Below are 56771 nucleotides of genomic sequence, written 5' to 3' on the forward strand. Positions count from 1 at the left end.
CGCAACAAGCCCTCACCGGTGCGCACCGATTCATCGGTACCGGCCCGTTCCGCCGCGGCGCGCAACTCGTCGCGGTAGCGCTCGGACGTGCCCACCGATAGCGGCGGCTGGTCCCAGCTGCGGAACGTGCCCGCATCGAGCAGCGCCTCGAGTAGTTCGGCGGCGCAGATCCTCCCCGATCCCGCGCCGTCGCCTACCGTCGCACCGCTGCGTCGCTGCCCGCCGGCGCCGATCAATAGCCCTGCATCACCTTGCGCAGCGCGTACTCGGTGAGCGCCACCAGCGCCTGTTTGGCCGGTTCGCGGCGGCGGGCGTCGATGGACATGATCGGCACATCACCGGAGACGGCCAGCGCCTGCCTGATGTCCTCGATCGGATATCGCGGCGCGTCGTCGAATTCGTTGAGCGCCACCAGGAACGGCAGGTTGCGCGCTTCGAAATAGTCGACGGCGGCGAAGCTGTCCTCCAGCCTGCGGGTGTCGACCAGCACCACGGCGCCGATGGCGCCGCGGATCAGGTCGTCCCACATGAACCAGAACCGGTACTGGCCCGGCGTACCGAACAGATACAGCACCAGGTCGTCCGCGAGGCTGATCCGGCCGAAGTCCATCGCCACCGTGGTGGTCGATTTCATCGGAATGCCGGTCAGGTTATCGATTCCGGCACTCGCGTTGGTGACCAACGCCTCGGTGCGCAGCGGAACGATCTCCGAGACGGCGCCGACCAATGTCGTTTTACCCACACCGAAACCACCCGCGACCACAATCTTGGCCGAAGTCGGCTTGGCGGTACGGGTATCGACCTGCGCCGTCGAATCAAATACGCCGGAGTCCACTGAGAACCCTTTCGATCAGCTCGCGACGTTCATCGTCGCTGGAGTCGTCTTTCAATGTGGCCGAAACGCGAACATGCCCCGCTTCGATGAGATCTGCCACGAGCACACGCGCCACCCCGATGGGTATACCCAATCGAGCCGCAACTTCAGCCACAGACGGCGATTCTCTGCACAACTCCACGATGGACGTTTCGATGTTGGTCAGTTCGAACTGCCGCTCGAGGGCGACCGGATGCGATGCGACGAGGGCCTCCAGCGCGAGCTCGACCGCGGGCCGGGTTCGACCCGCGGTCAGCGAATACGGGCGGACGAGGCTGGGCTCGGCGCTCCCCACACGATGATCTTCTATGTCCATCCCACCATCAGGAACCCATCGTGACGCGTGGAGTGGCCTGAACTGTCTGGCCAACACGCTCGACCAACAACGCCATCTCGTAGCCGACCTGACCGATATCACACGAGGTGTTGGTCAGGACCGCGAGATACGAACCGTCGCCGACAGCCATCAGCAGTAGGTAGCCGTGTTCCATCTCGACCACCGACTGCAGCACTGTGCCGCCCTCGAACAGGTTCGACACACCCACCGAGAGGCTGGCGAGCCCGGCGGTGACGGCCGATAGCTGTTCGGCACGATCGACCGGGAGCTGTGCGCTCGCGGCCATCAGCAGACCGTCGGCCGAGACCAGCACGGCATGGGCTACGCCAGGAACCTCGTTGGCGAAGTTCGAAACCAGCCAATCCAGCTGACGGTTCGTACCACTACCACCTAGATCGGGGTTCATCGGTCTCCTTTGTCTCCGGTTAGGTTCATTGCCTTCATTGCGCGGCCATCCCGGACGCCCTGCTGGTGACGACTCAAGCTGGACCGAATCGATTCGGGATCGCGTCTCGGTGCCCGATCCACGGCGCCGCTGACGGCGCCGGGCACGAGACGTCCGCCCGGATTACGTTGCGGCAGACCGGCTGCCGTGGTGGCTGTGGGCTTGGCTTCGCTCGCCCGCTGGGCTGCCTGCCAGCCTTCGTCACCGGGTGATTCGAAGGAGGCGGCGGTCTGGGATCGGTCCGAGTTCGGGTCCGCGAGCCAGGCCGACATCATCTCGGCGAAGATCGGCGTTCCGCCCATAACCGAGCCGCTCTCCTCGGCCGGCTGCAACCGGGTCTGAAAGAACGATGCCGTCCGCTCGGGGTTGGCGCGGTAGCTGTGCCTGCCCCGATCGCGACCGTTGTCGCCGGAACCGTTGGCATCCGCGTTCGCGGGACGACCGGCGCTGTCGCGCTGCGGCAGGCCGACGCCCGGCGCGTTCTCCACCCGCTGCGGCAGGCCGGTGCTACCCGGCTGACGCTGCGGCAGGCCGCCGGGGCCGGCCGAACGCGACGGCAGGTCGGTCTGACGCTGCGGAAGTTCGGTGGACGGGCGCTGCGGTAGATCCATCTGACGCTGGGGTAGCTCCGTGTGACGCTGGGTGGCCTCCGGGCGACGCGGCGGCAGGCCCGGCTGCGCGCTGCCGTTGGCCGGAGCACCCGCGGCCGGGATCTCCCCGGACTGCGCCGCCGCGGGCTGACGCTGCGGCAAGCCGCCCGGCCCGGACTGACCGGGCGCACGCTGCGGCAGACCACCCGGGCCCGCCTCACGCTGCGCGGGACCGTTCTGGCCGGGCGCACGCTGGGGCAGACCGGTCGAACCAGCATCGCGCTGCGGGAGTCCACCGGCGGCGGGCTCACGCTGCGGCACACCGCTCGGGCCCGCCTCACGCTGCGGCAGCCCACCGGCCGACGGCTCACGCTGCGGCAAACCACCCGGGCCCGCCTCACGCTGCGGCAGCCCACCAGCCGACGGCTCACGCTGCGGCAAACCACCCTCCGACGGCTCACGCTGCGGCACACCACCCGGGCCCGCCTCACGCTGCGGCAGACCACCGAGACCCGCCTCACGCGAGGCCAATCCACTCTGCCCCGGCTCACGCTGCGGCAAGCCACCCGGCCCGGCCTGACCGGGCTGACGCTGCGGCAGACCACCGGGACCACGCTGCGGCAGAGCACCGCCCGCACCCGGCTGAGCTGCCGGACCGGCCTCACGTTGCGGGAGACCGCCGGTGGGTTGCGGCACACCATTGGATCCGGGCTGACGCTGCGGCAGACCGGTGTTCGGATCGCGCGGCGGCGGGGTGGCGGCGGGCCGCTCGGCCTGCGGGCCGCCCGGCCGCGGAGGCACCGGACCGCCGGGCACGACATTGCGCTTGGGCAGGGCCGCCGCGGCGAGCTTGCCGCGCTGCGGGCCGGTGCCCTGCTGACCCGGCGCCGGGCGCAGGGTGGCACCGGACTGCTCGGCCTCACCACGCAGGCCCGAGGCCATCGCCGAGCCGGGCTGACGCTGCGGCAGTCCGCCGCCCGGGGTGGCGGGCGCACCGGCCGCGGCCGCACGCTCCTCGGCACCGGCCGGGATCGGACCGCTCACGCCGGGATCGACGGTGACCATCACGTTGCCGCCGGGAGTGCGGCTGACCGAGCGCATCTGCATCGACGACGGAGCCGACGGCCGCTGCGGACCCGCGGCCGGAGCCGGCGACGGCTGCGGAACCAGCGGACCCGAGCCGCTCTTGTCGAGGACGATCAGGCCGACCGGAACGTGCACGGTCACCGTGACGCCGGGATCGCGCGCGGTGTCGAAGGTCGGGCGCAGCCGCACGGTGAGCCCGTGCCGCTCGGCCAGGCGGCCGACGACGAACAGACCCATGTGCCGGGCGGTGTCGGGCCCGGGCTCGGCGGTGGTCTCCAGCCTGCGGTTGATCTCGGCCATCTCCGTAGGCGGCATACCGATACCGCGGTCGGCGACCTCGATGAGCAGGCCCTGATCGTGCGCCTGCGCGAAGGTGAACTTCACATCGGTTTCCGGCGGCGAGGCCCGCAGCGCGTTGTCGAGCAGCTCGGCGAACAGATGCGCGAGGTCCGAGGCGGCCGGTTCCTTCAGTGAACCGCGCGGGGTGGCGCCCAGCTTGACCCGCTCGTAGTCCTCGACCTCGGAGATCGCGGCGCGCAGCACGTCGGCGATCTCGACCGGCGCGGACTTGGCCCTGCGCTGTTTGGTGCCGGCCAGAATCAGCAGGTTGTCGCCGTTTCGGCGCATGCGCGCAGCGAGGTGGTCCAGCCGGAAGAGGTTCTCCAGCAGGCGCGGGTCCTTCTCGTCGTACTCCATCGCCTCGATCAGCGTGAGCTGGTGATCGACCAGCGACTTGGAGCGGCGAGCCAGGGTCTCGAACATGTCGTTGACCTGGGTACGCATCTGCGCCTGATCACTGGCCAGGCGCAGCGCCTGGCCGTGGATGTCGTCGACGGCGCGGGCCAGCTGACCGATCTCCTCCTCGGAGCGGATCGGCATCGGCTCCAGCGGCACTTCCTCCGGCGAGGCGCCGTTACGCAGCTGGGCGACCTCGTGCGGCAGGTCGCTCTCGGCGACGCGCAGCGCGGCCAGGCGCAGCCGGTGCAGCGGCACGATCATCGATCGCGCGACGAACACCGCGAGCAGCAGGGCCGCGAGGATCGTCAGCAACACCACGATGCTGTACATGATGGCGTCGGACCGGGCCGTATCGGCGAGGTCGCGCACACCGCCGACGATGTCGTCGGTCGAGAACGCAACCAGCGCTTCGGTGGTATCGAGGCTGGACAGGATCGACTGGCGGGCCTCGCCCAGCGGCAGCTGCCCGGACTGGGCCGCAGGCCCGGTGAGCATGCCTTCGCGGGCTTCGATGCCCTTGCGCAGGTCGTCGATGTTGCGGTCGTCGGCGGGGAAACGCTCGGCGAGCAGGCCGAGCAGTGCCCGTTCGGTATTGGTGGCGACCAGGTAGGTCTGGGTGCCGACCTCGCGGTCCTGCAGGTACACCGCGAGACCGACGACCTCACCGAGCATGGTGGCGCGCATGTTCAGCGCGTCGACCAGGCGCAGTTTCGCCGCGTCGATCTGCGGATCGCTGACCTGCGCCACGATCTGTTCGACGGCCTCGACACCGTTGCTGCGGTAGCGGTCGATCTGATCACGAGCCTCGAGCGGCGGCAGCGACGTCGGGGACAACCCCAGAGCGCGCACTTCCTTGGCCTGATCGAGCATCTCCTGCAGCGGCTGCTGCGCACTCGGCAGATCGGCGAGTGCGCCGATCGCGTCCTCGGTCTCGGCAATGGCCTTGTCGAGGTCGACCAGGTTTTCCTCGGTCACCAGCGATCGGCCACCGATATTGATGACCTGGGAACCCGCGACCGTCGAGGTCGCGGCACTCAGACCGGTGACGACCGGAATGACCTCGACGTTGTCGGCGGCAGAAGCCAGCCTGTTGGCCTCGCTCCACTCGGACGAAATCTTGGACACGCCGAGTCCGACCGCGACCGCCAGCGGTACGGCGAGGACCGCCGTAACCTTCCAGCGCAGGTCCCAGTTGCTGAGCGCCCAGCGCTTTCTGCCGGACCTAGCGGCGTCACGCATCTCCCACTCACTTTCCAAACTGGCCCCAGCCACGCGCCATCAGCGCCAACCTCCACAATCGCATGCTGGCTCGACAGACAGTGCTGGCCGAGATCTGCGGCTGGCCGAGAAATTGCGTCTACGACGGACCGAATAAGTGACATCAGATTCTAACGGATCAATAACTTCTTGGTTGACCCCGCATCGGCACACTGCCAGTGACCAGCCCGTTCCAGGCAAAACCAAAGGTCGCGGCACCCACCCGGGCGTCGCGTGAAGTCTGCCACAATCGTGCTGATCTATCGAGGCGGGCATCGAAGCGAGGCTAGGGAGCACGGGTTGAACGCGAGGAACGAGTACCGACCGGTCTATCAGACCAGCCTCGTCGATCCCGCCGAGTTCTGGGCCCATGCTGCCACCGCCGTCGACTGGGAGGTACCCCCTGAGCAGGTGATCGACACCACGGCCAAGCCCGCGGCCCGGTGGTTCCCCGACGCCACCCTCAACACCTCGTTCAACGCGCTCGACCGGCACGTGCGTGAACTGCCGGAAGGTTCCGAGGGCACCGGCGGCCGCGCCGACCAACCCGCCCTTATATACGACTCGGCTATGACTGGCAACAGGGGGGTATACACCTACGCCGAGCTGTTGACCGAAGTGTCACGGTTCGCCGGCGCGATGTCACGACTCGGTGTCACCAGGGGCGACCGCGTCGTGATCTATCTGCCGATGATTCCCGAGGCCGTGATCGCCATGCTGGCCTGCGCGCGGATCGGGGCGGTGCATTCGGTGGTCTTCGGTGGGTTCGCCGCGCCCGAACTGGCCGCCCGGATCGACGACGCCGAGCCGGTGCTCATCGTCACCGCCTCCGGTGGACTGGAGCCGGGCCGGCGCATCGAGTACCCGCCGATCGTCATGCAGGCGCTCGACCTGGCCCGGACCACGGCGCCGCGCAACGTCATCGTCAAACAGCGCGCCGCCTTCCCGACGATCCCGTTCCCGGCACCGCAGCCCGCCACCGAATCGCTGCCGAGTTCGGCCGAGACCGTGGCCGCACGCTGGATGGACTGGGACGAGGCGGTGCGCGATGCGCCGCTCGCCGAACCGGTGACCGTCGCGGCGACCGATCCGCTCTACATTCTCTACACCTCCGGCACCACCGGCCGCCCCAAGGGCGTGGTCCGCGACAACGGCGGGCACGCGGTGGCGCTGTGCTGGTCGATGCGCAATATCTACGACGTCGGCCCCGGCCAGGTGATGTGGGCGGCCTCCGATGTGGGCTGGGTGGTCGGCCACTCCTATATCGTCTACGCCCCGCTGCTGGTCGGCGCCACCACGCTGCTGTACGAGGGCAAGCCGATCGGCACCCCGGACGCCGGCGCCTACTGGCGGGTGGTCGCCGAATACGGGGTCCACGTGCTGTTCACCGCGCCGACCGCGTTGCGCGCCATCCGCCGCGCCGATCCCGACGCCACGCTGGCCCACAGCTACGACCTGTCCTCGCTGCGGGCGCTGTTCTGCGCAGGTGAGCGGCTCGACCCGACGACCTACGAGTGGGCCGTCGACACCCTGCTCGCCGAGCGGCCGGACTGCCCGGTGGTCGACCACTGGTGGCAGACCGAAACCGGCTGGCCCATCTGCGCCAACCCACTGGGGCTGCAACAGTTGCCGATCAAGCCGGGCTCGGCGTCGGTGCCGGTGCCGGGTTATCGGCTGCGCGTCCTCGACTCCAACGGCAATCCGGTGGCGGCCAACGTCGAGGGCAATATCGTCATCGGCCTGCCGTTGCCGCCGGGTGCGCTCAGCGGACTGTGGCGCGACGACGAGCGGTACAAGCGCTCCTACCTCTCGGCCTATCCCGGCCACTACCTCACCGGCGACTCCGGCTATTTCGACGACGACGGCTATCTGTTCGTGCTCGGCCGCAGCGACGATGTGATCAATATGGCCGGGCATCGACTGTCGGCGGGCAGCATCGAAGCCGCGATCGCCGGACACGAAGCGGTGGCCGAATGCGCGGTGATCGGCCTGCCCGATGAACTCAAGGGGCAGCGGCCGATCGCGTATGTGGTGCTCAAGACCGGCGTCGAGGTGGACAAGGAGCAGCTGCGTGAGGAATTGATCCAGCGGGTGCGCGAACAGATCGGCGCTATTGCCACCCTGCACGACGCGGTGGTGGTGGCCGGGCTGCCCAAGACCCGCTCGGGCAAGATCCTGCGCAAGACCATCCGCCAGATCACCGCGGGTGAGGAATACGAGGTGCCGTCCACCATCGAGGATCCGGCCGTGCTGGTGGCGCTGGAGGATCAGATTCTGGCCGCCCAGCCCGAACTGTTCACCAGCCGCCAGGGCAATAAGGACGGCAACGGCAACGGCGAAGTCGTGCCGGATTCGAATCCCGTCGCCCCGTAACGGATCTGCCTCGGCTCCTCAGAGTTTTCACAGGAACGGTTCACACGGATGCCAGCCCGGGGCAATACGGTCGAGGCGTCCGTCACCGATCTTGTAGGAGGCAGCAATATGAAACGTTTTCGTGGCAGGGCCACCGTCGCGGCACTCACCGTGGCCGGGGCCGCCACCGTGACCGCCTTCCTCAGCCCCGCGGTCGCCTCCGCGGGCCCGATGGAGCTGGCGGCGCCGCTGCTGGAATCGGAGTGTTCGTTCGCCCAGGTCGACGCGGCCCTGCACGATCAGGCGCCGCAGCTGGCCGCGATGCTGGACGCCAACCCCGAGGTCAAGGCGGAACTGCAGGCCAAGTTCGAACAGCCGGTCGAGCAGCGCCGCGCCGAACTCCAGCGCTACCTCGACGAGAACCCCGAGGCCGCGCAGCAGGCCGAGAACGATCCGCGCGCCGCGGGCCTGAGCCAGACCATTCAGAAGGTCGCCGACACCTGCAAGAACTACTGAGCGCAGCGGTACTCACGCCGACCGGCCCGGTGAGCGTCGTGACCGGGCCGCACCGGGAAACGACGGCAGAATGAACGACGTGAGCGCCGATCGCACGACAAACCCGACCGTCCTCGTCGTCGATGACGACGAGGACGTGCTCGCCTCGGTGGAGCGCGGGCTGCGCCTGTCCGGCTTCCAGGTCCTGGTGGCCCGCGACGGTGGCGCGGCCCTGCGCGCCGTCAACGAGCACTCCCCCGACGCCATCGTGCTCGATATGAACATGCCGGTGCTCGACGGCGCCGGTGTGGTGACCGCGCTGCGCGCCATGGGCAACGAGGTGCCGATCTGTGTGCTCAGCGCCCGCAGTTCGGTGGACGACCGGATCGCCGGACTGGAATCGGGCGCCGACGACTACCTGGTGAAGCCGTTCGTGCTGGCCGAATTGGTGGCGCGGATCAAGGCGCTGCTGCGCCGCCGCACCGACACCCCCGCCGCGTCCACCCCTGGCGCGGTCACCGTCGGGCCGCTGGAAGTGGATGTCGCCGGGTACCGGGCTCTGCTGCACGGCCGCGAAATAGACCTCACCAAGCGGGAATTCGAGCTGCTGTCCACGCTGGCCCGCAATGCCGGTGTGGTGCTGAGCCGCGAGCGGCTGCTCGAACTGGTGTGGGGGTACGACTTCGCCGCCGACACCAATGTGGTGGACGTGTTCGTCGGATATCTGCGGCGCAAGCTCGAAGTGGAAGGGACACCGCGGTTGTTGCACACCATTCGCGGTGTCGGTTTCGTGCTGCGGGCGCCGAAATGAGCGGGCGGTTGTGAGCGCCGCGGACACGCCCGGCTCCTCGGATGCGGCCGCGCGGCCGGTCGGCGCAGGCCCGCCCGATCGACGGGCCGCCGCTGCCGGATCGCGCCGGCGGCGGTCCTACTCATTGCGCACCAGGGTCGCGGGCGCGGCGGCAGCCGGTGCGATCCTCATCATCACGATCCTCAGCGTCATCACCTTGCAGGCGATCGAGCGCGTCAATGTCGAGCAGACCGATCAACAGCTCACGCTCGCATCCCGTTTGGTGCTGATCGACCCGGTGATCGCGGTCGGACTGGTCAATCTCATCGGCCCGAACGAGAACCTGGCGCTCACCGTCCGCGACAACGGCGAGCTCACCGCCACCACCGCGATCGAACTGCCCGACCTGCCGACGGGATCGCACACCGTCACCGTGGACGGCGCGTCGTATCGGGTGCTCACCACCACCGAGAACCAGCAGGCCGGACGGACCGTCTCACTGGGCATCCCGAACGCCGACGCCGCCCGCGCCACCGCGCAGCAGCAGCGGTGGGTGCTGGCAGGCGGGCTGGTGGCCATCGCGGCCGCGGCCGGGCTCGGCTGGCTGTTCGGCGGGCGCGCGGTGCGGCCCATCGTCGATCTCACCCGTCAGGTGGGGGCGCGCAGCGGCTACCGCGATCCCGAGCATCCGCCGCAACCGGTGGACGGTTCCGGTGTGCTCGAAGCCGAGCAACTCGCCGATGCCGTCAACACGATGCTCTCGCGGGTCGATCAGGCGCAGGGCGAAACCGCCGCGGCCCTGGAGACAGCCCGCGATTTCGCCGCCGTCTCCGCGCACGAACTGCGCACCCCGCTCACCGCCATGCGCACCGACCTCGAGGTGTTGCGCACCCTCGACCTGGACGAGACTCAGCGCGCCGAAATCCTCGACGACCTGCATCGCAGCCAAGGCCGGGTGGAAGCGACGCTGTCGGCGCTGGAACGGCTGGCCTCCGGCGACCTCACTCACGAACGCGACCACGTCGACACCGATGTCGGCGATCTGTGCGATCAGGCCGCGCACGACGCGATGCGCCACTTCCCCGGTCTCACCGTTCGCATCGACACCGACGCCGAGCTCGTCACCCGCGGCCTGCCGGCGGGCCTGCGCCTGGCCGTGGACAATGCGCTGGCCAACTCCGTCAAACACGGCGGCGCCACCGAGGCCCTGGTCTCCGCGCATCGCGCACCCAACGGCCACATCATCGTCTCCATCGACGACAACGGCCGGGGCATCCCGGTCCAGGAACGTCAGGCCGTGTTCGACCGCTTCTACCGGGGCACCCAGGCCACCAAGGGCGGTTCGGGGCTCGGGTTGGCGCTGGTCGCGCAACAGGCCCAATTGCACGGCGGGCAGGCGTATTTCGACGACGGCACACTCGGCGGAGTGCGGTTGGTGCTGGATCTGCCGGCACGACCGGCGCGCACCGGCTAGCCCACACCCGATGTCCGCGGGCAGCGGGCTCAGAGCCCGGTCTGCGCGCCCTTGTCGCCGCGGCGGGCGCCCCGGCGCTGGATGACGAAGATCGTGTATCCGAGCAACCCGACCGCTAGTCCCATCAGGCAGACCGGACGCGCGGTCTCCCAACGGTCTCCGCTCGCCCAGACCACGAGCGTGGCCAGCGCCCACAGCGCGCAGCCGACCGCGAGAACCGGCCGTGGGTCGGTGAGTCGAGGCGGAATCTGCGGCACCTGCTGGGTCACAGGGCTCAGCCTAGGCGAACATGCGTGAACTCCGGGCACGGTCCCGTATCGTGCTCAACTGTGACAACGCCATCGGATGTTCGAGAGCTCGCGGGTGAGCTGTCGCTGGCGGTCGTGCGTTTGACGCGGCATCTGCGCGGGCGACGGACCGATTCGCAGATCTCGCTGACCCAACTGTCGGTGCTGGCCACCCTGCACCGCGACGGCGCCATGACCCCGGGTGCGCTCGCGGCGCGCGAACGGGTGCAGCCGCCGTCGATGACCAGGGTCATCGCCTCGCTCACCGATCTCGGCCTGGTGGCGCGCGAACCGCATCCCACCGACGGCAGGCAGATCATCGTGTCGCTGTCACCGGCGGGCCGTGCGCTGATCGCCGATGAGGCAAGTGCCCGCGAAGCCTGGATGACCGACCAGCTGTCCACCCTCACGCCGGACCAGCTCGATGTGCTGGCGCGGGCGGTCACCATCATGAAGCAGATCGTCGCCGAATCCGAATAACGCAGCACTCAGGACGAGTAGCGGTAGTTCGGGGCGAACGCCTGGTCCGAATCGACGATGTCCTTGCCGAGCGGGAACAGCGCCAGCGGAATCAGCTTGAGGTTGGCCCAGCCGAACGGGATTCCGATGATCGAGACGAACAGCGGAATGCTGGTGAGCAGATGACCGAGCGCCAGCCACCAGCCCGCGACCACGAACCAGATGATGTTGCCGATCAGCGATCCCGCGCCTGCGCCCGGCTTGTCCACGGTGGTGCGGCCGAACGGCCACAGCACGTAGGCGGCGTTGCGGAGCGCGGCGATGCCGAACGGGATGGTGATGATCAGGATGAAGCAGATCACCGCGGCCAGCAGGTAACCGAGCGCCATCCAGAACCCGGCCAGGATCAGCCAGAGGATATTGAGCACGAGCCGGATCACCTGCATGACTCCAGCATGCCAGGACCGGCCCGGATCGCGCATCCGATCGGGCCGGCCGATGGCTGCGGCGGTCAGAAGAACCAGCCGATTTCGGCGTCACGATCGGTGGCGAAGGCCTGTTCCAGCGCACGCACCAGCCCGGAGTTCTTGGCCCGCAACCGGTTCGCCGCGGCGAAGGCGCGCGGTGAGTGTGCGCCGAGGTACATGCTGCCGAGCACGTCGATGCCCAGTTCCAGATCCGCGTCGCGATCGGTCGGCGCACATTCGGCCAGGCCGTCGCGGACCCGCAGGGCGAAGGTGCCGCCCGCCGCGCGGAACGGGTCGTGTACCGAGAGCACCACGTCCAGGTCGGAGGCGTAGGCGCGGGCGGAGAGCGCGGCCGGAATATCCATGAGCCGCAACCAGAGTCCGTCGTAGCGGCCGGTGGTGCGGACCCGACGCGGATCGGTGAGCAGGTAGGGCAGCGGATCGTCGTCGGTGACCACGGCCTCGATCCGGTCGATCAGATCGAGGCCGAGCAGCGCGCGCCACAGCGCCGCGTGCGCCTCGGTGGTCACCGCACGCAGTTCGACCACCTCGGCCACCGAGCCGTCGGTGCCGTGCCGGTAGCGGTAGAGCGCGTAGCCGTCGGGATGCAGCAGGGCGAACAGGTCGGTGCCGCCGCCGCGGAACCGTTCGGGATCGGCGAAACGGATCGCCCAGGCTGCGTCGGGGCGGACCTGAGCGCCGGGAACGAGCCTGCGCCAGCGGTCGTAGACGGCCGTGACGCGCTCCTGCGCGGCGGACAGCGGGACCAGCTCGACCCCACCCGGATCGGGGACCATCGGCAGGAACGCCGCGCCCCGCCGGTCCACCCGGATGCTCTTCTCGACCACGGTCGGCCCATAACCGAAGCGGCCGTAGATGCCGCCCTCGCTGGCGGTGAACATGGTCAGCGGCAGCCCGGCGACCTCGGTGCGGCGATGCTGCTCGGTGTACATCGCGCGCAGGATGCCGCGGCGCCGATGCGTCGGCGCCACCGCGACCCCCGCGATTCCGGTGACGTTCACCGCGCGGCCGCCGGGGACGGTGAGGGTCATCGTGGTGGACTGGGTGTGCCCGACGACCCGGCCACCGACCTCGGCGACCAGGGCCTGTTCCGGCGGGAAGATGCGCGGGATCTGTTCGTTCTCCACAGCCGAGGTCCTGGTGGCGAAGCAGACCTCGAGCAGCAGCAGGATCGCGTCGCCGTCGGCCGGACGCGCCGAGCGGATGACGATGTCGTCGTGGATGGCCATGCCTCGAACGATGGCACCGCCGTGCCGGATGCGCACCCGATTTTCCGTCGGGCCGCCTCCGCCGCGGCGGCCGGGGATTGGCAGGATGTCGGCTGTGGCGGTGGTTGTGGATATCGACGACGTGGACGATCCACGGGTCGACGACTTCCGGGATCTGAAGTCGGTCGATCGCAGGCCCGACCGTCCCGGTGGCAAGGGTCTGGTGATCGCCGAGGGCACCGTGGTGGTGCGGCGGATGCTGGATTCGCCGTTCCGGCCGCACGCGCTGCTGGGCACCGGCAAGCGGCTGGCGGAACTGGCCGAGGATCTCGCCGACGTCGACGCGCCCTACTACCGCGCCACGGCCGAGGTGATGGCCGAGGTGGTCGGCTTCCATCTCAATCGCGGTGTGCTCGCCGTCGCGCATCGATTGCCCGAACGCACCCTGGACGAGGTGCTGGCCGGTGCGCGCACGGTCGCCGTGCTCGAGGGCGTCAACGATCACGAGAACCTCGGCTCGATGTTCCGCAATGCCGCCGGTCTCGGCGCCGACGCGATCCTGTTCGGCGAGCGCTGCGCCGATCCGCTGTATCGGCGGGCGGTCCGGGTGTCGATGGGGCATGTGCTGCGGGTCCCGTTCGCGCGGGTACCGGACTGGCCCGGCGGCCTGGACCTGCTGCGCCGCGAAGGTTTTCAGATCATCGCGTTGACCCCCGACCCGGCGGCGGTGAACCTGGCGACGGCCATGACCGGCGATCGAGTGGCGCTGTTGCTCGGCGCCGAGGGCCCAGGGTTGACCGAAGCGGCCATGGCCGCCACCGACCTTCGCGCCCGCATCCCGATGAGCCCCGGCACCGATTCGCTGAATGTGGCGACCGCGGCCGCGATGGCGTTCTATGAACGGGTGAGGACGACATGAGCGATCTGTCGAGCAACCGCTACGACCCGTACCACGACTGCCAGGATCCCACCCCGTGGGCGGCGGGCATCACGGTGACGGTGCTGGTCGCGGTGCTGACGACGGTCGCGGTCTACGCCTTCGGCGCGGCGCTGGCCGAGGTGCATCCGCTGTTGTCGGTGGGGGTGAACGTGGTCGCGGTCGGTGGTGTGGCGCCGACGGCGTGGCGCTGGCGTAGCGCGCCGGTCACCCGCTGGGTGCTCGCGGGTGGGGCCATCGGGGTGCTGGTGGCCTGGCTGGGGTTGCTGCTCGGCGTCTGAGAGCCGGGCGGTTGGTGAAGGCCGAGCGGATGAGGGCGCGTCAGTCGGCGTCGTCGATGATGCGCACCTCGCTGCCGACGCCGAGGAAGGCGGTCGGCGTCAGCCCGAACATCGCGCGGAACACGTCGCTGAAATGCGACGGCGAGGCGAAACCCGCGTCGGCCGCGGCCCTGGTCAGATCGTGGCCCGCGGCATAGGCGCGGCCCACCCGCAGCATCCTGGCCCACTGCACGTAGCGGCGGAAGCTGGTGCCGGTCTGCTCGGCGAACGTGCGCAGGAAATGTGAGGTGGACAGTCCGGCGAGACCGGCACTTTCCGCGGCGCGGTGGGACCGGGCCGGGTCGGCGCGGATCGCTGCGGCGATGGCGGCGATCCGCGGATCACGCACCGCGGGCACCGGGATGCTCGCCAGCTCGAGCAGCTGTTCCACCTCGGGCTCGGGGTCGTCGCACAGCGCGATGATGTCGGCCTCGCACACCTGGTCGGCCGAATAGTCGCCGATCGAACGCGTCATCCCACCCAGGCATCGCGCCATCCGCGCCGAAGTCGGATCGAAGAAGCAGAACAACATTCGCCCCCGGCTCTCGACCAGATGGTGCGTCACCCTGGCCCGGAACAGGAAGCTGCGCGCGGTGATATCGGGCCCGTCCGCGACCCGCACCCGGAACGGCGCGTCCACCCCGACACCCAGCGAGGCGATGGCGGTGGAATGCGCGGCCAGCCCCAGGCTCGGCCCGAGGTAGACCGCATGCCCCGGCCGGATCCACAGCTTCGCGGTGGCGGTATCGGAGCACGTTTCCGGAAGTGCCGACCGTGTCATGGGCGCGACGATACCGGGACGACGATGCGCACGGCGGCACCTCAGCCGGCACCGAACCCGCGGCAGCACCACCGCGACCAGCGACGACGAGCAGGAGGCGGGATGACCACCGACCGAACCGAACCGGTAACGAACCCAACGGCGATCGCCCTCCGCGACATCACCGTGGACGGCGCCCGCCTGCACTACGCCGAGGCCGGCACCGGAGATCCGCTGGTCTTGCTGCACGGCTGGCCGGAAAACCACCTCGCCTGGGAACACCAGCTGGAACCGCTGTCGCGGCTGCGCCGGGTGATCGCGCCGGACTGGTTCGGCTGGGGCGAATCCACCCGTGGTCCGGGATGGAACTGCGACTACGACAGCGAGGTCGACCGGATCGCCCGGATGCTGGACGCGCTCGGCCTGGACCGCGTCGATTTCGCCTGCCACGACTACGGCGGCTTCCTCGGGCTCGGTTTCGTGCAGCGTCATCCCGACCGGGTCCGCCGTTTCGCCATTCTCAACTCCCGCGCGCAGGGCACCTTCACCCCGGCGTTCTACCTACTGTTCGGGCTGTTCACGGTCGCCGCGCGGCACCGGCTGCTGCGACCACTGCTCACCACCGCGCCGATCTACTGGGTGCACCGCCTCGGGATGCACGGCTACCTGCGCAACGGCACCTTCGACACCGAGCGGCTCGACCACTACCTGGCCATGCTGCGCACCCCGCGGGGCCGGCGCGAGTACGCGCATTTCTGGGCGGGATACGAAGTGCGGGACCGCCCGGAACTCGCGATCGGGCTGGCCGAGATCACCTGCCCGACCACCATCATCTGGGGTACTCGCGAACCCGCCATACCGTCGGCCACCGCCGAACAACTCGCCCGCGATATCGACGGTGCCGAACTGGTGCGCATCGACGCCGATCATTTCCTGATGGAGCAGCGCCCGGCCGAGGTGACCGACGCATTGCGGCGTTGGTTGCGGCGGCCGGCCCCCTGACTCGGCTCGTTCACCCCGCCCTCGGCGCGGCTCAGCCGACCGGATCGCCGCGGCGCAACCACGACAGCAGCCCGCGCCGCGGCTTCCCGTTCGCGATATGCGGTCGGCCGTCGCCGCCGAGCGCCCCCGGATCGGGCGCCTGCCCCTTCGGGTACAGCGTGAACCCGCACACCGAGATGTCCCCGGGCAGCAGCGCGCCCTCGGCGGCCGGTGCGCGGTAATGGAACCCGAGCCATTCGTGGTTGGCGGCATCGGCGAAATCGGGCGGGTCGAACGGCAGGGTCTGTGGGTCGGGCATGTCGCCCACCTGCAACCGCACCGGATGCTCACCCGCCCAGTACGGACGCTCCCACACCAGCGGCAGGCCTTCGTCTTCCAGGATGTGCACACGATTGGCGCTGAACGCGCGCCGGAATTCACCACGCTCCCAATGCGCGAACGAACCCCAGCGATGCCCGGTATCGAACGCGATGAGATAGGTGTGCTCGGAGGCCAGCGGCCGGATCAGCGGCGTGGGCAACGCGGTCGGCCGCACCCGCGCCACCTGCGGCGAACACACCACGGTCACACCGGGATAGCAGCCGATGTACACCTCGTCGGCATCGGGACCGGCGCAGCCGCCGAGTGTGCCCACCATGATCGGCACCACGTCGTGGTCGGGATGCAGCTGCTCGGCCAGCGCACGCGCGGCCTCGGGGTCGGAATCGTGATCCTCGCGCAGCACCGCCTGTGGATCTGGTGCGTCGACGTACCAGAGCGACGAAGCCTTGGACAGCATTTTCGGCACCTCCCGAGTTGCACGAAAAGAGCTCCGCGAACTTCGGGCAATGCCCGGTGCGTCGAACGCGTTCCCGGCACCGCCCGCGCCGACCGAGGCCGACGACACACCGAAAAATCTACCTGCACCGGCCGCGTCATACCGCGGCTTCGCCGGTTATGACATCCGCCTACCTGCGCCGACGCGGCTCAGTGACCGGAGCTGCGGACCCCGAGCAGCACGTCTTCCCACGACGGCATCGGCGCCTTGCCGCGCTTGGTGCGGGCGGGCTTGGCGGCCTTGGCCGGAGCGGGCTTGGCATCGGTGGTGGCCTCGCCTGCCTCCGGCTCGGCCGATTCGGTTGCCGCCGCCGGCACCTCGACGGTGCTCGCGGCCGCGCGCTCCGCGACCGGCTCGACCCGGGCGGTGGTTTCGGCCGTGACCTCGGCGTCGGCGCGCGCCGCAGGCTCGGCATCGACCCGGCCACCGGCGGCAGGTGCCTTAGGACCGGTCGCGGCCGCACCGGTGGCCGAACCACCGGCCGCCGGAATCGAACCCGTGGTCGACGCCGCGGCGGGCAGTGCGGTGGTGCCACCGGCGGCGACGGCCCGCTGCCCGTAGTACTCCTCCAGCACGGGCTGATTCTGCGGCAGCGCGGCACTTTCGCGCGGCTGCCGCGGCTCGGCGGGCGGCTCGACCGGGGCCGGGGCCTGCGGCTCCTCCGGCAGGATCGTCGCGAGCCCGCGCAGCGCGCGCCCGAAATCGGGATCGATCAGATCGGCGGCGGGATCATCGAGCGGGGAAACGGTGCCACCGTGCGCATCCGGCTGGTAACGCCAATGCGCGGCGATCTCCGAACGCCCGTTCTGCCACTGCAGCTGGGCGACCCAGAATCCCTTCTCGTCTTTCCAGGCATCCCATTCGGCGTTTTCCAGGGTGTGCCCGCGCGCGGTGAACGCGGCGGTGACGACGTCGATGAGGATTTCGACCGCGGGACCGTCGGGCCGCACCGGATGCGCCTTCTGCGCCAGTTCCGCGGCGCGTGCGCGCTCGAGCAGCACCGGGTAGGCGAAACGTTCGACACGGCTGGCCGGCATGCCGGATTCTTCGGTGACCTGGGCTACGGAGGCACCGGCGCGGATACGGGCCTGGATATCGCGTGGTCGCATAGTCGCTTCCATTTCGATCTCGATCTGGCCGAATCGGGCAAGGTCTCCGCGGGCAGCGGCACGCAGTTTGTCATCGGCGGGAAGCCGGAATTTCTGGCCGCTTTCGGTGTCCACACAGACGATATGGGCGGAATCGGGCGTCACGCCGATCACTCGAAGTTCACGCACCGTTACCTCCTTATCGCGTCGGCTCGCGACACCGCCCACGTTCTGGAACAGTAGTGCACTTCTGTAAATCCCGCCGCAAGACACGCGGCATCGAAATCTACCCCTAGCGCACCGCGCACGGCTAATCTGCTCTATTCCGTTGCGAACCAAGCAGTTTCCCCCGCTTGACAAAAAGAGAACCCGCCACGCGTTCGGCGCGGCGGGTTCTCGCTGGTCTCAGGTGGTCAGCTCAGCTTTTCCACGACCCAGTCGACGGCCTTGGTCAGCTGGGTGACGTCGTCGGGATCGATGGCCGGGAACATGCCGATCCGCAGCTGGTTACGGCCGAGCTTGCGGTAGGGCTCGGTGTCGACGATGCCATTGGCGCGCAGCACCTTGGCGACCGCGGCGGCGTCCACCGAATCGGCGAAATCAATGGTGCCGACGACCTGCGAACGGTGCGCGGGATCGGTGACGTACGGCGTGGCGTATTCGCTCGACTCGGCCCACGAGTACAACCGCGAGGACGAATCCAGGGTCCGCTTGACCGCCCAATCCAGACCGCCGTTGCCGTTGAGCCATTCGATCTGGTCGGCGAACAGCAGCAGGGTGGCCAGCGCCGGGGTGTTGTAGGTCTGGTCCTTGGTGCTGTTGTCGATCGCGATCGGCAGCGACAGGAAGTCCGGGGTCCAGCGGCCCGAGGACTTGATCTCCTCGACGCGGGCCAGTGCGGCCGGGCTCATCAGCGCGACCCACAGGCCACCGTCGGCGGCGAAGCACTTCTGCGGGGCGAAGTAGTAGACGTCGGCGTCGGTGATGGTGACCGGAAGGCCGCCGGCGCCGGAGGTGGCGTCGATGGCGATGAGCGCGTTCTCCGAACCGGCCGGACGCTGCACCGGGATGGACACACCGGTGGAGGTCTCGTTGTGGGCCCAGCCGATCAGGTCGGCCGAGGGGTCGGCGACCGGTTCCGGCGCGCTGCCCGGCTCGGCCGAGACCACGATCGGATCGCCGATGAAGGGGTTGTTCTTGGCCACCGAGGCGAACTTCGAGCTGAACTCACCGTTGGTCAGGTGCAGCGAACGCTCGCGGATCAGGCCGAAGGCCGCCGCGTCCCAGAACGCGGTGGTGCCGCCGTTGCCGAGCACGACCTCGTAGCCGTCGGGCAGCGAGAACAGCTCCCGCAGACCCGAGCGCACCCGCGCCACCACATCCTTGACCGGCTTCTGCCGATGCGAGGTACCGAACACCGAGGCGCCCACCTCGACCAGGGACCGCAGCTGCTCCGGTCGCACCTTGGAGGGGCCGCAACCGAAACGTCCGTCGGCAGGCTTGAGGTCGTCGGGAATGGTCGGGAACGCACTGGTCATGGCGAACAGCGTAGTCGCGGTATCGCTGTGGTGTGTACCACCCTCCGGCTAACCTGAACCCTCATGAGCATGCTGTCGGCAAACTCCGGGCGGCGATCACGCGGTGGGTATGGCATCCGGTCGGCGTCGGCCGGGCGGAGGCGCCGTCGGAGCGGGCCACGGGGGGTCGCGGCGGGGGCCCGGCGTTCGGGGATCGGCCTGTGGCTGCTCGGCATCGGGCTGGCGGTGGCGAGCCTGCGTCCGCGGCTGCGCTGGCGCATCGGCCCGCAGGCGGGCGTCCTGACCGGTTCGGCGCGGCGCGAGCTGCTGCTGCGCGGCACCCACGGCACCGCCACCGTGCTCGGTGTGCGACCGCGCCGCAGGGAGGCCGGGCACGTGTTCTGGGTGCGGGTACAGCTGGACGGTGAGCCGCCCTACGAGACCAGGGTGCGCCAGCGGGTGCGGGAAGAGGACCTGGACCGGATGCGTCCGGGCGACGTCGTCTGCTGCCGGGTCGACCCGGGCGACCGCGAGCGCGTGGTGCTGCAGGTGTCCGATGACGCCGGGCCGGGCCGGGTCGGCATCGCGAAGATCTTGGCCGACGGCCGCCGCGCCCAGGCGACCGTGCTCGCGGCGACGCCCATGGCCGCCGACTACTCCGGCCGCGACGATCCGCTACTGCGGCTCGACCTGGAACTACAGGCCTGGGACGAGCCCGCGCCCTGGCGGGTGCGGCTGGTGCAGCCGGTGCCGCTGTCCGCGATCGGCCTGGTGGATCTCGGCAAACGGCTCGAAGTCGCGTTCTTCACCGTCGACCGGGGTGAGTCGGTCGCCGTCGATTGGGAGGCGTCCCTGGCCGAGCGGTAGCCGGGCCGACTGCTGCGGCCGCGTTGCCCCGCTACGGAACCGGACTGCTCGACGAACAGCACCGGCCCCGCGACCGGAGGGATTCAGCTGTGCGAGATGGACGCCCAGCCCGCGACCTCGTCGGGCTTACGCGGCCCCGGGCCGGTGTAGATGGCGGCCGGGCGCACCAGCTTGCCGAGCTGCTTCTGCTCCAGGATGTGCGCGCACCAGCCCGCGGTCCGGCCGCAGGTGAACATGGCGGGCATCATGTGCGCGGGCACCTCGGCGAAATCGAGGATGACCGCGGCCCAGAACTCCACGTTGGTCTCGATGGCACGGTCCGGGCGACGCTCGCGCAGCTCGGCCAGCGCGGCCTGCTCCAGCGCGGCGGCCACCTCGAAACGCGGGGCGTTCAGCCGCTGGGCGGTGCTGCGCAGCACCCGGGCCCGCGGGTCCTCGGCCCGGTAGACCCGGTGCCCGAAGCCCATCAGCTTCTCCTTGCGATCGAGGATGCCCTTGACCAGCGCGCGGGCGTCGCCGGTGCGCTCGACCTCTTCGATCATCGGCAGCACGCGTGCGGGCGCGCCGCCGTGCAGCGGTCCGGACATGGCGCCGATCGCGCCCGACAGCGAGGCCGCCACGTCCGCGCCGGTGGAGGCGATCACGCGCGCGGTGAAGGTGGAGGCGTTCATGCCGTGTTCGGCGGCCGAGACCCAGTAGGCGTCGATGGCCTCGGTGTGCCGCGGGTCCGGGTCGCCCTTCCAGCGGGTCATGAACCGCTCGGTGACCGTGGTGCACTCGTCGATCTTCTGCTGCGGGACGGCGGGCTGGTAGATGCCGCGCGCCGACTGCGCCACGTAGGACAGCGCCATCACCGAGGCGCGCGCCAGGTTCTCCCGCGCGGTCTCGTCGTCGATGTCCAGCAGCGGCTCGTAGCCCCAGATCGGGGCGAGCATGGCCAGGCCGGCCTGCACGTCGACCCGGACGTCGCCGGTGTGCACCGGGAGCGGGAACGGCTCGGCGGGCGGCAGGCCGCGGCCGAACTCGCCGTCGACCAGCAGCGCCCAGGCGTCACCGAAGGTCACCCGGTTGGCGACCAGATCTTCGATATCCACACCGCGGTAGCGCAGCGCGCCACCGTCTTTGTCGGGTTCGGCGATATCGGTGGTGAACGCGACGACACCCTCGAGACCGCTGACGAAATCCGGGGGAACCGCGGGGCTGGTAGTCATGTGGTGACTCTCCTTGCACGTCGGGTCGCATGGCTCGCGGTGCACGGTGGTCGCGGCACATGCCGATCACCAAAACCTTAGCCCCTAGCTACTGCGGAGTAACGTCTGCCCCATGCGTGACCTGGACAATTCCTACCCGGATCTCGCCGCCATGCGCGTCGACTACGGTGCCGGGCCCTTCGACAGCGAGGGCGCCCCCGGTACCGGCGCCCGCGATGCCGATCTGGACGAGAACTGGCTGGCAGGCGGCTGGGAACCGTTGCTGCGGCACTGGATCGAGCAGGCCACCGCGGTCGGTATCGCCGAACCGAACGCCATGGTGCTCGCCACCGTCGCACTCGCCGCCGACGGCACACCGCGTCCGGTCGCGCGCACGGTGCTGTGTAAAGGGCTCTCCCCCGAAGGTGTGACTTTCTACACGAATTACGACTCGGCAAAGGGGACGCAACTGGCCGCGGTGCCGTTCGCGGCGGCCACCTTCGTCTGGCCCGCGCTGGGCAGACAGGTGCATCTGCGGGGGCCGGTGCAGCGGGTATCGGCCGAGACCACGGCGGTCTACTGGCGTTCGCGCCCGCGCGATTCCCAGCTCAGTGCTTGGGCCTCGCGTCAGTCCAGGCCGATCGCCTCACGAACCGAACTCGATCGCGCACTGGCCGAGACCACGGCACGCTTCGCCGGGGTCGACGAGATTCCGGTACCGCCGCACTGGGGCGGATATCTGCTGCGCCCCGATGAGGTCGAGTTCTGGCAGGGACGGCAGGGGCGGTTGCACAACCGCATCCGGGTGAACGTCGACGGCGACACCATGACGGTTCAGCGTCTACAACCCTGATCCCCGGACGGGCAATGCATCCAATCATGTGATGAATAAGGTCTGGCCGGATCGGGTCCGGCTCGCATAATCTGCGGCCGGTGAGAGTGCTCGCCGACACCAGGCCGCTGCGCGACCCGAACTACCGCAGGCTGTGGACCTCCGGCATCGTCACCACGATCGGTGCCCAGCTCTCGGTCGTCGCGGTGCCGACCCAGATCTTCCAGCTCACCGGCAGTTCCGGCTACGTCGGATTGGCCGGCCTGTTCGGGCTGGTACCGCTGATCGTGTTCGGGCTGTGGGGTGGCGCCCTCGCCGATGTGATGGACCGCCGCACGCTGCTGCTGATCACCAACGCCGGCACCGGGCTCACCGCGCTCGCCTTCTGGATCCAGGCCGCGAGCGGCGCGGGCAATGTCTGGCTGGTGCTCGGCCTGTTCGCGGTGCAGCAGGCCTTCTTCGCCGTCAACCAGCCGACCCGCAGCGCGACCATTCCCCGGTTGCTGCCGGAAAGCCAACTGGCCGCGGCGAATTCGCTGTCGATGACGGTCACCCAGTTCGGCGCCATCGCCGGGCCGGTGCTCGCGGGCGCACTCATCCCACTGATCGGGCTGTCCACGCTGTACCTGATCGACGCCATCGCGCTGCTGGTGACGCTGTGGGCGGTGTGGCGGTTGCCGTCGCTGCCGCCCACCGGTTCGGTCCGCAGCGCGGGCCTGCGCACGGTGTTCGACGGCTTCGCCTACCTGGCCACCCAGCGGATCCTGCTCGCCTCGTTCGCCGTCGACATCATCGCCATGGTGTTCGGGATGCCACGCGCACTGTTCCCGCAGATCGCGCACGAGACATTCGGCGATCCGGCCACCGGCGGCGTCGCGCTCGGACTGTTGTTCGCGTCCATGTCGGCGGGCGCGGTACTCGGTGGGGTGTTCTCCGGGTGGATTCCGCGGGTGCGCAGGCAAGGGCTCGCGGTGATCGTGTGCATCGCGCTGTGGGGGTTGGCGATGGTGGGCTTCGGGGTCGCGGTCGGGTTCACCGGGCACGGCCTCGGCGTCGCCGCCGGGCTGTGGATCGCGCTGGCCTGCTCGGCCTTCGGCGGTGCGGTGGACATGGTCTCGGCCGCGTTGCGGATGACGATGTTGCAGACCGTGGCGACCGACGAAATGCGCGGCAGGCTGCAGGGAGTGTTCATCGTCGTGGTCGCGGGCGGCCCCCGAATCGGTGATGTTGCGCACGGTTTCGCCGCGGCGAGCCTGGGTACCGCCGTAGCCGCCGCCGGCGGTGGCGTGCTGGTGGTGGTCGGTGTGGTGCTCGCGGCGCTGGCCTTCCCGGCCTTCGTGCGGTACCGGGTGGGCCGGTCAGCGGCCGAACCGGTGCCGGCGTGAGCACCAGCGCCTCACCGCCCGGCGGTACGTTTGTGAGATCGTGCGGTGGGCACCCTCCTGCCCGTGCCCGGCGAAGCAGCGACTAGCGTCATGGTCAAGCGCACCGCCGTGCCGACCGCACCCGGTGCCGACGGTCATAGCCTGAGAGGGATCCTTCCGTGCCCGAGAATCACATCAACGACGCCAAGCCGGTGCTGACGTACCCCGGTGGCGAATACCCCATGACGATCGCCGAGGCCTCCGAGGGCAACGACGGCATCGATCTGGGCAAGCTGCTGGCGAGCACGGGATACACCACCTACGACCCCGGCTTCGTCAACACCGCCTCCACCAAGTCGGCCATCACCTACATCGACGGCGAGGCGGGCATCCTGCGCTACCGCGGATACCCGATCGACCAGCTGGCCGAGCGCTCGACCTTCATCGAGGTGAGCTACCTGCTCATCTACGGCGAGCTACCGACGCAGGCCCAGCTCGAGTCGTTCACCGACAAGATCCGCCGCCACACCCTGCTGCACGAGGATCTCAAGCGCTTCTTCGACGGCTTCCCGCGCAACGCGCATCCGATGCCGGTGCTGTCCTCCGCGGTCAACGCGCTGTCGGCCTACTACCAGGATTCGCTGGACCCGCGCGACCCCGAGCAGGTCGAGCTGTCCACCATCCGCCTGCTGGCCAAGCTGCCGACCATCGCGGCCTACTCGTACAAGAAGTCGGTCGGCCAGCCGTTCCTCTACCCGGACAACTCGCTGAGCCTGGTGGAGAACTTCCTGCGGATGACCTTCGGCTTCCCGGCCGAGCCCTACGAGGTCGACCCGGAGATCGCCGCCGCGCTGGACATGCTGCTGATCCTGCACGCCGATCACGAGCAGAACTGCTCCACCTCCACCGTGCGCCTGGTCGGTTCCTCCGACGCCAACCTGTTCACCTCGGTATCCGGTGGCATCAACGCGCTGTGGGGCCCGCTGCACGGCGGCGCCAACCAGGCCGTGCTGGAGATGCTCGACGACATCAAGGCCCAGGGCGGCGACGTCAAGGAGTTCATCCGCAAGGTCAAGAACAAGGAAGACGGCGTGAAGCTCATGGGCTTCGGGCACCGCGTCTACCGCAACTACGATCCGCGCGCGGCCATCGCCAAGAAGCACGCCGACGCCATCCTGGCCAAGCTGGGCGGCGACGACGAGCTGTTCGATATCGCCAAGGCGCTGGAAGAGGCCGCCCTGACCGACGATTACTTCGTCGAGCGCCGCCTGTACCCGAACGTCGACTTCTACACCGGCGTCATCTACAAGGCCATGGGCTTCCCGACCCGCATGTTCACCGTGCTGTTCGCCATGGGCCGGCTGCCCGGCTGGATCGCGCACTGGCGGGAAATGCACAGCGAGCCGCTCAAGATCGGCCGTCCGCGCCAGATCTACACCGGTTACGGTGCGCGCGATTACCACGAGATCACCAACCGCTAGAGCCGACGAAGAACCCACATATCGAAGGGGATATGCGAATGAGCAAGCCGGAGATCGAATTCCAGTCGGGCCCCGCGCCCACCGAGCTCGTCATCAAGGACATCACCGTCGGTGACGGCGCGGAAGCGGTGCCCGGCGGCACCGTCGAGGTGCATTACGTGGGCGTCGAATTCGACACCGGCGAGGAGTTCGACTCGTCGTGGAACCGCGGCGAATCGCTCACCTTCCCGCTGCGTGGCCTGATCCAGGGCTGGCAGGACGGTATCCCGGGGATGCGGGTCGGCGGACGCCGTCAGCTCACCATTCCGCCGGAGCTGGCCTACGGCCCCGCCGGTGCGGGCCACAAGCTCTCCGGCAAGACCCTGGTCTTCGTCATCGATCTGCTGGACGCCAAGTAATCCCGGCCTCCCGACTGCGGCCCGCACTCCTCGAGTGCGGGCCGCAGTGCTGTTGCGGCCGAGATCAGGACGCCGGATCCGCTGCGGCAGCGGCGGCGGCCTCGAACGGGGCGCGGTCGAAGATGATCCGGATGTGGGTGATCCGGCCGTCGGCGACGGTGTAGAGCTCCGCGCCGGGGGCATGCGGCACCGGGATGGTTGTGGTGTCGTACATCAACATCGCGGTGGCGTCGTCGCCGAATGCGCCGAGCAGCCGCGAGCTCGTCATGATCTGGCTGAACGGTTCCATGAAGGCACGGAACTCGGTCAGGCCGGTGATCTGCCCGGACGGCGCCTCGCAGACGAGGTCGTCGGCCAGGTAGGTGATGGCACGGTCGAAGTCGTGGCCGGTCCAGGCGCGGTGGTAGTCCAGTGCGGTCTGCAAGGCACTGCTCGTGGTCATGATGTCCTTCCGGGTCGGTGGGCCGCCTGCTGCCGCCCGCACAGGTACCGACACCGCCGCGACGGAGAACGGAACGCGGCGGGCGAATCTGCCCGGATGGCACGATGGCCGGGTGGAGCAGACCCTCCTGGAACGGGCCCGCGCCGGTGACGAACGGGCCTTCGATGAGCTGACCGCGCCCTACCGGCGGGAACTGCTGGTGCACTGCTACCGAATGCTCGGATCGCTGACCGACGCCGAGGACACCCTCCAGGAATCCCTGCTCGCGGCCTGGCGTGGTCTGCCGGACTTCGAACAGCGCTCCTCGCTGCGCACCTGGCTGTATCGGATCACGACCAACCGCTGCCTCAACGCGCTGCGCGCGGCGCGGCGCCGCCCACCCGAACCGATACCGCCGTTCCAGCCGCCGGAACCGACCCGCCGGGATTCGATCACCTGGCTGCAACCGGCCCCCGACGACGTGCTCGCGCGGGTGGTGGACCCGGCTCCTGGGCCGGAGGCGAACCAGCAGGCGCGGGCCACGGTCGAGCTCACCTTCGTCGCCGCGCTGCAACGACTTCCGCCGCTGCACACCGCGACCCTCGTGCTGCGCGATGTGCTCGGGTTCCCGACCGCCGAGGTCGCCGATCTCCTCGACAGCACTCCGACGGTGGTCAAAGGCACGCTGCAACGGGCGCGAGCCGCCCTGCACCGGGAACGCGGCAGCCTGGAACGGACCCGGCCCGGCTCGGCCACCGAACAGTCGCTCGCACAACGTTTCGCGCGGGCCTACCTCGCGGGCGACGTGGACGGTGTCGTGGCCCTGTTGACCGACGACGCCTGGCTCACCATGCCGCCCGCGCGGCACGAATACCACGGCCCTGCGGCCATCGCCGCCTTTCTGCGCACCTCGTTCGGCTACCGCGGCCGCCGTCGTGCGCACCTGCGGGCGACGATGGCCAATACCCAGCCCGCCTTCGCCACCTATCTCGATGATCCCATGGAACCCTTCGCGTTCCCCGCCGGGCTGATCGTGCTGACCTGCGCGGGTGAACGGATCGCCGCGATCACCAGGTTCCATCTGGATGCCCTCTACCCGCGTTTCGGCATGCCCGACCGGCTGCCGATGCCGTCAGGGATCGACGACGGCGGCGGCCGTTGATCGTTTCCGCGCCCTAGGTGCGCGTGCACGGCCGAGGGCAGCGAGCCGGAAGCCGGGCCGGAATTGCTCACTCGCGCACGATCTCCACCGGATCGGTGAGCGCGAGCGCGACCGCCGACTGCTGCGCCTTACCGCGCTGCGGGAGGGCGGCGAGCGCCTTGCCGGTCTGGGTGTTCAGGTTGGTGACGATGCCATGGAGCTGGCCGATGCCGGTTTCGATCATGCCGATGGCGGCCAGCAGTTGCGCACCGCCCTGCTCGGCGAGCTGCGGCAGGGATTCGGCGAGCTGGGCACCCTGGGCCAATTGGTCGCTCGCGCCCGTCAATCGAGCCACCACGGTGCGCAGCAGGGTGCCGAGATCGGTGTTCGGGTCGACGGCGGCGCCGGTCAGCTCGCCGAGGCCGGTCAGCTGTGCACCCGCCTGACCGGAGACGTCCCGCAGCGCTTGCAGCTTGTTGATCACATCGGCCACCTGCGGGTCGCCGGAGAACGGCAGCCCACGCAGCAGCGGCAAGATCTGATCGAGTCCCGTGCTCATCGTGTTCGCCGTCTGCTGCACCTGCGCGATGGTCAGATTCGTCGAATCGAGGGCGGCGGCAAGCTGTTCGGCTTGGGCGGCGGCACCGTCGACGGTGCTGTTCAGCAGTTCGATCGCCGAGGTCAGCTGTGCGGAGCCGTTCTTGGCCATATCGAGGAAGCCGAGCAGCTGATCGGCGCCCGCGGTGAACTGATCCGCACCGGCTGCCGCGGCGTTCACACCCGCGTTCAACAGCTGCGCGCTGAACTGCACACTCGTCATTTCCGAGCGGGCGGCGGCCGTCGCGGACAACGCCGCCTCCACTCCCACGGCACCGATCCGTTGGGTCACCGTCGACACGGCCCCGTCGACCAGCTCACCATCGGCGCCCGCATGGGTGGCCACGGTGACCTGCGCGCGCCGCGGCTGGGGCCCCGCCAAGGTGCCCATCGACTCCGTCAGATCGGCGGGCAAGGTGATGACGGCGGCGTAGTCGTCGAGATCGGCCTCGCCCGCCGCGAGAACCGTCCACTCGTAGTCACCGACCTGCTGCACCGCCTGCGCCACCCGCTCCCCCGTCGGCCCGGAATCGGCGTTCACCAGGGCGATTCCGGTGGGCGCCGCCGATGTACGAGCGCAGGCGGCGAATCCGCCCACCGACCCGGCAGCGACGACGACAGCAGCGAGAAGTGCCCAACGGGCCCGTTGTCCGATCACACCGCGACGCTAGGACCCGAGTATGGCGTTCGGCCTGGTGGTTCTCTGAGGTTTCGGTAAGGGTCTCGCGGCGACGCCCGATCAGGCGATATCGAATTCGTCGCTGGTGCCGGTGATCGGGGTCAGCGATCCGTCGCCGCCGAGACGATCGGCGAAATGCTGGAACCGGTAGCGGCCGGGGGCGGCGTCGGCCGGGATGTCCCAGGTGAAGCGGGCGAGGGAGATGCCGGGTCCGGGTGAGCGCCAGTGGAATCGCACCGCCCATTCGCCTTCGTTGGCCACCCGTTCCCATCGGCCGGATGCCGTGCGGCGCTGCACTTCGAGGAAGGTGCCGTTGCGGCGCGGGTTGTGCTTGGGGTGGGCGGAGACGAACTCGACCTCGACGCGGGTGCCGGGCGACGCCGTCGCGGCCGGTTGCACCAGGACGTCGCCGAAAGCGCGCCCGAGCGGCGTCGCGTCGGGGCCGGGGGCGGGCACGAAGTTCGGCTGGAGGGCGGAGACGTCGCGCGGTGCCGGCCCGCGCGCGATCGGCTGACGAGCCGCGAATGCCGTTGCCAGCCGGGTGAATTCCTGCTGGTAGGCGCAGAGGGTGTAGCGCCCGTACAGGGTGGAGGCACCCTCGTACTGCTGGGCGTCGTATTCCTCCGGTGTGGTCACGTACTCGTGGTAGGCGTTGGCGTAGCCCTGCATCAGCACCTGCTCGACGTCGACCCCGAGCGCGTCGGCGACGGCGCGGCGCACCCGCAGCCCGGACACGATGGTGAACTCACCACCGGCCGCCGCCAGGTACAGCTCGCCGATGCGCACCAACTGGATCGGCACCACATTCGGCACCCACGGCACCGGAGGCAGCAGCCCGAGCGGAGCGGCGATCGCTTTGGGCGCCTGTGCGTCGGCCAGCCACGCCGGGGCCGGCGTGCCCGGATCGCCGAGTGCGGCGACGAACGGGTTGGTCACGCCCTCCGGGATCGGGCCGCCCGGCAGGCCGGGGCCGTCCTCCACACTGCCGGCGATGAGCGAAACGCCCGCGGCGGCAGGCGCGGTCCGCTTGGGCAGGCCGTCCGGGGTGAAGCGGCCGTCGACGGCGATATCTGCCAGATCGATGTAGCACAGCATGGCGTCCACCGGACCGCCGATCGAGGTCGCCGCCGCCAGCGCGGATTTCGCGGCGCGATACTGCCGGTCACCGATGATGCGCGTGTTCTCGAATTCGTCGTCGGTCGGCCCCGAGCCGGGACGCAGATTCAGATTCGGCGACATATCACCGGCATTGGTCTGCGCGAAGGCGGCGATGAAATCGGCACGCCCGTCCAGGTAGCGCACGCCGTGCTCGGTGTGTTCGAAGCTGAACGAGGCGTAACCCTTGTTATCGGAACTGATCAGCCGATTCTCATTGGTCATCGAGGTGTTATGGGTGGCGAACCAGGTGATGGCACCGATCTCGCGCCCGCCTTTGCGCAACGACAGCACCGTCACCGCCGGATCGATGGCGTCCGGGAAATACCGCTTATCGGCCTCGGGATTGCGGTCGAACGCGATCCTGGACCGGTTGACGCTGGCATCGCGCAACTGCGCGCGGCCGATGGCCAGCGAACCCGGACCCAGATCGGCGTGCGCGGCGGCGATGGCCTCGACGATGCCCTGTACCTCGGCGTCGTAGACCTGCTGCTGGAAACCGAGGATCGACAGGTTGTAGGCGTAGTCGTGGCTGGACCCGCCGCAGGTGGCGTGCGAATGCGTCGAGGTCAGCAGCACGTTCTGCTCGGTGTAGAGATCGCCGAAGCGTTCGGCGAGTGCGAGCAGCACCCCGCGGTGCACGGATTGGAAGATCATGCCGTTGTCGGCGACCACGAACACGACCCTGCGCCCGCCCGCACCGATGATGAATGCCCTGGCCCGTGGCCGCAGGTGAATGCCGGCGGTGGTCTGTTCCAGCTGGGAGTAGCCCATCATGCCGCATTCGGCGGCCGGTCCGGTGATGTCGGACAGGCCGGCGCCGATCTCGTACTCGCCGGGCGCGGCACCCGCCGTTGCCGCGAAGACGCCCGATAGTCCGGGCATCGCCGCGAGGGCCGCCGAGCCGACCGCGCTCCGGGCGAGCAGCGTCCTGCGGGTTACCGACATCACAGACTCCCTTCGATCTTTGGCAGCGAACCACAGATCTGGACAGGCGTCCAGTACGAATTTTCGGGTCGGCGAATTGACTGTTCGCGCTGCGAGCGCTTAACTCGCTCAGGTGTCCTCCCGATTGAGCGTCGAAGAACGACGGGCCCACCTTATCGAGGCCGCGATCGGCCTTGCCGAGAAAAAGGGTGTGGCGGGCGTGACCACGCGCGATGTCGCGCAAGCGGCAGGCGTCTCGCTCGGTGTGGTGCATTACTGTTTCGAAAACAAGGACGCGCTGATGACCGAGCTGGTCAAAGCGCTATCGATGGAATTGCGCGATTCCGTCGACGCCAATGAAACGGTCTGGCAGGAAGCCGGAACCGGAAAAGCGGCACTGCAAACTTTGGTGCGCAACGGTCTGGAACTGATGTGGCTCAACATCGAAGCCACACCGGAACGTCAGCTGCTCACCTACGAGACCACCACCTACGCGCTGCGCGAGGGCGAGCAGACGCCGGCGAAATTGGCGATCGCGCGGGAACAATACGCGTTCAACGATTCCACCGTCGCCGATATTCTCGACCACGCCCGCGATGCCACGTCCACGCAGTGGACGGTGCCGGTGCAGACCCTGTCCCGGTTCACCCTCAGCGTGATCGACGGGATCGTGCTGCGCTGGCTGGTGGACAACGACAGCGAAAGCGTGCGCACGCAGCTGGATGTGCTCAGCGAGATGCTCAGCACCTACGCGAAATAGCGGCCGGGATCAGTCCGGGGCCTGCGGGTTTCGGATGTGGGTCGTATCGCCGTCGCGCCACCAGGCGACCTCGGCCGTACGCTGCACCGCACCGGAGAGCCGCACGCGCAGCTCATCGTGCACGATCAGGTCGCCATCGTCCTCGGGCAGGCCGAACAGCTGGCGCAGCACCACGCCCATCGGCTCGTTCGACCAGGTGCTCGCACGTCCGGTGCCGATCACCTCGGCCGTGACGACTTCGGAGACCAGCGGCAGATCCAGCAGGGTCGCCAGGGCGGGCGCCGATTCCACCGCGCCCACCACCAGGCGTCGCGGCGGAATCGCCAGACCGAACCACGGCTGATCCAGCACCATCGCCTCGCCCGGATCCACCGTCTCACCCGACAAGGCCCGCACCAGGTCGGGAAGTTCGAGCTCGGTGAGGTCGAGATGTTCCTCCGCGGCCGCGAGCAGGGCGTGAGTGCGGGCTGCGACCTGCGGGGACGGGGATTTCGCCGGGTCCGCCAATGCCGCGAGCAGGGCTTCGGCCAGCTCGGGGGTGATCGACGCGGGGTCGGCGAGGACCGCGCGCAGGGCGTCGATCTCGGCGCGGGCGAAACCGGGTGCGCTGAATTCGGGGAGCAGACCGGCGAATTCGGGTTCGCCGGGATGACGCAGAACGCCCAGCGGAGTGCCGGCGATGTGGGCGAAGCGACGCAGCCACCACGCCGTGTAGCCGTTCGGATCGGCCAGCAGCGGGCGGGTGCGCTCGCCGGTGGCCAGCTGACGCAGGGCTCGCGGCCAGGCGGCGTCGTCGACCAGATCCAGATCGCGCACGGCGATCAATTCGGGCGGATCCTCGGACAGCCCTGCCCACCAGGCCTCTTCGTCCGGCAGATCGTGATCGGGTCCGGTCGGATCGGTCTCGCTGACGATCGCGAAATCCCAGCCGACACCCACCGCGCGTAAGGCCTCGGGACCGTGATCATCGACCAACCGCTGGTCGACCGTGCCGAACGGAGAATCGGCGACCAGCACCGCACGCAGTGGCGCACCGGGCAGCAACAGCTCGTCGGCTGGGCGCAATTCGCCCGTGTCATCCGGCAATTCGAGCAGGCCGAGCCAGGAGGGCAGCTGCGCCGGATCCGCCGTTGCGGCCAGCCGCAGCACCGCATCGGTGGTGTCGGGATCGCCCGGATGGTCCTCGAGTTCGGCGCGCAACCCGGGATCGGAGAGCAGATCGCGCGCCGTCGCCTGCCGCGCGCCCAACCGCGACAGCAGCGGATGCGCGGCCTCCGGATGAATCAATCGCGCCCAGTGCACCGGGATCGGCGCGGGCAGTTCGTCATCGAGAACGGCCGTGCGCGGGCCGGTGACCAGGCGCCCGTCGGCCAGCGGGACGGCGAGTGCACCGAGTTCCTCGACGGCGAGCGGATCGGTGACGTACGGCTCGAGCGCCGCGTAGAGGTCGTGCCACCAGGAGGGCGCCCGATCCAGTCCACCCGACAGCTCGGCCAAGCGGGCCAAACCGATTCGGTGCACGTCCAGCACGGACAGCGCTTCGGCATGCGGGCCACCCGAGAGTTCCGGGATCACCAAGGGGCCGAGGATATCGGCGAGGAGGGTGGCCAGTTCGGGGCTGAGATCGGGGAAGACGCTGGCTCGGGTCGGGACCGCGTCCGAGCCATCGGCCCGCAGCTCGCCGGGCAGATCGAATCGCTGCGCGGCGGCCGGATCGTCGTCGGTGGGGACGTCGTGATCGAGGCGCGGCGCGGCACCGGGACTCGGATTCCGACCCCGCTCCGGGGCCTCCCCGCCGACAGAACTGGACCGGTCGGCATCGGGCAGGTCGGGTTCGCTGAAGGCTTCGAGCTCGGCACGCGAGGCGGGCGTAGGGCGGGATTCCTGGCCGGTGGGAGCGATGACCGGAAGCCAGGAGTGGGTCTGGAGTTCGCGGATGACGGCTTCGCGGAGCAGCCCGTCGGCCTCGCTGCGGGCGAACCCCGGGACGGGAACCAGCGTGAGACGATCGCGTGGCGGCAGGGCGCGCGCGAAATCCGCATAGCCGGCGGCCAGCTCCGTCACGTGAGCGCCGGGGAGCAGGCGGCGGCGGTCGGGTTGCATGGCGATATCGGCGATGAGCAGGGCCGGGAGCGACAGCTCCTCGTCGGAGCGGGTCGGCGCGCGCAGGACGTCGGGCGCGACGCGCATCGGCCTGCCGTCGCGCACCGGCAACAGCCAGCGCGCGCGAGCGGTGCGGAACTGCCACCAGCGCTGGTCCAGATCAGGGCCGATGATTCGCAATTCCTGCAGATGGTGCGCCGAATCGCTTGTGGTGCTGCTGAATTCGTCGCCGCCGACGCGGATGCCGCTGAGTGCGGGGAGCTCGAGAAGCAGGTCGGCGGCCTCGGATCGCATGGCGGCCAGCAAGGCCTGCGGGTCGACGTCATCGCGCAGTCGCAGTACGACCTCGGTATCGAAACCCGCGGCGGGCCCGGTGGAACTCGGCCACACCAACCGCAGTGCCGGCGGCCGCCAGTGATCACCGGCCGTGCGCCCGCTGTCGCCGGGCACCGCGATGACGTTCTGATGCAGTGCGTCCAGCGTCTCGGCGCGCGAGAAACGAAGGGAACCCGTGGTCGAGCGGATCTCGATCTCCTCGCTCACCGTCAGCACCGCCGTGAACCCGACACCGAACCGTCCCACGGTGGCCGCCGGATCGGACTTGCCCGACGCGCGCAACGCCGTCAGCGCATGAACGCCGGACAGGTCCAGCGGCGCACCGGTATTCGCGATACGCAGAGTTCCCTCGTCCGACCAGACCGCGAGCCGACCGGCAGTGCCCGCCTTCGCCGCGGCATCGGCGGCGTTCTGCGCCAACTCCGTCAGCAGCCGGTCGCGATACCCGGACCGCACCAGATCGGCCTCGGTCGCCGCGTCCTCCCGCAACCGCGTCGGCGAATCCCGCCAGGCCGCGAGCACACCGGCACGCAGGGACGCCGTATCGAACGGATCGTCCCCCGCCGGCCTCAGCTCAGCGCCGATGACCCGGACTCCGGCTGGGCGTCCGTGGCCGGGCTATCAGCGGCCTGCGCCGACTCGGAATCCCCAGTGCCATTGGACGATTCAGGTTGCGGAGCCGATGCGCTGGACCGCTCTGCCTCGGCGAGAGTCGAGGCGCCCCGGTCGACATCCGACCCGGCTGCTTCGGTCACCACGTCCGAGGAGCCGGACCCAGTGGCTACCTCCGCGTCCTCAGGAGCCTGCTCTGTCACAGCGCTGCCGGCAGCATGGTCTCCGGCACTTGCCTCGGTCTGCTCGGCCGAGGCCGAATCTCCGGAGGCCGCATCGCCCTCGCCGGTCGCGCGCAGCGATTCCGTCGGAACGAGGTCCACCGCGGCGTCGTCGTATGCCTCGTACAGCGGCGAGCCCGCACCGCTGGGCACCGTGACGTCGGAGTGCGCGCCGCACCCGTATTCGGTGTGCACGACATGTCCGTCGGCGCCCATCGCGTTACCGCAGACCCCGAACGCGGCACGCAGCGCACCGGCGAGCGGAAGATAGAAACCGCAGGTGCCGCAGGTGCCCGGCGCGGCCTTGGCCATCTCGGTATCGGGGCCGAACTCGGTGTACCAGCGCTGCGCGGCCTCCTCGCGGCCCTCGAGGCTGAGCACCTGGGAACGACCAAGACCCACCTGGTAGGCCACCTCGTCGACCTCGGGATCGCCGGTGGCGGTGTAGCCGGGGGCCAGGCGCGGGTCGTTCGGCGGCGGGGCCAGCAGATCGCCGGGAGCCAGATCGCCGGGGCGCACCCGCTGATCCCACGGCACGAATTCGGGCGCGATCAACGCGTCCGGGCCGGGCAGCAGGGCCGATTCGCTGACCGTCGGATGGTCCGCGCCCGGCGGGGCCGCCACCACGACCGCCCACTGCCAGCCGCGATAGCCGGCCAGGGTGGCCTCGAAGCGATGTGTTGCCGCGTTGTCGTCCTCGGCGGACACACCAAGATGCGCACCGACCCCGGATGGCTCCAGCTCGAGGAGCGCACGACGGGCAAGCTCGACGGCGTCGGCCAGGACGGGCCGCACGCCGGAGTCCGAAACAGAAACTGCGCTCACGGCCTACATTTTGCCGTATGGAGACCGATCGGCGTTCGCTGGCCGTCGCTGCCCTGCTCTGCCTGCTCACCTCGGCCGGGTGCGCGCGCGCCGATGACCCGGCAGATCAGGCGCCACACCTGGTCGTGGAGGTGCTCGGCACCGCCCCGCACGACCCGCGCGCCTTCACCCAGGGCTTGCAGATCGCCGACGGGGTGCTCTACGAGAGCACCGGGATGTCCGGCGATTCGGGTGTGCGCGCGGTCGACCGCGCCACCGGCGCCGAACTCGCCGCCGCCGAACTTCCGGCACCGCTGTTCGGTGAGGGCATCGCGGTCACCGACGACACACTCTGGCAGCTCACCTGGAAAGACGGCATCGCCTTCGCCCGCGACCCGGCCACGCTGGCCGAGCGCGGGCAGGTGTCCTACGAGGGCGAAGGCTGGGGTCTGTGCGCCCGTGCCGGGCAGCTGGTGATGAGCGACGGCTCGGCCACGCTGACCTTCCGCGACCCGGTGACCTTCGCCCGCACCGGATCGGTCGACCTGAACGGCCGCGGATCGGCACGCATGAACGAACTGGAGTGCGCGGCCGATGGCTCGGTCTACGCCAACAACTGGCCCACCGACGAAATCCTGCGCATCGACCCCGGCACCGGCGAGATCCTCGCCACCATCGACGCCTCCGGCCTGCTCCCGCCGCGCGAACGCGCCGGCGCCGACGTCCTCAACGGCATCACCCAGATCCCCGGCACCGACCGCTTCCTACTCACCGGCAAGTACTGGCCAACCATGTTCGAGGTGCGTTTCGTCCCCGCCCCGTAGGCGAACCACGTCACTTTCGGCGGATTCGCCGGAGCGTGCGTGAACCTCACCGGCCGTTGTGCGCCAGAATTGACGTTGTGACTACTCCCAGCGATCCCCCCGGTCCCGATCGCGGTCGGTGGGACGGCGAAGAGTACCCACCGTACGAGCGGCACCCCGGTTTCGATCGATATCCGCCACCCAACGCGCCACGGCGACGTCGGCCGTTGCCGCCGCTACCGCCGGATCATCCAGGCACCATCCCGCCGCCGACCCGTCCGCTGACGGAGGTCGAGCGCGATCCGGGCCGCGGCCGGTTCACGCGGTCGATGCGCAAAGAACAGCCACGCCGGGTCGACGATCGTCGCCAGGAGGCGCCCGAGGACGAGGCCGCCCGCGTCGACGATCGCCGGGTCCCGCGCAAACTCACCGTCACACGGGTCGCCGCGCTGCGCGGTAAGGAGCTGACCGAGAAGGGGTTCGCCACCTTCCAGCGCGCGGCCAAGGCCGACGGCGCCGACAAGTCGGGTCTGACCGCGCTCACCTACGCGACGATGACGAACTTCGCCTTGGACGCCGCGATCGCCGTCGCCCTGGCCAACACGTTGTTCTTCGCCAGCGCGACCGCCGAGAGCAAGACCAAGGTGGCGCTGTACCTGCTGATCACCATCGCCCCGTTCGCGGTGATCGCGCCGCTGATCGGGCCCGCGCTGGACCGTTTGCAGCGTGGCCGCAGGCTCGCCCTCGCGTCATCGTTCGCGGTGCGCGCGGTGCTGGCGGTGGTGCTCATCGTCGACTTCGACACCTGGGCGTTGTATCCGCTGGCGCTGTGCATGATGGTGCTGAGCAAATCGTTCGCCGTGCTCAAGAGCGCGGTGACGCCGCGTGTACTGCCACCGGGGATAGATCTGGTCCGAACCAACTCCCGGCTGACGGTGTTCGGTCTGGTCGGCGGCACCATGGGCGCCGGCGCGATCGCCGCGCTCGCGGCCGCGGCCTTCGGCTCGACCGGCGCGCTGGTGCTCGCGGTCGCCATCGCCTGCGCGGGCACCTATCTGAGCCTGCGCATTCCGCGCTGGGTCGAGATCACCGAGGGCGAAGTGCCCGCCACCCTGAGCTATCACAGCGACGACCCCGATACCGAGGTCATCCCGTCCGGCAAGAAGTCCGCGGTGCCCGCCCGCAAACGCCGTCAACCGCTGGGCCGCTCGGTGGTGACCGGGCTCTGGGGCAACAGCAGTATCCGCGTGCTCACCGGCTTCCTCACCTTCTATGTGGCCTTCGTCGCCAAGGCCACCGAGCATCGTCCGGTGCAGCAGGCGGCCATGCTCGGTGTGGTCGGCGCGGCCGCCGCCATCGGCAATTTCGCCGGTAATGCCAGCGGCGCCAGGATCAAACTGGGCAGGCCCTCGCTCATCGTGGTCAACTGCACGGCCGCCTGCGCGGTGGTCGCGTTGTTCGCGGTCTTCGCCGACAATCTGCTCGGTGCGGCGGTGGCGGCGCTGGTCGCCGCCGGTGCCAGCGCGCTGGCCAAGGTGTCGCTGGACGCCTCGATCCAGGACGATCTGCCGCCGGAGTCGATCGCGTCCGGGTTCGGGCGTTCGGAGACCGTGCTCCAGCTCAGCTGGGTGGTCGGCGGCGCCGCCGGGGTACTGCTGCCGACCGACTACTGGAAGGGTTTCGCGGTGGTCTCGGTGATCTTGGTGGCGGGCCTGGTCCAGACTGTGGTGAGTTATCGCGGACATTCGCTGCTGCCGGGCCTCGGCGGCAATCGGCCCCAGCACGCCGAGCAGGTGGTACCGCACCACAGCACCGCCGACAGCCAAGGCAGCACCCGCCGCAACGGCCGGACCGCCGATATCAGACGAGGAGATCCCATCCGGTGAGCAAACCCAACGCCCGCACCATCGTCGCGCTGTTCACCGTCGGTGTACTCGTGCTGTCCGCCGCCTTCGTCGGTGTGCTGACGGTGCTCGTACGTAACGCCGACGAGCACGACCCGGAGATCACCGCGTACGCGCACGGCCGCACGGTCACCGTGCCGCCGTTCATGTACTGCACGGTGCGGATGGAGGACTGCCGCTACGGCGAGACCGTGAGCCTCGAGGTGCCGCCGGGCTATCCCCTGCAACTGTCGCTGCCCAACGAGATCGCCGATGCGCCCTGGCTGATCCAGCAGGTGTACGCGCTGCCCTCGGGCGAGGAGATCGCCAAGGTGCGCAGGCACACCGAGTTCCCCGACGGAGTGCGCGCGATCACCGTCGAGTCGCAGCCCGAACCGGACCTACGCCTGGTCGGGGTGGAGATGCAGCTGCCGATCCTCGCGCGCGACGAGACCGGCGCCGAGTTCTACGTGCCGCATGCGGCATGGTCGATCAGGACCGCCGAGTAAACACCCCCGAACAGCAGTACGGTCGCGGGCATCGAGGATGCCCGCGACCGTTCGCGTTCGCCCGGACTACGCCGCTCAGTGATCGAGTTCGCGGGCGACGGCCCGGACGACCTCGGAGATCCGCTGCGCGGTCTTGCGATCGGGGTACTTGCCCTTGCGCAGATCGGGCTGCACCTTGGCCTCGAGCAAGGTGATCATGTCCTCGACCATGCCGTGCAGCTCATCGGGGGAATGCCTGCGCGCGGCGGGCTCCTTGCGGGCGGCCCGCTCCTGCCCCTGACGCACCGACGGCGGAGCCTCGAGCAACTTGAGGCTCAGCGCCTGCGGCCCACGACGGCCCGCGGCCATCCCGAACTCCACGCGCTGCCCCGGTTTGAGGGTCTCGATGCCTTGGGGCAGCGCGGAAGAGCGGACGTAGACGTCCTCACCCTCGTCCTGGGAAAGGAAGCCGAAGCCCTTTTCGACGTCGTACCACTTCACCCTGCCGGTCGGCACTGCGCTCACCCGTTCATCATTCGAAACCCGGACCCTTGCGGCCCGGGCACATTTCCATCTTCGAAGCACCCGCGCGGCGGCGCCGCGATCAGGTCTTGCCCTTGTGCGAAAGAACGCGCCCCACAGGTATGCAGGACGCGCATTGCCGTCGAGTCTACCCCGGTGCCCTCCGCGTAAGCACATCAGTTTTACGGTGCAGCGGTGACGAACACTCCCTCGCAGCCGCCGCCGGGCCGTGCGCCGCGCCGGCGTGGTGACTGGTTGCTCCAGCTCGCGCTCGGTGTCTTCACGATCGGCCTACTGGCGATCGTCGCCATTTTCCTGACGCACATCCTCAGCGACTCGGCGCCGGGGCTGTGGCTGTATCTGCTGGCGATGCTCACGCCGATCGGCTTCGTCCTGGCGCTGGTGTTCACTCTGCGCTCCGGACGACGAGCCAGGTGACATCAACTAGTTACCCAGGGCAATCGTTACCCAATCCGGCCTGTGATCCTCATCACATAACGGCCAGATAACGGAACGTTCTTGCACCCGCCGCCCCCACCGCGCAACGCGCCTAGCTGCACAGAGGGGTCTATGCCCGCTCGAGACCGGTCCGAGACCCCCGCGTACACGCCGGTTACCAAATGGTGATTTTTCGCGAGGTTCGTCGTACCGTCTTACCCAGCCGGGACACCCGGCAACCAACCACCGGCCCGCCGCACCGAACCTCACCCCGCGGGTACCGGACCCCCGACGGAATTGAGGGGTGAGGGCGGGACGGACGACCTCTCAGTCCGAACCCGAGCGAGAGCGCCTCGCAGGTGCGTACGAGAGGAAGACGAACCCGATATGAGTGGACGCCATCGCAAGCCAACCTCCACCGGGCGCACCGTAGCCAAGGTCGCCGTCACCGGCGCCATCATGGGCACCGCAGGTGTGGCCTTCGCCGGAAACGCCAGCGCGGCACCCGACTCCGACTGGGATCGACTCGCGCAGTGTGAGGCCGGGGGTAACTGGGCGATCAACACCGGCAACGGTTACCAAGGCGGACTTCAGTTCTCCCCGAGCACCTGGAAGGCCCACGGTGGCGGCCAGTACGCGGCCACCGCCGACCAGGCCACCCGCGAACAGCAGATCGCGGTCGCCGAGAAGGTGCTCGCCTCTCAGGGCTGGGGCGCGTGGCCCTCCTGCTCGGCCTCGCTCGGCCTGAGCAGCGCTCCCACCCCCCGTTCGGCTCCCGCCGAGGCCGAGAGCCCGCGCTGGCAGCCGGCCCCGCAGCAGCAGGCCGCGCCGCAGCAGGCGGCCGCCGACAGCAGCCAGCAGGTCTTCGACGCCGTCGACCGCGCCATCGCGGTGGTGCAGGCGCAGGGCGTCCAGGTGCCGCAGCAGGCGCTGGATGTGTTCAACGCCGCCAAGGCCAACGGCACCAAGCTCGACCCGGCCGTCGTGAACTTCTTCGAGGCGAACAAGGGTCTGCTCCCCTCCTGACCCGAGTCTCTACGACTGTGGCCCCGCATCCGATCGGATGCGGGGCCACAGTCGTTGTTTCGGGGCCTCGGCCGTTTCCCGTGCGGCGGGGTAGGTTCCGAGGATGCGGCCGCGAATCGTATTCCGGCTCAGCTACACACCGGCACCGATACGCGGGCATGCGTCAGCGCCAGTGGAGCGAGGGGCATCGCCGGATGCGATGAACTACGACCGGAGCGGCGCCCACGATCCGTCACCGGACGCGGGCGCGCGGCTCAGCGGTTGATAACGGTGTGCGGGTGGACGTACGGCAGCTTGTCGGCGGCCACCGGGAATTCGGTGTCCTCGCCGAACGGGGACAGGTTGCCGGAGCGCGAGGACGACAGCTCGGTCACCGCATGCTCACCGTCGGCGACCTGCGGCCAGCCGTTGTCGACATAAGGCTTCTTCGATTTGTTCACCACGCGCCCATTCTGGCATGTGACCGCCGCGAGCCGGCACATGGTCGGCGTGGAACCGGACACGTCGGGCGCTCACCGGCCTTGTCGGGACGAGACAGCGGCACCCGCGAGACAACGGCACTTGCCCACAAGACACGACCCCGCCCGCAAAACAACGGCATCCACCCCACGAGACACCGACACCCGCCCGGCAGTGATGCGGCACCGCCCGGGCAGGAGTGCGGGCGGACACATACGGACCGCACAGCTGCATGGCCGACTGCACCGCTCCTGCTCCGGCGGCATCCGGCAGCGCATCGTAGGCTGAATCCGATGACCGGTACCGACTCTCTGGCCGACTGGCTCGGCGCCCGCAGCGATGCCGAGCTGGTGTCGCTGCTCGAGCTGCGGCCCGATCTGGCGGTGCCGCTGCCCTCCTCGATGACGGTGCTCGCCGCCCGCGCCGAACAGCGGGCCTCAGTGCTGCGCGCCGCCGACGAGCTCGACACCCTCGAGTTCGCCATCATCGAGACCCTGGCCGTGCGGGCCGCCTCGGCGCAGCCACCGTTGACCCGTCGCGAATTGAAGAAGCTGCTGCGCGACCGGGTGAAGGCCGCACCGGTCGACGCGGCGTTGCGGCGGCTCACCGAGCGGGCCCTGATCTGGTCCGACGGTGATGCCCTGCGCGTGGTTCCCGCCGCGGCGGAGGCGCTTCCGTGGCCGATGGGCAGCACCACCGAACTGCCGGACGCGCTGACCGAACCGGAGGTCACTGCCGCGCTGGCCGAGATCTCCCCCGCCGAACGGGCTTTGCTGGGCAAGTTGGCCGCCACCGGTCCGCGCGGGCGCACCAAGGACGCCGCCCCCGGCACCCCGCCCGACCGTCCGGTGCAGCAGTTGCTGAGCCGGCGACTGCTGCGCCCACTGGATGCGGAGACCGTCGAACTGCCGCTCACCGTCGCCCAGGTGTTGCGCGGCGAGCCCGTCACCGATCCGCACGCGCTCACCCCGCCGGCGCCTGCCACCACCGCCCATGCGCCGGATGAGGTGAACGCGGTGTCCGCCGGTGAGGTCGGTGAACTGCTGCGCCACTGCGCGAGCGTGCTCGAGGTCCTCGGCCAGGCACCGGCACCCGCCCTGCGCGCGGGCGGTCTCGGGGTGCGCGAGACCCGCCGGATCGCCAAGCACACCGGCACCGACGAACAGCGCACCGGCCTGCTGATCGAACTGCTGGCCGCCGCCAAGCTGATCGACCGCGGACTGCCGGATCCGCCGCCGGATATCGAGAGCACCGACGATTTCTGGGCCCCCACCCCCGCCGCCGACTCCTGGCTGGAAGCGCCACCGGCCCGGCGCTGGGTGACGCTGGCACAGGCCTGGCTGGAATCGGATCGGGTGCCGTGGATGATCGGCATGCGCGATGCCAACGACAAACCGCTGGCCGCTCTGGCCCATGAACTGCGCACCCCGCACGCGATCCGCGACCGGCGCGCGATGCTCGAGGTGCTGGCGGAGCTGCCCGCGGGCACCGCACTGGAACCGTCCGGCGCCGCGCGCCTGCTGGCCTGGCGGGCACCGCGCTGGCGCAGGCATTTCCGGCTCGAAGCGGTCGAGCGCACCTTCGGGGAGGCGGCGGCGCTCGGGATCATCGGTCGTGGCGCGCTGAGCGACCCCGGACGGGCGCTGCTGTCTGAGCAGCCCGACAGTGCCGGTGCGGCGGAAGCGGCGATGGAGCAGGCGCTGCCGGATCCGGTGGATCACGTCCTGGTGCAAGCGGATCTGACGGTGATCGCACCCGGTCCGCTCACCGCGGATCTGCAGAGCCGGATCGCGCTGGTCGCCGATGTCGAATCAGCGGGCGCGGCCACCGTGTACCGGATCGGAGAGACCTCGGTGCGGCGGGCGCTCGACGCCGGGCTCACCGCCGCCGAACTACACGGGCTGTTCAGCAGGCACTCGCGCACCCCGATCCCGCAGGCGCTGACCTACCTGATCGACGATGTGGCGCGGCGCCACGGTCAGCTGCGGGCCGGCATGGCGCAGTCGTTCGTGCGCAGCGATGATCCGGCGCTGCTGACCCAGGTGCTGAACGCGCCGGTGGCCACCGAGCTCGCCTTGCGCGCGATCGCCCCGACGGTCGCCATCTCGCAGGCACCGCTGGGCGAACTGCTGGACCGGTTGCGGGCCGCGGGTTTCGCACCGGCCGGGGAGGATTCGGCGGGCATGATCGTGGATCTGCGGCGGCGCGGCGCGCGCATCGCGGTGCGCCCCCATGCGCGGCAGGCATATCGGCCGGTGCCGCCGAGCACCGAACAACTGGAACTGCTGGTGCGGGAACTGCGCGCCGGTGAGCGGGCGGCCGCGGCCCGGTCGACGCAGTCGGTGCGCCCCGACGGCACCCGCACCGGCACCGCCGCCACGCTGGCCCTGCTGCAACTGGCCGCGCGCGGGCGCCGGGCGGTGAACATCGGTTACGTCGACGCCGCGGGTACCGCCATTCAGCGGGTGGTCGAGCCGGTGCGGATCGGTAACGGTCAGCTCGACGCGGTGGATCCGGTCACCGGCGCGGTCCGGCACTTCACGCTGCACCGGATCGCGTCGGTCGCGCTGCTCGATTAGACGGGGCGGTCCAGTCCGTCCTGCTGGCTCGGGCCAGGTAGACGCAACGCGAGCTTCCGCTGAAACGGATCGGTTCGTGGTCCCACCGAAAAAGCAAGGGCCGTGCCGGAATGGCACGGCCCCGCTCGAAGTGGCGCTGATCAGGCTTTGGGGTCGCCGAGGCAGAAGGTGGTCTTGGGATCGGCCACCGTGATGAACTTGTTGGCATCGGCGCCACACAGCAGTTCGTCGACCTGACCGTCGATGCGCTGTATCACCCGGAAGCTGGCTTCGGGAGAGGCGCAATCGGCGAAGCTGTAGCCGGAGAGCATGCTGTCGGCGTAGCAGCTACCCTGCTTGAAATTGGGCGCAAGGCACAGGAACGCGGTGGTCCCGCCGTTGAGGGTCTCCTCGTAGGAGGTGTAGTCCTCGGCGCATTCGGTCTTGGTGTCATAGGTCTGGACGACCTTGTAGACGGCCTTGTCCGATGAGCAATCCACCGGCTCGGTCTCGGAGTCGACCGCCGAACTACTGATGACGTTGATGCACTCACCGACCTCGGATTTGGCCGTGTCGGACTTGCCCGCATCCTCGAACATCGAACATCCGGTCACCGCGACCGCCAGCGCGACCGCTGCGACGAAAGCGAGCATGATGCGCGCCAGCAGCCGCGTTCCTGGGAACTTCACGTGAAAACCTCTCTCACCGAAGCGTTCACTGGATCATGAACGCGCGGGTGAGGATACCCGCACGATCATGACGGGCGCATCTGGTCGGCCGACGGAGACCGAGGTCAGTAGATGCTGGAGAAGCCGAGAATCGACAGGGCGAGGATGCTCGGGAGCAGTCGGCCGAGCATTTGGAAACCGAAATAATTCATCAGTAGTGCCTTCCACATTCCGCCCACGTAATGGACGTACGTCCAATCCGAACACTGAGTCGGTGCCGGACGGCGCGTTGTTACGCCCACCGAGTATGGACTGCCCGACCGATCGCCGCGACCGCTGCGATCACCCCGCCTGAGCTCAATATTCCTGCCCGCCAGTGACTCTGGTCACATGGTGGCGTGTGTGCGCCACTCAGGCCCTGAGGTCGCCGGGGAACAGGTACTCGTCCGGCGGCGGCGCGGCCTGATCGAGCCACGCGGCGAAGAAACCACTCAGATCGGTCGCGGACTTGGACTGGATGAAGTCGCGGAACTGGGGCATCGAGGCGTTGCCGTAGGCATTGACGGTGGCGAACTCGCGCAGCGCGGCGAAGAAGACGTCATCGCCGATGAGCTTGCGCAGCGCGTGCAGAAACAGCGGGCCCCGGTAGTAGACGGAGGTGAATTCGTTTCCGGCACCGGGGTTTTGCAGCGGGATGTCCCAGAAGTGCGGCATCGTCGAGGCCTGCGCCACGGTGTCGCGGTACATCGCGTCGACGTCGGCGCCTTCCATCCGCTCGGGCCACAGATAGTCGGCGGTGTAGCTGGCGAGGCATTCGTTGAGACAGATATCGGCCCAGCTGTACACCGAGACCGAATCGCCCCACCACTGGTGCGCGATCTCGTGCACCACGGTGTTCAGGTCCGTCCACGGCGCGTAGATCGGGCGGGTCTGGGTCTCCAGCGAGAACGACAGCTCCGCGTCGACGTAGATGCCACCGGATGTATCGAACGGATATGGGCCGTACAGGGATTCGGAGAAATCGAGGATCTCCGGCAGCCGCTGCTCGTGTTCGCGGTTGCCGGCGGCGCCGGGAGCGAAGGCGCTCAGCAGCGGGGTTCCGTCGGCGCGGCGCTGTTCGAGGTAGGTGAACTTGTCGATGGCGATGGTCGTCAGGTAGCCGAGGATCGGCTGGCGCGCCTCCCAGCTCACCGTGCGCGAGCCGGCGCGGACCTCGTCGCGGGTTCGGATTCCGTTGGAGACCACGTCCCATTCGGCGGGCACGGTGGCGTGCAGGGTGAAGGTGGCCTTGTCGCGGGGAGTGTCGTTGAGCGGGTACCAGCTGGTGGCCGAATGCGGTTCACCGACGACGAAGGCGCCGCCGCTGGGGGCGAAGGTCCAGCCCGAACCCGCCGACTCCGCTGCCTGCCCCGCGTACTCGACCGTCACCGTGAACGGCAATCCGGGCAGCACCGGCAGCCAGGGGCGCACGGTCAGTTCGTGTTCGCCGTTGCGGTCGAAACCGGCGGGGATGTTGTTCACCGTCACCCGCTGCACCGGCGGCCCGGCGAAATCCAGGTTGAACGAGGTGAGGGCCTGGGTGGCGGTGGCGTCGATGCGCGTGGAGCCGGTGACCTGCCTGGCGAGAGGTTCAAAGCCGATGCCGACCTCGTAATGGCGCACGTCGTAGCCGCCGTTGCCGTCCAGCGGGTAGTAGGGATCGCCGAGTCCTGGTGCGCCGGCCAGCGGATCGCCGGCGGACTGCGCGCCCGCCGGGCTCGCGAGCCCGAGCAGCAGCGCCACCGCCACCGCGACGGCCGATACGCCGGACAACCTCATACGAACCCACACCCCTCGTTCGACACCGCACCACCCGGCACCGGTGCACCGGCCCCGTTGGATGGTAGTCGCCTCAGCCGGAGGTTCCGCTCAACGCCACCGACGCGCCGAGCCCGACGATCATCGCGCCGCCCGCACCGCCGATCGCCTCCAACCGCCGCGGCGAGCGCGCGAACCAGTTGCGCGCGGCGGCCGCCGTCAGCGCCCACGCACTGTCACTGACCAAGGCGATCGCCAAGAACACGGTGCCGAGCACGAGGAACTGCACCGGCAGTGGCCCGGACGCCGGATCGGCGAAATGCGGGAGCACCGCCGCGAAGAAGACGATCGCCTTCGGATTGGTGATCCCGACGACGAAACTCTGCCGGAACACCCGCGAGTCGCCGAACCGGCCGACCTCACCGCCGATCGCGGCGCGCAGGCTCTTGCGTTCGCGGATAACCTGGATCCCGAGATGGATCAGATAGAGCGCCCCGAAGACCTTCACCAGCGTCAACGCCATCGCCGAGGCGGTCAGCAGGGTACCGAGGCCCACCGCTACCAGCCCCAGGGCCACCTGAACCCCGGCGCAGTGCCCGAGCACCGAGATCAGTGCCGCGCGGCGGCCGAGCGCCAGCGCACGTCCGATGGTGAACAACACCCCGGGGCCGGGAATGACGACGATCACGGTGGCGGCGATGGCGAATGCCAGCAGGTTGGCGGCCGGAACCATGCGCTCAGTTCAGGGCCGGCGACCGGCTCAGGAGCCGAGATCGCCCGGCAGCTGCTGCGGATCCAGCAGCAACCGTTTGGCCGAGCTGCGGCGAACCTTGTCGGCCAGGGCGAGGTTGTCCGACAGCAGCCGCCACTCCACCTCGCTGATGGCGGCGCGGGCCCGTTCGATGACGTTGCCGTCGCGGGTCCCCCAGGCGATGGGCATGGCGTTGACCGCCTGGCGCAGTTCACCGACCGCCCGGGCGGCGTGATCGCCGCGCACGGCGACCGAGGGCACCCGCTCCCCCGCCTTGGCCTCATGTCCGGGCAGCGCCCGCACCTTGCGCACCACCAGCGCGTACCGGGTCTCGCTGGAGTCGGGGCGGCCGACGTTCACCAACGCGAGCAGCACCATCCCACTCGGGTAGGTGTGCGAGACGACGGCAGGTACCAGCTCACCCTCGGCATACAGCTTGTCGATGCGGGAGCGGCGCGGCGCCCACAGCGCCACCCACAGCGCGGTGACCGCGCCCAGCGCCGAGGCCACCGCAAGTAGATAGGACCAGGGATGGTTCAACCACACCAGATAGCCGGTGACGGCCGCCGCGACCGCGGCGGCGATCACCGCACTGATGCGCAACCGGCGCAGATCCGCGACAACTTCGTTGACCGCATGGGCATGGCTGCGGTCCACCACGAATTCGAAGCGTCGCACGTCTCATTCCTAGCACAGTTTGTGGAGGTGGTGCCTCCGCTTATCCGACGGCCGGCCCGAGCAAGTCGTCAGCATCGGTGATGCGATAGGCATACCCCTGTTCGGCCAGGAAACGCTGACGATGCGCCGCGTACTCCGCGTCGAGCGTGTCGCGCGCGACCACCGAATAGAAATGCGCCTGACCCCCGTCCTGCTTGGGACGCAGCAGCCGGCCGAGTCGCTGCGCCTCCTCCTGCCTGGACCCGAAAGTACCCGAAACCTGCACCGCGACCGAGGCTTCGGGCAGGTCGATGGAGAAGTTGGCGACCTTGCTCACCACCAGCACCGGGATCTCGCCGCGCCGGAAGGCGTCGAAAAGCGCTTCGCGCTCTTTGTTTCTCGTCGATCCCTGGATGATCGGCGCGTCCAGCGCCGCGCCCAGTTCTTCCAGCTGTTCGAGATAGGCGCCGATCACCAGCGTCGGCGCGTCCTTGTGCCTGGCCAGGATGGATTCGACGACGGCGATCTTGGTGTGCGCGGTGGAGCAGAGTTTGTAGCGTTCCTCGGGTTCGGCGGTGGCGTAGGCCATGCGCTCGGCATCGGTGAGCGTCACGCGCACCTCGATGCAATCGGCTGGTGCGATCCAGCCCTGCGCCTCGATGTCCTTCCACGGCGCGTCATAGCGTTTCGGGCCGATCAGCGAGAACACATCGCCCTCGCGGCCGTCCTCACGCACCAGGGTGGCGGTGAGCCCCAGCCGACGACGCGATTGCAGGTCGGCCGTCATCCGGAACACCGGGGCGGGCAGCAGATGGACCTCGTCGTAGATGACCAGGCCCCAATCGCGGCTGTCGAACAGTTCCAGATGCTTGTACTCGCCCTTGGTACGCCGGGTGATCACCTGGTAGGTGGCGATGGTGACCGGCCGGATCTCCTTGCGTTCACCGGAGTACTCGCCGATCTCGTCCTCGGTGAGCGAGGTGCGCGCCAGCAGCTCGCGCCGCCACTGCCGCCCGGCCACGGTATTGGTGACCAGGATCAGCGTGGTGGCCTTCGCGCGCGCCATGGCCGCGGCACCGACCATGGTCTTGCCCGCACCACACGGCAGCACCACCACACCCGAGCCACCGGCCCAGAACGAATCGGCCGCCATCTCCTGGTAGTCGCGCAGATGCCAGGCACCGCCGGTGTAATCGAGATCGATCGGATGCGCCTCGCCGTCGACGTATCCGGCCAGATCCTCGGCGGGCCAGCCGATCTTGAGCAACATCTGCTTGATGTGGCCGCGTTCGGACGGATGCACGATCACCGTGTCGTCGTCGATGCGTTCACCGAGCATCGGTGCGATCTTCTTGTGCCGCAGCACCTCCTCCAGCACCGCGCGATCCAGGCTCACCAGGGTGAGCCCGTGCGCTGGATGCTTCACCAGCTGCAACCGGCCGTACCTGGCCATGGTGTCGACGATGTCGACCAGCAGCGGCTGCGGCACCGCGTAGCGGGAGAAATTGACCAGCGCGTCGACCACCTGCTCGGCGTCATGCCCGGCGGCGCGGGCATTCCACAGGGCCAGCGGGGTGACCCGGTAGGTGTGCACATGCTCGGGCGCGCGCTCCAACTCGGCGAAGGGCGCGATGGCCTGACGCGCCGCGTCGGCCAGTTCGTGATCGACCTCGAGCAGCAGCGTCTTGTCACTCTGAACGATTAGTGGACCTTCGGCCACCGGTGCCTCCTGTGATCTGCTCCCACCCATTGTTCCCGAACCCACCGACACACCCCCGCGACGACCGTACTCCCTGCTCATCGACGGTGAGCGGACCACCGGCGGCCAACTGGACCGAGACGTACGGGCGCCACGCACGCGAAGATCGACCACATGATCGAGATCGCTGCGATGACGGGTGTGGCGGCGGCCGCGCTCGGCATGGTGCTCACCCCCGGACCCAACATGATGTATCTGGTCTCGCGGACCGTGTCGCAGGGCAGGCGCGCCGGGCTGGTGTCGCTGACCGGCGTCGCGGCCGGGTTCGGGGTGTACCTGCTGGCCGCGGTCGCGGGCATCACGGCGGTGTTCGCGGTGGTCCCCGGCTTGTACCTGGCGTTGAAGCTGGCCGGCGCCGCCTACCTGCTGTGGCTGGCCTGGCAGGCGCTGCGCCCCGGCGGTGTGTCGGTATTCACGCCGGCCGCGCTGCCCGCCGATCCGGTCCGGCGGCTGTTCACCATGGGCCTGGTCACCAATCTGCTGAATCCGAAGATCGCGATCATGTACATGGCGCTCATCCCGCAGTTCGTGCATCCCGGCCCGACGCCGGTCTGGGTGCAGAGCCTGTGCCTCGGCGCGATCCAGATCAGCGTCGCGTTGACGGTCAACGCGCTGATCGTGCTCGGCGCCGGGCAGGTCGCCGCGTTCTTCACCGCACGGCCGGTCTGGGTGCGGATACAGCGCTACGTCATGGGGAGCGCGCTGGCCGGGATCGCAGCCGTCGTGGCCACCGATCGGGCGCGGCCGGTCGCGGCCTGATCCGGACGCGTTCGGCGTCAGCCGATGGGCGCGCCGACGCGTAACCGACGCACGCCTTCATCCAGGGTCTCGTCGCGCTTGCAGAAAGTGAAGCGCACCAGATGCTTCCACTGCTCGGGATGGTCGGTGAACACGCTGACCGGAACCGCGACCACGCCGAGCCGGGTGGGCAGCTCGCGGCAGAATGCGAGGCCGTCGGTGGCGCCGAAGGGGCGGATATCGCCGCAGACGAAATAGCCGCCGGCACTGGAGTAGACGTGGAAGCCGGTGTCGGCCAAGGCCGAGGACAGCCGTAACCGCCGGTCCGACAGCGAACTGCGCAGTGCGGCGACCCACTCGAGTTCCTCGGTGAGCGCGTGCGCGACGGCGGGCTGGAACGGGCCGCCCGCCACGAACGTCATGAACTGCTTGGCGGCGAGCACTCCGTCGATCAATTCCGGTGCGGCACAGACCCAGCCCGTCTTCCACCCGGTGACGCTGAACGTCTTGGCCGCACTCGACACCACGAGTGTGCGCTGCCGCATCCCCGGCAGAGTGGCCAGGCTGATGTGCTCGGCGTCGTCGAAGACCAGGTGTTCATAGACTTCGTCGGCCAGCACCAGCAGATCGTGCTCGCAGGCGAGCTCCGCGATGGCGGTGAGGTCGTGGCGATCGAGCACGGCGCCGGTGGGGTTGTGCGGCGAGTTCACCATGATCATCCGGGTTTTCGAGGTGATCGCGGCACGCAGACTGTCCAGGTCCAGCACGAATCGGTCGCCGTCGGCGACGAGCCTGGCGGTGCGCCGCTGCGCGCCCGCGAGCGCAACGGCAGCGGCATAGGAGTCGTAGTAGGGCTCGATCAGCACCACTTCCTGGCCTGGCTCCACCAGGCCGAGCACCGCCGCACTGATCGCCTCGGTCGCGCCGACGGTGACCAGGACCTCGGATTCCGGGTCGTATTCGGTGCCGTAGCGGCGTGCCCGGTCGGCCGCGACGGCCCTGCGCAGCACCGGCATGCCCCGGCCCGGCGGGTATTGGTTGAGACCGTCGGCGATGGCCTGCCTTGCCACCTCGAGCATGCCCGCGGGGCCGTCGGAATCGGGGAAGCCCTGGCCGAGGTTGATCGCGTCGTGCCGGACCGCGAGTTCGGTCATCTCGGCGAAGATCGTGGCGCCGAAGGGCCGCAGGCGGGCGACGGTCGCTGGTTGCTGGCGCATATCGCCGAGCCTAGAGCGCGGCGAAATCCCGCCAGAATTAGCCCGCGAATCGCTAGCGTTGCCACCAGATAGCGAACGGCTATGTTTCACATTTATTTTTCGACTTCTACCTGCATGGTTGTGCGTTGTCCCATAGGCAGCTAGCCTCGCCGTGTTCTATTTCACAGCCCGCTGCGGCGGGTATCTCGAAAGGGGCGTCTATGGCCTCATACCTCGACCTGATAGCGAATCCGGCCGCGTCGGAGGTCGCCGGATTCCTATTGGGTCAGCTTCGCGACGTAGCCCATGACCTGATCGCGGGCTTCGGCTCCTCGACCCCCGACTGGGGTCTTGGTTCGTCGACCGGCGATCACAGCACCGGTTCCTCGACCGGCGACTGGTTCACCGGCTCGGCTACGCCGTAGCGCAGAACCCGTCGGGCCGGGATGCGCGGCCCGGTCCGGCGGGGGCGCTCGCCCGCTCAGCCGACGCGGATGCCCCCGAGTTTGTCCGGATTGGCGATATCGTAAGTGCCCCAAACCAATCCATCGCGCACCGTGAATCCGACCACCCGCCGCGGTGTCCCCGGATAGCGGCCCTCCCCCGCCTGCTCCGGCACCAGCGCTCCCAGCTGGCCGTTGACCGCGACGATTTCCATGCTGCGCAGCAAGTCCTCCCCGACCTCGGCCATGCCGTACTTGTGCAGCAGCCCGACGAAGAACCTGGCGATCTTGTCCGCTCCGTGCAGCACATTGACCGCCGTCGACGTGGTGCCGTTGGCGTCGCCGATCATCACCGCGTCCGGATGCAGCGCTGCCGTCACCGCCTGCACATCACCCGTCAACAGCGCCTCGAGCAGGCGCTGCACCGCGGCGGCATGATCGTCGTCGGCGACCGGCTCCGGAGCCCGCGACACCGACTTGCGAGCGCGCACGGCCAGCTGACGGGCCGCGTCCGGGGTGATCTCCAGAATGTCGGCGATCTCGTCGAAGGGCACCGAAAGCCCGTCGTGCAGTACGAACGCCACCCGCTGGGCCGGAGTCAGCGAATCCAGCACCACCATGGCGGCGAACCGGAATTCCTGCCTGCGCACCACCGCTTCCAGCGGATCGGGCGTGCTCGACGCGCCGACCGCGGTGACCACCGGCTCCGGCAGCCACTGCCCCACATAGCTTTCCCGCCGGGCGGCCGCGCTGCGCAAGCGGTCCAGGCAGATTCGGCTCACCACCGTCGTCAGCCAGGCCCGCAGGTCCTCGATCTCGGACTGCCTGGCACCGGCCAGCCGCAGCCAGCTCTCCTGCACCGCGTCCTCGGCATCGGCCACACTGCCGGTCAATCGGTAGCCGACCGACAGCAGATGCGACCGATGCGATTCGAACAGGTCTGCGAGCAATGCGGCTACCACCAGTCGGAGTCTACGGACCGTGGATCATCCACCCGCGCCGCCCTCACCTCCCGGAAAACCCGATGAACCGACCGGCGGGTCCGTGCCACCATGAGGCGATGGAGGAGCGGACACTCACCGACGGCACCGTCTGGTTGTCGCGACCGCGCCGGACCGATATCGACACCATCGTGACCCTGTGCCAGGAGCCGTCGGTGGGCGAATGGGTCACGATTCCGCTGCCGTACGGGCGTTCCGACGCGGAAACCTTCCTCGATGAGATGGCCGACCCCGGTTGGGCGGCCCGCAGTCCGACCTGGGCGATTCGCGAAGCGGAGGGCAAGCCGGTCATCGGGATGATCGCGCTCGGCGAACGGGACGAGTCGGCCGCCGAGATCGGATTCTGGCTGGGATCGGAGTTCCGGGGTAAGGGCCTGATGTCGCGCGCGGTGCGGTTGGTCTGCGCATTCGGCTTCGATCCCGAGGGGCTGGGCCTGATCAGGATCAGCTGGCGCGCCTTCGTCGGCAACTATGCCTCGGCTGCGGTGGTGCGTCGCAACGGGTTCCACTACGAGGGCACCGACCGGTTGGGCGGCCTGCAGCGTGGCATCCGACGTGACAGCTGGCTGGGTGCGCGGCTGGTCACCGACCCGCCCGGCCCGGCTTTCGACTGGCCTGCGCACATCGTGGATGCGGATCATTCGGAGACACGTAATCGGTAACGGCCTAGTTTGTGGCGCATCCTGCGAAATTCGTGGCGGCCGACTCGGTCTGCCGCGTAGTTTCACCGGTATGGCCCACGAGGCGCGATTCCGGTGGTTCCGCGAGATCGTCGATCCCGCGCCGGGCGATCGCCTGCTCGAGATCGGCCCCGGCTCGAGCGATTCGCTCGCGGTGCTGGCCGAACCGCTCGACACCGGCTTCATCGTCGGCATCGACCGCTCCGCCACCGCCGTCGAGCGGGCGGCGAAACGGCATGCGGCGCTGATCGAATCCGGGCGGGTCCGGGTGCGTCAACTCGCACTCGAGGAGCTGACCGCCGCGCACGCAGCCGAGTTGGCGCCGGGCGGGTTCGACAAGATCCTCGCGGTCAATGTGAATGTGTTCTGGACCCGCGATCCCGCCACGGAACTGGCGGTGCTGCGCGAATCCCTGGCGCCCGGCGGTGCGCTGCACCTGTTCTACGGCTACGGCCAGCCCGGCGAACACACCTCGACGGCGCCTGCGGACCCTCCGCGCAATCTGATCGACCATCTGACCGGGGCGGGCTTCGACGTCGGCACGGTCACCTCGGGTGAGCTGCTCGGCGTCATCGCCACGCCCCGGTAGATCGTCTCGATCACCGCGGACCTCGGCAGTTCAGCGCTCGCGGCGGCGGGCGACGGCCTCGGCCAGCCGGTCCAGCTGGGCGGCGGTGGTGTTCCAGTCGATGCAGGCGTCGGTGATGGACTGGCCGTAGGTGAGTTCCTCGGCGTGGCCGAGGGTCAGGTCCTGGCGCCCGGCCTCGATGAAGCTCTCCAGCATCACACCGACTACGCCGGGCTCACCAGCCGAAAGCCGGTCGGCGATATCGGTGACCACGTCGACCTGCTTGTTGTGGTCCTTGTTGCTGTTGCCGTGGCTGGCGTCGACGACGATGCGCTTGGGCAGCGACGCCTTCTCCAATCGCAGGCAGGCCTCGGCGACCGAGGCGGCGTCGTAGTTCGGGCCGGTGCTGCCGCCGCGCAGGATGACGTGGCAGTCCGGGTTGCCGGTGGTGCGGATCAGCGCCGCACGTCCGTCGAGGTCGGTACCGGGGAAGACGTGGCTGGCCGCGGCCGCGCGCACGCCGTCGACGGCGACCTGCACGTCACCGTCGGTGCCGTTCTTGATGCCGACCGGCATGGACAGCGCGCTGCTCAGCTGACGATGCACCTGGCTGGCCGCGGTGCGGGCGCCGATCGCGCCGTAGGAGACCAGATCCGCGATGTACTGCGGGGTGATCGGATCGAGGAACTCACACGCCACCGGCAGGCCGAGCGCGGTGATGTCGGTGAGCAGTTTGCGGCCGATGCCGAGCCCGGTGTTGACGTCGAAGCTGCCGTCCAGGTGCGGATCGTTGATCAGGCCCTTCCAGCCGAGGGTGGTGCGCGGCTTCTCGAAGTACACCCGCATCACCACGTGCAGCCGGTCGTCCAGTTCGGCGGCCTTGGCGGCCAGGCGGCGCGCGTAGTCGAGCGCGGCGGCCGGATCGTGCACCGAGCACGGTCCGACGATCACCATGAGGCGGTCGTCATCGCCGTTGAGCACGTCGACGGTGGCCTTGCGGCCGGCGCGGACGGTGTCGGCGAGTTCGTCGGTGATGGCGTGCACAAGGCGAACCTCGGCGGGTGAGCGCAGCGGGCTCACGCTGAGGGTGCGCTGATCGTCGAGATCGGAATGGCGGGAATCGACGTCTACTGCGGTGGTCATCGTGGGGTTGGTTCCTTTTCTCCAGGCCGACCCACGGTGGTGAACCCCGTCGAGCCGGTCATCATCCGGCTCGGGGTGGGAATCTGGTCAGCGCGCGCGGTTGCCGCAGACCGGCCCACCCAGGGCCGGCTTGCTAAACCAGAAATACACGCGCTGCACGGAAGGCACGCTACCACGGGATGAATGGCCGGTGCCCGCCCGGGCGGTGTGCGGTAGCGCGATGTGAGCAGCCACACACCGCCCCGGGACCGCACATCAGAAACTGCCGGGAACGTAACTGCCGGCCGGGGTGTGGGCGATGGCGTTCATCCGGTTCCAGGCGTTGATCGCCGCGATGGCCGCGATCAGGCCGCCGATCTGGTTGTCGTCGTAGTACTTACGCACGAGCTCCCAGGTCTGATCGCTGATGGCGCCGCCGTCGGCGAGGCGGGTGGCCTCTTCGGCGAGGGTGAGTGCGGCACGCTCCTCCTCGGTGAACACGGTGGCCTCGCGCCAGGCGGCGACCAGGTTGATGCGCGTGGGGTCTTCACCGGCGTGCGCGGCGTCCTTGGTGTGCATGTCGACGCAGAAGCTGCATCCGTTGATCTGGCTGGCGCGGATCTTGACCAGTTCGTAGGTGGCCGGCGCCAGACCCGAGTCGTCGATGACCTTGCTCGCGGTGACCAGTCGCTTGGCGAAGCTGGCGGCGATCGGGTTGGCCTGGAGGTTCATACGCGGTTCCATTGTCGGTGCCCTTTCGGTGAATTCGTTGGCTTCACCGAGACGACGACGCGGCACCGGGCAGGTGTGACATGGGCCGATCGTGAACTGGGTCACACCGAGAAGTCGTAGCTGACCCCGGTCAGTTCTTCGGACAGTTTCCACAGGCCACGGGCGGTTTCCTGATCCCTGGATCGGGCGTTCGACCCCGCTCGGCCCGGATGTCCGCGCATGCCACGGAATCCGGTCGGGCCGTAATAGCCACCCGGTTCGACATCGGCGGTGGCCGCGTACAGCTCGGGCAGCGCACCCATCTCGGCGCTCTGCGCGAACAGCCGATTGCCCAGCGACATCACGAGGTCCTGAATCGACTCGGTGTGCGACTGGAGTTCGGTGGCCGCGTATCCGGGATGGGCGGCCACCGAGCGTTTCGACCAGCCGGCCGCGGTCAGCCTGCGTTGCAGTTCGTAGGCGAACAGCAGGTTGGCCAACTTGGCCTGCCCGTAGGCCGGCCAGCGGCGGTATTTGCGGCGCTGCCAGTTGAGATCGTCGAGGTCGATGACGCCGAGCCGGTGCATATCGCTCGACACCGTGACGACCCGATCGGAGATGCGTCCGAGCAGCAGACCGGTGAGCGCGAAATGGCCGAGATGATTTGTGCCGATCTGCATCTCGAAGCCGTCGGCGGTGCGGGCGTACGGTACGGCCATTACGCCCGCGTTGTTGATGAGGACGTCGACCCGGTCAACGGACGCCGCGAACTCCCGCACGGAGGACAGGTCGGCGAGATCGAGCCTGCGCACCTCGGCGAGCGGACCGATCTCCTCGGCGACCACGCGACCCTTGTCGACATTGCGACAGGCGAGCACCACCCGCGCGCCCGCACCGGCCAGGGCCCGTGCGGCGACGGCGCCGAGTCCGCTGTTGGCGCCGGTGACGATGACGGTCCGGCCCTGCTGATCGGGGATGTCGGAGACGCTCCAGCCAGTCATGCGGCGAGTCTACTGGCGGTCGGCCGTGGGCGGCGGTCGAGAAGCGGCCGACTTCGCGGTCCGGCGCCGACACCCCACCCGCCTGAGATAGGGTTGCCTTACCTACATAACTGAACCAGTTTCGCGCACGCACTTATCCCCGAACCGCCCATCCCGCTTGTGAGGCAGACGTGAGTTCCACTTCCACCGCATCCGGCGCCCACCGCGACGGCTACGTGCCGTTTTCCGAGGCCGAGGCCGACCAGTACCGCGCTGCGGGATACTGGTCCGGACGCACCCTGGCCGGTTTGCTG

At 69.2% G+C, this 56771-nt stretch carries 56 protein-coding genes (2 of these 56 cut by a window edge); 26 read left to right on the top strand and 30 right to left on the bottom strand.

Features of this window, described 5'->3' with window-relative positions:
* The 5 genes in view from AC5W7N_RS01340 to AC5W7N_RS01360 are tightly spaced (at most 7 nt apart) and all read right to left on the bottom strand, a layout consistent with a single transcriptional unit that may run on beyond the window.
* Positions 1 to 233: the 5' end (the start) of a carboxyl transferase domain-containing protein gene (locus tag AC5W7N_RS01340; protein ID WP_495924251.1), read on the bottom strand. It extends 1375 nt beyond the left edge of the window; the window shows 233 of its 1608 coding nt (coding positions 1-233); its start codon is at positions 231 to 233; its stop codon lies off the left edge, out of view.
* Positions 233 to 835, bottom strand: a complete 603-nt coding sequence (locus AC5W7N_RS01345; RefSeq protein ID WP_171048002.1) for a GTP-binding protein — start codon at positions 833 to 835, stop codon at positions 233 to 235. Before AC5W7N_RS01345 ends, AC5W7N_RS01340 begins: the two co-directional genes overlap by 1 nt.
* Positions 816 to 1190: a DUF742 domain-containing protein gene (locus AC5W7N_RS01350; protein WP_014981573.1), complete on the bottom strand. Its 375-nt coding sequence runs from the start codon at positions 1188 to 1190 to the stop codon at positions 816 to 818. The genes AC5W7N_RS01345 and AC5W7N_RS01350 overlap by 20 nt, the downstream gene beginning before the upstream one ends.
* A gap of 7 nt (positions 1191 to 1197) precedes the next feature.
* Positions 1198 to 1617, bottom strand: coding sequence for a roadblock/LC7 domain-containing protein (locus AC5W7N_RS01355; RefSeq protein ID WP_036533017.1), 420 nt, complete (start codon positions 1615 to 1617; stop codon positions 1198 to 1200).
* The gene (locus tag AC5W7N_RS01360; protein WP_495923105.1) at positions 1614 to 5309 is read right to left on the bottom strand and encodes a sensor histidine kinase; all 3696 of its coding nucleotides are present in this window, start codon (positions 5307 to 5309) and stop codon (positions 1614 to 1616) included. The genes AC5W7N_RS01355 and AC5W7N_RS01360 overlap by 4 nt, the downstream gene beginning before the upstream one ends.
* A 318-nt stretch (positions 5310 to 5627) precedes the next feature.
* Between AC5W7N_RS01360 and AC5W7N_RS01365 the strand changes: the two genes are divergently transcribed.
* The 4 genes from AC5W7N_RS01365 (at position 5628) to AC5W7N_RS01380 (ending at position 10438) form a co-directional block, all read left to right on the top strand.
* The gene (locus AC5W7N_RS01365) at positions 5628 to 7700 is read left to right on the top strand and encodes an AMP-binding protein (protein ID WP_163814270.1); all 2073 of its coding nucleotides are present in this window, start codon (positions 5628 to 5630) and stop codon (positions 7698 to 7700) included.
* Between the two features lie 108 nt (positions 7701 to 7808).
* Entirely contained in the window at positions 7809 to 8195 is a 387-nt protein-coding gene (locus AC5W7N_RS01370) for a hemophore-related protein (protein ID WP_163814269.1), read from the top strand.
* Positions 8196 to 8265: 70 nt separating this feature from the next.
* On the top strand, positions 8266 to 8985 hold the full coding sequence (locus AC5W7N_RS01375) for a response regulator transcription factor (protein ID WP_138446159.1): 720 nt from the start codon (positions 8266 to 8268) through the stop codon (positions 8983 to 8985).
* Between the two features lie 10 nt (positions 8986 to 8995).
* Positions 8996 to 10438, top strand: coding sequence for a sensor histidine kinase (locus tag AC5W7N_RS01380; protein ID WP_495923108.1), 1443 nt, complete (start codon positions 8996 to 8998; stop codon positions 10436 to 10438).
* Between the two features lie 29 nt (positions 10439 to 10467).
* Here AC5W7N_RS01380 and AC5W7N_RS01385 read toward each other — a convergent pair whose 3' ends face one another.
* Entirely contained in the window at positions 10468 to 10707 is a 240-nt protein-coding gene (locus AC5W7N_RS01385; RefSeq protein ID WP_163814268.1) for a DUF2530 domain-containing protein, read from the bottom strand.
* Between the two features lie 60 nt (positions 10708 to 10767).
* Between AC5W7N_RS01385 and AC5W7N_RS01390 the strand changes: the two genes are divergently transcribed.
* Positions 10768 to 11205: an Rv0880 family HTH-type transcriptional regulator gene (locus tag AC5W7N_RS01390; RefSeq protein ID WP_163814267.1), complete on the top strand. Its 438-nt coding sequence runs from the start codon at positions 10768 to 10770 to the stop codon at positions 11203 to 11205.
* A gap of 8 nt (positions 11206 to 11213) precedes the next feature.
* Here AC5W7N_RS01390 and AC5W7N_RS01395 read toward each other — a convergent pair whose 3' ends face one another.
* Both AC5W7N_RS01395 and AC5W7N_RS01400 read right to left on the bottom strand, forming a co-directional pair.
* The gene (locus AC5W7N_RS01395) at positions 11214 to 11630 is read right to left on the bottom strand and encodes a YccF domain-containing protein (protein ID WP_130918783.1); all 417 of its coding nucleotides are present in this window, start codon (positions 11628 to 11630) and stop codon (positions 11214 to 11216) included.
* A 65-nt stretch (positions 11631 to 11695) separates the two neighbouring features.
* The gene (locus AC5W7N_RS01400; protein ID WP_495923111.1) at positions 11696 to 12901 is read right to left on the bottom strand and encodes a GNAT family N-acetyltransferase; all 1206 of its coding nucleotides are present in this window, start codon (positions 12899 to 12901) and stop codon (positions 11696 to 11698) included.
* 94 nt (positions 12902 to 12995) lie between these two features.
* On the opposite strand from AC5W7N_RS01400, the gene AC5W7N_RS01405 reads away from it, so the two are divergent.
* Positions 12996 to 13799: a TrmH family RNA methyltransferase gene (locus tag AC5W7N_RS01405; RefSeq protein WP_163814264.1), complete on the top strand. Its 804-nt coding sequence runs from the start codon at positions 12996 to 12998 to the stop codon at positions 13797 to 13799.
* Entirely contained in the window at positions 13796 to 14098 is a 303-nt protein-coding gene (locus AC5W7N_RS01410; protein WP_163814263.1) for a DUF2537 domain-containing protein, read from the top strand. The genes AC5W7N_RS01405 and AC5W7N_RS01410 overlap by 4 nt, the downstream gene beginning before the upstream one ends.
* A 40-nt stretch (positions 14099 to 14138) precedes the next feature.
* Here AC5W7N_RS01410 and AC5W7N_RS01415 read toward each other — a convergent pair whose 3' ends face one another.
* A complete protein-coding gene (locus AC5W7N_RS01415; RefSeq protein ID WP_495923113.1) occupies positions 14139 to 14918 on the bottom strand; it encodes a helix-turn-helix domain-containing protein in 780 nt (259 codons plus the stop codon).
* 102 nt (positions 14919 to 15020) lie between these two features.
* Between AC5W7N_RS01415 and AC5W7N_RS01420 the strand changes: the two genes are divergently transcribed.
* Positions 15021 to 15899, top strand: a complete 879-nt coding sequence (locus AC5W7N_RS01420; protein ID WP_163814261.1) for an alpha/beta fold hydrolase — start codon at positions 15021 to 15023, stop codon at positions 15897 to 15899.
* Positions 15900 to 15930: 31 nt separating this feature from the next.
* On the opposite strand, the gene AC5W7N_RS01425 is transcribed toward AC5W7N_RS01420, so the two are convergent.
* The 3 genes from AC5W7N_RS01425 to serC all read right to left on the bottom strand — a co-directional run bounded on the left by AC5W7N_RS01425 (position 15931) and on the right by serC (position 19342).
* Entirely contained in the window at positions 15931 to 16677 is a 747-nt protein-coding gene (locus AC5W7N_RS01425) for a DUF6928 family protein (protein ID WP_495923114.1), read from the bottom strand.
* Positions 16678 to 16865: 188 nt separating this feature from the next.
* Positions 16866 to 17993 carry a septation protein SepH gene (gene sepH / locus AC5W7N_RS01430; RefSeq protein ID WP_495923115.1) on the bottom strand — a complete coding sequence of 376 codons (1128 nt, stop codon included), beginning with the start codon at positions 17991 to 17993 and terminating at the stop codon, positions 16866 to 16868.
* A gap of 224 nt (positions 17994 to 18217) precedes the next feature.
* The gene (serC, locus tag AC5W7N_RS01435) at positions 18218 to 19342 is read right to left on the bottom strand and encodes a phosphoserine transaminase (RefSeq protein ID WP_163814258.1); all 1125 of its coding nucleotides are present in this window, start codon (positions 19340 to 19342) and stop codon (positions 18218 to 18220) included.
* 225 nt (positions 19343 to 19567) lie between these two features.
* Between serC and AC5W7N_RS01440 the strand changes: the two genes are divergently transcribed.
* On the top strand, positions 19568 to 20188 hold the full coding sequence (locus AC5W7N_RS01440) for a hypothetical protein (protein ID WP_280498576.1): 621 nt from the start codon (positions 19568 to 19570) through the stop codon (positions 20186 to 20188).
* 83 nt (positions 20189 to 20271) lie between these two features.
* Here AC5W7N_RS01440 and AC5W7N_RS01445 read toward each other — a convergent pair whose 3' ends face one another.
* On the bottom strand, positions 20272 to 21399 hold the full coding sequence (locus tag AC5W7N_RS01445; RefSeq protein ID WP_163814257.1) for a citrate synthase 2: 1128 nt from the start codon (positions 21397 to 21399) through the stop codon (positions 20272 to 20274).
* A 112-nt stretch (positions 21400 to 21511) separates the two neighbouring features.
* Between AC5W7N_RS01445 and pdxH the strand changes: the two genes are divergently transcribed.
* The 4 genes from pdxH to AC5W7N_RS01465 all read left to right on the top strand — a co-directional run bounded on the left by pdxH (position 21512) and on the right by AC5W7N_RS01465 (position 25453).
* Positions 21512 to 22231, top strand: a complete 720-nt coding sequence (gene pdxH, locus AC5W7N_RS01450) for a pyridoxamine 5'-phosphate oxidase (protein ID WP_495923118.1) — start codon at positions 21512 to 21514, stop codon at positions 22229 to 22231.
* Positions 22232 to 22311: 80 nt separating this feature from the next.
* Positions 22312 to 23595 (top strand): MFS transporter, encoded by a 1284-nt coding sequence (locus AC5W7N_RS01455; RefSeq protein WP_163814255.1) that lies wholly within the window; start codon positions 22312 to 22314, stop codon positions 23593 to 23595.
* Positions 23596 to 23816: 221 nt separating this feature from the next.
* On the top strand, positions 23817 to 25055 hold the full coding sequence (locus AC5W7N_RS01460; RefSeq protein ID WP_228783640.1) for a citrate synthase: 1239 nt from the start codon (positions 23817 to 23819) through the stop codon (positions 25053 to 25055).
* Between the two features lie 38 nt (positions 25056 to 25093).
* A complete protein-coding gene (locus AC5W7N_RS01465; RefSeq protein ID WP_104897759.1) occupies positions 25094 to 25453 on the top strand; it encodes an FKBP-type peptidyl-prolyl cis-trans isomerase in 360 nt (119 codons plus the stop codon).
* A 64-nt stretch (positions 25454 to 25517) separates the two neighbouring features.
* Here AC5W7N_RS01465 and AC5W7N_RS01470 read toward each other — a convergent pair whose 3' ends face one another.
* Complete coding sequence (locus AC5W7N_RS01470) at positions 25518 to 25895, bottom strand: nuclear transport factor 2 family protein (protein WP_163814254.1); 378 nt, start codon at positions 25893 to 25895, stop codon at positions 25518 to 25520.
* Positions 25896 to 26007: 112 nt separating this feature from the next.
* Between AC5W7N_RS01470 and AC5W7N_RS01475 the strand changes: the two genes are divergently transcribed.
* On the top strand, positions 26008 to 27036 hold the full coding sequence (locus tag AC5W7N_RS01475; RefSeq protein ID WP_495923119.1) for an RNA polymerase subunit sigma-70: 1029 nt from the start codon (positions 26008 to 26010) through the stop codon (positions 27034 to 27036).
* Between the two features lie 67 nt (positions 27037 to 27103).
* On the opposite strand, the gene AC5W7N_RS01480 is transcribed toward AC5W7N_RS01475, so the two are convergent.
* Together AC5W7N_RS01480 and AC5W7N_RS01485 are read right to left on the bottom strand one after the other, a co-directional pair.
* Positions 27104 to 28270 (bottom strand): YhgE/Pip domain-containing protein, encoded by a 1167-nt coding sequence (locus AC5W7N_RS01480; protein ID WP_495923120.1) that lies wholly within the window; start codon positions 28268 to 28270, stop codon positions 27104 to 27106.
* 81 nt (positions 28271 to 28351) lie between these two features.
* Positions 28352 to 30394: a neutral/alkaline ceramidase gene (locus tag AC5W7N_RS01485; protein WP_495923121.1), complete on the bottom strand. Its 2043-nt coding sequence runs from the start codon at positions 30392 to 30394 to the stop codon at positions 28352 to 28354.
* 199 nt (positions 30395 to 30593) lie between these two features.
* On the opposite strand from AC5W7N_RS01485, the gene AC5W7N_RS01490 reads away from it, so the two are divergent.
* Positions 30594 to 31133 carry a TetR/AcrR family transcriptional regulator gene (locus AC5W7N_RS01490; RefSeq protein ID WP_495923122.1) on the top strand — a complete coding sequence of 180 codons (540 nt, stop codon included), beginning with the start codon at positions 30594 to 30596 and terminating at the stop codon, positions 31131 to 31133.
* 9 nt (positions 31134 to 31142) lie between these two features.
* On the opposite strand, the gene AC5W7N_RS01495 is transcribed toward AC5W7N_RS01490, so the two are convergent.
* The gene (locus tag AC5W7N_RS01495; protein ID WP_195020572.1) at positions 31143 to 34094 is read right to left on the bottom strand and encodes a sacsin N-terminal ATP-binding-like domain-containing protein; all 2952 of its coding nucleotides are present in this window, start codon (positions 34092 to 34094) and stop codon (positions 31143 to 31145) included.
* A gap of 47 nt (positions 34095 to 34141) precedes the next feature.
* Positions 34142 to 35230, bottom strand: a complete 1089-nt coding sequence (locus tag AC5W7N_RS01500) for a DUF3027 domain-containing protein (protein ID WP_194991123.1) — start codon at positions 35228 to 35230, stop codon at positions 34142 to 34144.
* Positions 35231 to 35247: 17 nt separating this feature from the next.
* On the opposite strand from AC5W7N_RS01500, the gene AC5W7N_RS01505 reads away from it, so the two are divergent.
* From AC5W7N_RS01505 to AC5W7N_RS01515, 3 genes are all read left to right on the top strand, one after another.
* On the top strand, positions 35248 to 36033 hold the full coding sequence (locus AC5W7N_RS01505; RefSeq protein WP_195020571.1) for a glutaminyl-peptide cyclotransferase: 786 nt from the start codon (positions 35248 to 35250) through the stop codon (positions 36031 to 36033).
* A 77-nt stretch (positions 36034 to 36110) separates the two neighbouring features.
* Positions 36111 to 37898, top strand: coding sequence for an MFS transporter (locus AC5W7N_RS01510; protein WP_195006937.1), 1788 nt, complete (start codon positions 36111 to 36113; stop codon positions 37896 to 37898).
* Positions 37895 to 38404, top strand: coding sequence for a DUF2771 domain-containing protein (locus tag AC5W7N_RS01515; protein ID WP_194991126.1), 510 nt, complete (start codon positions 37895 to 37897; stop codon positions 38402 to 38404). Before AC5W7N_RS01510 ends, AC5W7N_RS01515 begins: the two co-directional genes overlap by 4 nt.
* Before the next feature lie 75 nt (positions 38405 to 38479).
* Here AC5W7N_RS01515 and AC5W7N_RS01520 read toward each other — a convergent pair whose 3' ends face one another.
* Positions 38480 to 38899, bottom strand: coding sequence for a cold-shock protein (locus tag AC5W7N_RS01520; protein ID WP_171048022.1), 420 nt, complete (start codon positions 38897 to 38899; stop codon positions 38480 to 38482).
* 201 nt (positions 38900 to 39100) lie between these two features.
* Here AC5W7N_RS01520 and AC5W7N_RS01525 point away from each other — a divergent pair, with 201 nt between their 5' ends.
* Together AC5W7N_RS01525 and AC5W7N_RS01530 are read left to right on the top strand one after the other, a co-directional pair.
* A complete protein-coding gene (locus AC5W7N_RS01525; RefSeq protein ID WP_163814247.1) occupies positions 39101 to 39343 on the top strand; it encodes a hypothetical protein in 243 nt (80 codons plus the stop codon).
* A gap of 387 nt (positions 39344 to 39730) precedes the next feature.
* Entirely contained in the window at positions 39731 to 40369 is a 639-nt protein-coding gene (locus tag AC5W7N_RS01530; RefSeq protein WP_194991127.1) for a resuscitation-promoting factor Rpf1 domain-containing protein, read from the top strand.
* Positions 40370 to 40623: 254 nt separating this feature from the next.
* Here the strand turns inward: AC5W7N_RS01530 and AC5W7N_RS01535 are convergent, their stop codons facing one another.
* A complete protein-coding gene (locus AC5W7N_RS01535; RefSeq protein WP_163814245.1) occupies positions 40624 to 40812 on the bottom strand; it encodes a hypothetical protein in 189 nt (62 codons plus the stop codon).
* A gap of 309 nt (positions 40813 to 41121) precedes the next feature.
* Between AC5W7N_RS01535 and AC5W7N_RS01540 the strand changes: the two genes are divergently transcribed.
* Positions 41122 to 43407: a helicase-associated domain-containing protein gene (locus AC5W7N_RS01540; RefSeq protein WP_194990882.1), complete on the top strand. Its 2286-nt coding sequence runs from the start codon at positions 41122 to 41124 to the stop codon at positions 43405 to 43407.
* Positions 43408 to 43547: 140 nt separating this feature from the next.
* Here the strand turns inward: AC5W7N_RS01540 and AC5W7N_RS01545 are convergent, their stop codons facing one another.
* From AC5W7N_RS01545 to AC5W7N_RS01565, 5 genes are all read right to left on the bottom strand, one after another.
* Entirely contained in the window at positions 43548 to 44075 is a 528-nt protein-coding gene (locus AC5W7N_RS01545; RefSeq protein WP_163814243.1) for an LppU/SCO3897 family protein, read from the bottom strand.
* Positions 44076 to 44465: 390 nt separating this feature from the next.
* A complete protein-coding gene (locus tag AC5W7N_RS01550; RefSeq protein ID WP_195020570.1) occupies positions 44466 to 45872 on the bottom strand; it encodes a M1 family metallopeptidase in 1407 nt (468 codons plus the stop codon).
* A gap of 73 nt (positions 45873 to 45945) precedes the next feature.
* Positions 45946 to 46584 carry a LysE family translocator gene (locus AC5W7N_RS01555; RefSeq protein ID WP_195020569.1) on the bottom strand — a complete coding sequence of 213 codons (639 nt, stop codon included), beginning with the start codon at positions 46582 to 46584 and terminating at the stop codon, positions 45946 to 45948.
* 27 nt (positions 46585 to 46611) lie between these two features.
* Positions 46612 to 47280 (bottom strand): DUF3239 domain-containing protein, encoded by a 669-nt coding sequence (locus tag AC5W7N_RS01560; RefSeq protein WP_195020568.1) that lies wholly within the window; start codon positions 47278 to 47280, stop codon positions 46612 to 46614.
* Positions 47281 to 47320: 40 nt separating this feature from the next.
* Complete coding sequence (locus tag AC5W7N_RS01565; RefSeq protein ID WP_163814239.1) at positions 47321 to 48979, bottom strand: DNA repair helicase XPB; 1659 nt, start codon at positions 48977 to 48979, stop codon at positions 47321 to 47323.
* A gap of 153 nt (positions 48980 to 49132) precedes the next feature.
* On the opposite strand from AC5W7N_RS01565, the gene AC5W7N_RS01570 reads away from it, so the two are divergent.
* A complete protein-coding gene (locus tag AC5W7N_RS01570) occupies positions 49133 to 49777 on the top strand; it encodes a LysE family translocator (RefSeq protein ID WP_194990886.1) in 645 nt (214 codons plus the stop codon).
* A 17-nt stretch (positions 49778 to 49794) separates the two neighbouring features.
* Here the strand turns inward: AC5W7N_RS01570 and AC5W7N_RS01575 are convergent, their stop codons facing one another.
* Positions 49795 to 50973, bottom strand: a complete 1179-nt coding sequence (locus AC5W7N_RS01575; protein ID WP_163814237.1) for a pyridoxal phosphate-dependent aminotransferase — start codon at positions 50971 to 50973, stop codon at positions 49795 to 49797.
* Positions 50974 to 51173: 200 nt separating this feature from the next.
* Between AC5W7N_RS01575 and AC5W7N_RS01580 the strand changes: the two genes are divergently transcribed.
* The gene (locus AC5W7N_RS01580) at positions 51174 to 51377 is read left to right on the top strand and encodes a hypothetical protein (RefSeq protein ID WP_138446200.1); all 204 of its coding nucleotides are present in this window, start codon (positions 51174 to 51176) and stop codon (positions 51375 to 51377) included.
* 56 nt (positions 51378 to 51433) lie between these two features.
* Here the strand turns inward: AC5W7N_RS01580 and AC5W7N_RS01585 are convergent, their stop codons facing one another.
* Positions 51434 to 52357 (bottom strand): sigma-70 family RNA polymerase sigma factor, encoded by a 924-nt coding sequence (locus AC5W7N_RS01585; protein ID WP_195020567.1) that lies wholly within the window; start codon positions 52355 to 52357, stop codon positions 51434 to 51436.
* A gap of 98 nt (positions 52358 to 52455) precedes the next feature.
* Between AC5W7N_RS01585 and AC5W7N_RS01590 the strand changes: the two genes are divergently transcribed.
* Both AC5W7N_RS01590 and AC5W7N_RS01595 read left to right on the top strand, forming a co-directional pair.
* Positions 52456 to 53058, top strand: coding sequence for a GNAT family N-acetyltransferase (locus AC5W7N_RS01590; protein WP_195020566.1), 603 nt, complete (start codon positions 52456 to 52458; stop codon positions 53056 to 53058).
* A 70-nt stretch (positions 53059 to 53128) separates the two neighbouring features.
* The gene (locus tag AC5W7N_RS01595) at positions 53129 to 53665 is read left to right on the top strand and encodes a class I SAM-dependent methyltransferase (protein ID WP_195020565.1); all 537 of its coding nucleotides are present in this window, start codon (positions 53129 to 53131) and stop codon (positions 53663 to 53665) included.
* A 30-nt stretch (positions 53666 to 53695) separates the two neighbouring features.
* Here AC5W7N_RS01595 and AC5W7N_RS01600 read toward each other — a convergent pair whose 3' ends face one another.
* From AC5W7N_RS01600 to AC5W7N_RS01610, 3 genes are all read right to left on the bottom strand, one after another.
* Positions 53696 to 54787, bottom strand: coding sequence for a 3-deoxy-7-phosphoheptulonate synthase (locus tag AC5W7N_RS01600; RefSeq protein ID WP_163814233.1), 1092 nt, complete (start codon positions 54785 to 54787; stop codon positions 53696 to 53698).
* Between the two features lie 255 nt (positions 54788 to 55042).
* The gene (locus AC5W7N_RS01605; RefSeq protein WP_163814232.1) at positions 55043 to 55510 is read right to left on the bottom strand and encodes a carboxymuconolactone decarboxylase family protein; all 468 of its coding nucleotides are present in this window, start codon (positions 55508 to 55510) and stop codon (positions 55043 to 55045) included.
* Between the two features lie 89 nt (positions 55511 to 55599).
* Entirely contained in the window at positions 55600 to 56478 is an 879-nt protein-coding gene (locus tag AC5W7N_RS01610) for an oxidoreductase (RefSeq protein WP_194989815.1), read from the bottom strand.
* A gap of 170 nt (positions 56479 to 56648) precedes the next feature.
* Here AC5W7N_RS01610 and AC5W7N_RS01615 point away from each other — a divergent pair, with 170 nt between their 5' ends.
* A protein-coding gene (locus tag AC5W7N_RS01615; RefSeq protein WP_495923124.1) for a (2,3-dihydroxybenzoyl)adenylate synthase crosses the window boundary here: on the top strand, positions 56649 to 56771 show its beginning. Its footprint extends 1515 nt past the window's final position; 123 of the gene's 1638 nt are visible here — the first part of the coding sequence; its start codon is at positions 56649 to 56651; its stop codon lies off the right edge, out of view.

This window comes from Nocardia sp. CDC519 (assembly GCF_059509835.1).

Coding starts and splice junctions, on each gene's coding strand:
- AC5W7N_RS01610 (WP_194989815.1), bottom strand. CDS start 56,478: ATGACTGGCTGGAGCGTCTCCGACATCCCCGATCAGCAGGGCCGGACC.
- AC5W7N_RS01570 (WP_194990886.1), top strand. CDS start 49,133: ATGATCGAGATCGCTGCGATGACGGGTGTGGCGGCGGCCGCGCTCGGC.
- AC5W7N_RS01420 (WP_163814261.1), top strand. CDS start 15,021: ATGACCACCGACCGAACCGAACCGGTAACGAACCCAACGGCGATCGCC.
- AC5W7N_RS01605 (WP_163814232.1), bottom strand. CDS start 55,510: ATGGAACCGCGTATGAACCTCCAGGCCAACCCGATCGCCGCCAGCTTC.
- AC5W7N_RS01505 (WP_195020571.1), top strand. CDS start 35,248: ATGGAGACCGATCGGCGTTCGCTGGCCGTCGCTGCCCTGCTCTGCCTG.
- AC5W7N_RS01410 (WP_163814263.1), top strand. CDS start 13,796: ATGAGCGATCTGTCGAGCAACCGCTACGACCCGTACCACGACTGCCAG.
- AC5W7N_RS01580 (WP_138446200.1), top strand. CDS start 51,174: ATGGCCTCATACCTCGACCTGATAGCGAATCCGGCCGCGTCGGAGGTC.
- AC5W7N_RS01415 (WP_495923113.1), bottom strand. CDS start 14,918: ATGACACGGTCGGCACTTCCGGAAACGTGCTCCGATACCGCCACCGCG.
- AC5W7N_RS01595 (WP_195020565.1), top strand. CDS start 53,129: ATGGCCCACGAGGCGCGATTCCGGTGGTTCCGCGAGATCGTCGATCCC.
- AC5W7N_RS01425 (WP_495923114.1), bottom strand. CDS start 16,677: ATGCTGTCCAAGGCTTCGTCGCTCTGGTACGTCGACGCACCAGATCCA.
- AC5W7N_RS01375 (WP_138446159.1), top strand. CDS start 8,266: ATGAACGACGTGAGCGCCGATCGCACGACAAACCCGACCGTCCTCGTC.
- AC5W7N_RS01465 (WP_104897759.1), top strand. CDS start 25,094: ATGAGCAAGCCGGAGATCGAATTCCAGTCGGGCCCCGCGCCCACCGAG.
- AC5W7N_RS01540 (WP_194990882.1), top strand. CDS start 41,122: ATGACCGGTACCGACTCTCTGGCCGACTGGCTCGGCGCCCGCAGCGAT.
- AC5W7N_RS01590 (WP_195020566.1), top strand. CDS start 52,456: ATGGAGGAGCGGACACTCACCGACGGCACCGTCTGGTTGTCGCGACCG.
- AC5W7N_RS01395 (WP_130918783.1), bottom strand. CDS start 11,630: ATGCAGGTGATCCGGCTCGTGCTCAATATCCTCTGGCTGATCCTGGCC.
- AC5W7N_RS01485 (WP_495923121.1), bottom strand. CDS start 30,394: ATGTCGGTAACCCGCAGGACGCTGCTCGCCCGGAGCGCGGTCGGCTCG.
- AC5W7N_RS01555 (WP_195020569.1), bottom strand. CDS start 46,584: ATGGTTCCGGCCGCCAACCTGCTGGCATTCGCCATCGCCGCCACCGTG.
- AC5W7N_RS01600 (WP_163814233.1), bottom strand. CDS start 54,787: ATGACCACCGCAGTAGACGTCGATTCCCGCCATTCCGATCTCGACGAT.
- AC5W7N_RS01575 (WP_163814237.1), bottom strand. CDS start 50,973: ATGCGCCAGCAACCAGCGACCGTCGCCCGCCTGCGGCCCTTCGGCGCC.
- AC5W7N_RS01370 (WP_163814269.1), top strand. CDS start 7,809: ATGAAACGTTTTCGTGGCAGGGCCACCGTCGCGGCACTCACCGTGGCC.
- AC5W7N_RS01350 (WP_014981573.1), bottom strand. CDS start 1,190: ATGGACATAGAAGATCATCGTGTGGGGAGCGCCGAGCCCAGCCTCGTC.
- AC5W7N_RS01400 (WP_495923111.1), bottom strand. CDS start 12,901: ATGGCCATCCACGACGACATCGTCATCCGCTCGGCGCGTCCGGCCGAC.
- pdxH (WP_495923118.1), top strand. CDS start 21,512: ATGCGTGACCTGGACAATTCCTACCCGGATCTCGCCGCCATGCGCGTC.
- AC5W7N_RS01360 (WP_495923105.1), bottom strand. CDS start 5,309: ATGCGTGACGCCGCTAGGTCCGGCAGAAAGCGCTGGGCGCTCAGCAAC.
- AC5W7N_RS01445 (WP_163814257.1), bottom strand. CDS start 21,399: ATGACTACCAGCCCCGCGGTTCCCCCGGATTTCGTCAGCGGTCTCGAG.
- AC5W7N_RS01355 (WP_036533017.1), bottom strand. CDS start 1,617: ATGAACCCCGATCTAGGTGGTAGTGGTACGAACCGTCAGCTGGATTGG.
- AC5W7N_RS01460 (WP_228783640.1), top strand. CDS start 23,817: ATGACGATCGCCGAGGCCTCCGAGGGCAACGACGGCATCGATCTGGGC.
- AC5W7N_RS01530 (WP_194991127.1), top strand. CDS start 39,731: ATGAGTGGACGCCATCGCAAGCCAACCTCCACCGGGCGCACCGTAGCC.
- AC5W7N_RS01470 (WP_163814254.1), bottom strand. CDS start 25,895: ATGACCACGAGCAGTGCCTTGCAGACCGCACTGGACTACCACCGCGCC.
- AC5W7N_RS01550 (WP_195020570.1), bottom strand. CDS start 45,872: ATGAGGTTGTCCGGCGTATCGGCCGTCGCGGTGGCGGTGGCGCTGCTG.
- serC (WP_163814258.1), bottom strand. CDS start 19,342: ATGACCAGTGCGTTCCCGACCATTCCCGACGACCTCAAGCCTGCCGAC.